Here is a 57,671-nt window from a genome sequence, read left to right as displayed (position 1 = left end):
AGAAAAGAGTCGGCGCTGAAATTCTCCTTTCTTTCTGGAAAACGCCTCGCATAATCTGAAGAAAACCAATGTAATACGCTCATCTGGATTGTTACCGGCAGATGCCCGGCGTATAGCTGATTCCATTATTCAACACAGCTCCATATAAAGGGAAAGATAATGGAATCGCTCTCATTTCAAACCACCGCAGGCTACCAGCAAATCCACGACGGCATTATTCACCTGGTCGATAGTGCCCGGACGGAAACGGTACGTAGTGTTAACGCGTTAATGACCGCGACGTATTGGGAAATTGGCCGACGAATTGTCGAATTTGAACAAGGTGGTGAGGCTCGGGCCGCGTATGGTACGCAGCTAATCAAGCGGCTATCAAAGGATTTAAGTCTAAGGTATAAGCGTGGGTTCTCTGCAAAAAACTTACGCCAAATGAGGCTTTTTTACCTTTTTTATCAACATATTGAAATTCGGCAGACACTGTCTGCCAAATCTTTGCCTCTGCCCTGGTCCACTTATGTCCGCTTGCTTTCCGTTAAAAACGCTGACGCCCGCAGCTTTTATGAAAAAGAGACGCTCCGCTGTGGCTGGTCTGTTCGCCAGCTAGAGCGGCAAATTGCGACCCAGTTTTATGAGCGGACATTACTGTCATATGACAAATCAGCCATGCTGCAACAACACGCTCCTGCCGAGACGCATATTCTTCCGCAGCAGGCGATACGCGATCCCTTTGTGCTCGAATTTCTGGAATTAAAAGATGAATACTCAGAATCTGATTTTGAGGAGGCGCTGATCAACCACCTGATGGATTTCATGCTGGAACTTGGGGATGATTTTGCCTTTGTCGGTCGACAACGAAGGTTACGCATTGATGACAACTGGTTTCGGGTCGATCTGTTGTTTTTCCACCGCCGTTTACGCTGCCTGCTAATCGTCGATCTAAAAGTGGGCAAATTTAGCTATAGCGATGCCGGACAAATGAATATGTATCTCAACTACGCCAAAGAGCACTGGACGCTACCGGATGAAAATCCGCCCATCGGTCTGGTTCTCTGTGCAGAGAAAGGAGCCGGAGAAGCACATTATGCTCTGTCAGGTTTGCCTAACACCGTTCTGGCAAGTGAATATAAGATGCAACTACCTGATGAAAAACGACTCGCGGATGAACTCGTTCGAACACAGGCGGTGCTGGAGGAAGGCTATAGACGCCGTTAATTTCAGCGGTTTCGAATTCTGCAGACGGTGTCTGCAGAATCTTTAAAACGAACTAAGTTTTAAGCCATTAAATCAGCCTTAACCTTCACCACAACCTTTTTAATCTCACCAGGTTCGCCAACAACGCATCCCGGTTTATGCGGTTCTCCTGGCATAAACACTGCGAACATTCCCGGTTTCAGGATGATGGCTTGCTCGTTCTCAATGGCGTTGCAAAGCTGGTAATCATCATCATGGTGGAACTCTTCACACTGGCGCGCAGTGCCTGCCATGCCAAACAGAATCCGTTCCTCACCGTTTAATAACAGCTGGATATCAATGTACTGTTGGTGCAATTCCGCTTTTTTCTCAACGGGCGATTGAGTGTTAAACGTCATGACATTCATAAAGATATTATCGCCCTGTAATTCGTAACGACCCGGTGTTTTTTCTTGCGGTCTGGCAGCTAATGCCAGCGTTAACGCGTCCTGTAATGCAGGATGTAATCCGGCAGACGGTAATGACTGTACTTCACCCATCATCATAATTTTTCTCCCTGGGCCAACAGCGCAGCCCCAAGTAAACCTGCATCATGGCGGTAGTGCGCCGCCAGTAAATCAACATGAAATGCCGCTGGCTCCTGCGCCAGATACGTTTCCACTAACGCCAGATACCCTTCTGCCAGACCAACGCTGCCACCGACCACTACGCACTGGCAATCAGTTGTGGCTTTAATATCAGCGATCAGCCTTGCAAGCGTACGTGCGGAGCGGTGAATCAGTTGCTGCGCCTGTTCGTCGCCCTGCCCGGCGCGCGTGAAAATGGTTTTCGCATCCGCGCCAGCCAATTCCCCCTGCGCTGCCGCTGCAATGCCGCGACCAGAAGCAATCGCTTCCACGCAACCTGTGCGTCCACAGCCGCAGACCGGGCCGTGTGGATCGGCAAGCGTATGCCCGATATGCCCCGCCAGACCACCAGGGCCGGTCAGCAACTTGCCGCCGCTCACTACACCGCCGCCGACGCCAGTGGAAACGGTGATAAACACCATCTCGGTTACATCGCCTTCCAGCGCCTGATACTCCGCCCATGCTGCGGCCTGCGCATCATTAATGGCAATGGTCGGCAAATCAGTAAGTTGCTCCAGCGTTTTGACTAACGGAAAGTGTAGCAATCCACCGAGATTATGCGGATTCAGCGCCAATAAGCTGCCGTCGCGAATAATTCCGGTTGAAGCGATAGCAACCCGCTGCGCATGAGCGTGTAACGGGGAGACTAATGCGGATAAGGCATCACGCAGCGCCTGCGGCGTCTGGCTGGCAGGCGTAGGAAGTTCTCGGCGATCGCGGATCTGCCCGTCAGCGCCAATCAGCGCGGCGGCAAGTTTAGTACCGCCGATATCAATCGCCATTGTGGTCATAGCACCGCCTTTTTCATCGCGTTGTTGTACCACTGACAAATATGTTCAAGACGTGTGATAGCAGAACCGACCGTCACCGCCCATGCACCGTGGCGCATTGCATCTGCCGCCTGGGATGGCGTGTTGTAACGCCCTTCGGCAATCACCCGACATCCGGCGTCACTCAATGTTTTCACCAGCGCCAGATCCGGCTCTTCTGGCGTTTCAGGCGTGGTATAGCCAGAAAGCGTAGTACCAATAATCTCGGCGCCCAGCTTTTGGCATGCCAGGCCGTCTTCCGGCGTTGAACAGTCGGTCATCGCCAGTAAACCGTGATGGTGAATACGTGCCAGCAGCGTTTCAACAGGCACCGGACGCGGTCGGTCGGTGCCGTCAATCGCGATAATGTCTGCGCCCGCCTGCGCCAGCGCATCAACATCTTCAATATAGGCCGTGATGCGTACCGGAGAATCCTCCAGATCGCGTTTCACAATCCCGATAATCGGCACACTCACCACCGCACGCGTGGCTTGCAGATTTGCCACACCTTCGATGCGAATGGCAACCGCACCCGCCTGCTCTGCCGCTAATGCCATGGCAGCGACGATTTCCGGTTTATCGAGTGGGCTGTCAGGCACCGGCTGGCAGGAGACAATCAGGCCACCGTTGGCAGCGATTTTTTGATCCAGTTGTGCAAGTAACGACATACTTCTTCCCTTAGCAAAAGGCCCGGCACATGGCCGGGCAACAGGATTAACTTTTGGTTTTGACTAAATCGTTTTTGGCACCGCCAAACGGCACGGCACCGCTGAATGGTTTGCCGTCGATAGCGTCATGAGTACGTAACGCTTCCGGGCGCAACCAACGCTGAACGCGAGAAGGCATATCCAGCCCAATCAGCAGGATCACCACGAACGTCAGACTGAACGAAAGCGATCCCAGTGCCGTCCCCAGATCCAGACGTTGAGCAATCAGCGCACCAATGATCGGCGCCAGTGCGCCGCCAAGTGCGCCAACGTTATAGGTAAAGCCCAGGCCCGCTGCACGCTGGTCGGTATCGAAATAACCGCCAATCAGTTTCGGTAAGATCCCGGAGATCCCCTGACCGAGCATTTGCTGGAAGAACAGTAACAGACCAAGTACCCAGACGTTTGCGCCGCCAATCGCAAATACCGGAATAATCAGCAATTGCGAAGCTAACAGGCTACAAACATAGGCTTTGCGCGTTCCCAGCCAGTCACCGAGGAAGCCGCCGACACAGCAACCCACCGCCGCCCCAAAACCGCTAAAGAACAGCACATTGGCGACAGTATGCGGGTCATAAGCAAGATCGGTTTTCAGATATGTTGGCAGCAGTGCCTGAATCGGCCACGAGTAGAGGAAAGCAAATAACACAACCACCATCAGCATTACGCCTGTTGGCCAGCGTTTGCCCGTACTCTGTACCATAAAGCTGATAAAGATTGCGGCGCATAACAGCCCGAGAACAGCGACGATTGCGGCATTTTGCAGGTTACCGGCGAAGCAGAACCACAGCGCAGTAGCCGCCGCCAGCGTCATCACGATATTGGCGATGCGATGTTCACCACGGTAGAGAATATCCACCATCGTGCGCACCGGTGCTTTGCCCCCGTGTTTCTCTTTCCAGTCTTCCGCTTCCGGGATGTTTTTCCGCAACCAGAGAGCAAAGATGATCGGTAAGATGCCGATAAAGAACAGTGCACGCCAGCCCCAGACCGGGACTACCAGACTATAGACCTGTGCGGCAACGACAGCCCCCACAGAGAAGCCGGAAATCAGAAAACCACTGGCTTTATTACGCAAGTGTTTTGGCCAGCTTTCAATGACATAGGTGGCGCTGGAACCGTACTCACCCGCCATTCCCATGCCTATCACCAGACGAGCGATAAACATAGTGATGTAGCCAGGCGCGAAGCCGCAGGCCAGCGTCCCGACCGAGAAGAGAACGATACTGGTGACCATTGCCAGACGACGCCCGTAGCGGTCGCCCATAGCGCCAAGCATCAGGCCGCCGAACCAACGAGAGATGAAGGCTGCGGAAATCAGACTTGCCGCCTGTACCGTTGTCAGCCCGAATTCACCTTGTACTTCAGTGAGTACCAGGGCAATTAAAACGAAATCAAAACCATCAAGCAGATATCCCAACCAGGCAGCGGAAAATGCGCGCCATTGTGCGCGGTTGAGATGGCGATACCACGGGATATTCTGGGTTGTAGTACTCATTGTGAGTCTCCCGCGGTGGGCGATGCCCACACGCTTTGGTTTGAAAATTGTAGGGTACAGATGCGCTTATTTCCCCTCACCCGGTAGGGGCGAGCGAGGGGAAAGAACTCACCCGCGCTCTTGCATCAACTGCTGGGCAAGCGCCTTCAGTTCTGGCAGATATTTTTCATCAACCGGACCAAACGGTTTACGGCACAGCGGAACAGACACCACATCCATATAGTGCAGGACGGTTTTCAGGCCACGGAATACGCCAGTTTTAATCAGCAAATCAATGACTTTGTTGCACTCAGTTTGCAGTTTCTGCGCGGTCTGGATATCACCTTCTTTCAGCGCCTTCACGATACCCTGATAGCGCCAGCCCATAATGTTGTAAGTGCTGCCGATACCGCCGTCTGCGCCCGCCAGCAGGCCGGAGGCGAAGATTTCGTCGTAACCGTTATAGAGCACCAAATCCGGATGTTCGCGACGGATCTGCTCCATCTGATAGAGATCGCCAGAGGTCTGTTTCAGTGCACCTACGCCAGGTAACGTAACCAGTGTATTGATCTGATCCAGAGTCAGTTTTACCCCGCTCAATGCCGGAATGTTGTACACCACCATCGGCAAACCATCCGCCGAGTCAATGATTGCCCGATAGTGATCGCAGTGTTCTTCAAAGCTGAAAGGATAGTAGAACGGCGTAACGGCGGAGACGGCATCGAAGCCATAACGTTTGGCTGAAGCCGCAAGCTGTTGGCTTTCAGCAGTACTGACGCAACCTACGTGAGCGATTAATTTAATCTTGCCTTTCGCCTCTTCGCCGACGATTTCCAGTACCTGTTCACGCTCGGAAATGCTCTGCACAAAGGCTTCGCCTGTCGACCCCCCCACGTACAAACCGTCGATGCCCTGCTGAATATTGAACTGAACCAGGCGGCGCAGACTCGCTTTGTCCAGTGCTTGTTGTTGGTCAAAAGGAGTCAGGAGTGCGGCCATCACGCCACGTAAATTCGTTGCCATAAATACCTCTGAAGTGATGCTTGTCTGTTGAAACGATATACCTTTATACCTGTTATACCAGATCAAATAAGCAACACATCATACAGAACGCTTATAATGCGATCTGCTTCACTAAAGTGGCATTATTTCTTTTTGTGGATGGTTTGGCCGAAGGCGTGCCAGGTGGCAGAAACGCTGTTGAGATGCGATTGCAACGCGCGATCGGCTTCGTCGGGATCGTGGCGGCGGATCGCGTCAACGATCGCAATATGTTGTTGATAGCTGACGTTATTATGCTCATGCAATGCCTGATCGGCGACCGTTGGGCGCGCGGCGATCAACCAGTCGAGCAAGGCAACGTGGATTGCCTTAAAGATCGGATTACCCGGGATCTCCGCCAGTACGCGGTGGAAATCAACGTCTGAACGAATGAACGCGGCATTGTTATCCAGCGACTGACTGTTGATTTCCAGGGCTTTTGCCAGCAAATCAATTTGTTCATCGGTGGCATGTTCAGCCGCATAGCGCACCAGGCTGGACTCAAAGAACAGACGTAACTGTTCGAAATGGGCTATCCCTCCTGGATGAGAAAGGAAATCTTTCGCCATACCAGACAGCTCGCCGATGATAGTGTCCGCAGAAGGACGCGAGACGCGAGCGCGCTCACCGTTATTTATTTGCACCAGACCTTTACGCTTTAACGCCGCCAGCGCTTCACGCACCGAAGGACGCCCGACGTTAAAGAACGCCATGAGTTCGCGCTCAGACGGCAACTGCTCCCCTTCGCCAAACTCGCGGCGGCGGATCATCTGCTCCAGCTCTTCTTCCACCATTTCGGAGAGTTTTTTACGCGCCAGCGGACGGCTACGCAAGTTGCGACCAATTGCAGGTGAAGAATCTTCGTTTTGCGAATCAAATGCGTTCATAAGGCCCATTCTTTAAGGTCAGTGTGATTAACATCATCAATGACATCCTATCACAGGAATGAAAGCAGGGTGAAACGAAGGGTTTTACTCTTCGTACACCATCATTATCGTAATTAATTTAATAATTAATTTTTGCGAAAAATAAATATAACGCAGATAAAAACATCCCCGCCAAATTATTTACAAGAATATTCATAGACATTATGAATATTATGAATGTGTTCTTGCGAAATAATCATAAATATATATTTTATAATGAAAAATCCTCTTTATTACGATTAAAAAATTCGACACCAACACCATAAATAGCCTTGTAAAAAATATAACATCATTGTTTTCAATCTGCCGTTACTGGGATTGACCATATTCTTTTGACACGGAGTTGAACAATGTTCGGCATAATTATTTCTGTCATCGTGTTAATAACGATGGGCTATTTGATCCTTAAAAATTACAAACCACAGGTGGTGCTGGCCACAGCGGGTATCTTCCTGATGATGTGTGGTGCCTGGTTAGGGTTTGGGGGTGTACTCGACCCCGCCAAAAGCAGCGGCTATTTGATTGTTGATATTTATAATGAAATCCTGCGCATGCTGTCCAACCGCATTGCCGGGTTGGGGCTGTCGATTATGGCGGTGGGCGGTTATGCCCGTTACATGGAGCGCATAGGAGCCAGTCGGGCGATGGTGAGCTTGTTAAGCCGCCCGTTAAAGCTCATTCGCTCACCGTATCTCATACTGTCGGCAACTTACGTCATCGGTCAAATCATGGCGCAGTTTATTACCAGCGCCTCCGGTCTGGGTATGTTGCTGATGGTCACGTTATTTCCGACGCTGGTGAGTCTGGGAGTAAGTCGCCTCTCTGCGGTGGCGGTTATCGCGACCACCATGTCTATTGAATGGGGAATTCTGGAAACGAACTCCATTTTTGCCGCCCAGGTAGCGGGAATGAAAATCGCCACTTACTTCTTCCACTATCAGCTACCGGTCGCCTCTTGTGTCATTCTCTCAGTGGCAATCTCCCACTTTTTCGTGCAACGCGCTTTTGACAAAAAAGATAAAAATATCAATCACGAACAGGCGGAGCAAAAGGATCTCGACAATGTCCCGCCGCTCTATTACGCCATTTTACCGGTGATGCCGTTAATCCTGATGCTCGGCTCGCTGTTCCTCGCCCACGTTGGGCTGATGCAGTCAGAACTGCATCTGGTGGTGGTGATGTTACTGAGTTTGACGGTGACGATGTTTGTTGAGTTCTTCCGCAAGCATAACTTGCGCGAAACAATGGACGATGTGCAGGCGTTTTTTGACGGCATGGGTACGCAGTTTGCCAACGTGGTAACGCTGGTGATCGCTGGTGAAATATTTGCGAAAGGCTTAACGACGATTGGCACCGTTGATGCGGTTATCAAAGGCGCAGAGCATTCTGGCCTTGGTGGCATTGGCGTGATGATTATTATGGCGCTGGTAATTGCCATTTGTGCCATTGTGATGGGCTCCGGCAATGCGCCATTTATGTCATTTGCCAGCCTTATTCCGAATATCGCTGCTGGACTGCACGTACCTGCGGTAGTGATGATTATGCCGATGCACTTTGCCACAACGCTGGCGCGTGCGGTTTCGCCGATTACTGCGGTAGTGGTAGTAACTTCAGGAATAGCAGGCGTTTCGCCCTTTGAAGTGGTGAAGCGGACTGCGATCCCAATGGCAGTCGGATTCGTGGTGAATATGATTGCCACAATTACGCTATTTTATTAAGCCCTTAAAACGACAAAACAGGCCACCTGGGCCTGTTTTTGTTTTACTTCACAACGCGTAATGCCGGGCGACCACCACGTGGCGGTTGCGGCGGTTCATCATCAGGATGATTATCATCATCGCGATCTGGCTTATCGCCATCAATGACCGACATAACGGTTTCATTATCTGCCGATACATCTTCATCATTCATGATGCTGGCATCTTCGTCGTAGGCAGCTTCAGGCTCGAACATCGTGCCTGCGCCATTTTCACGGGCGTAGATAGCCAGCACAGCAGCCAGCGGTACTGAAACTTGCCGCGGGATACCGCCAAAGCGCGCGTTAAAGCGCACTTCATCATTCGCCAGTTCCAGGTTGCCGACCGCACGCGGAGCAATGTTGAGTACGATTTGCCCGTCACGTGCATATTCCATAGGAACCTGCACGCCAGGGAGCGTCACATCCACCACCAGGTGCGGCGTGAGCTGGTTATCCAGCAACCACTCATAGAATGCACGCAGCAGATAGGGACGACGTGGTGTTAGCTGTGACAAATCCATACAGATTAACTCCGGCCCAGACGCATTTCACGTTCAGCCTCGGTTAAGGAAGCAAGGAAAGAGTCACGCTCAAAGACGCGGGTCATATAGCCTTTCAGCTCTTTCGCACCCGGGCCGCTGAACTCGATGCCCAGTTGCGGCAGACGCCACAGCAGCGGAGCAAGGTAGCAATCGACCAGGCTGAACTCATCGCTCAGGAAGTACGGCTTCTGACCGAAGACCGGCGCAATAGCCAGCAGTTCTTCGCGCAGTTGCTTACGAGCGGCATCCGCTTCAGAGGCTGAACCGTTGATGATGGTGTTCATCAGCGTGTACCAGTCTTTCTCGATGCGGTGCATGTACAGGCGGCTTTCACCGCGAGCTACCGGGTAAACAGGCATCAGTGGCGGATGCGGGAAACGCTCATCCAGGTATTCCATAATGATGCGAGATTCCCACAGGGTCAGCTCACGATCCACCAGGGTCGGAACGCTCTGATTCGGGTTGAGGTCAATCAGATCCTGAGGCGGATTGTCCTTTTCCACGTGTTCGATCTCGAAACTTACACCTTTTTCAGCCAGCACGATGCGGACCTGATGGCTATAGATGTCAGTAGGACCGGAAAACAGCGTCATTACCGAACGTTTGTTGGCAGCGACAGCCATGAAAACCTCCAGGTATAGTCAGAATTTTTACTGCTACCAGCCACCAGGTGGCCAGTCAGAAGTTGTGTTACCCAGTAAGGAACGACTCTCTTTGTTCGAAAAACAAACAAAAAACGAGCAATACCCGACATTTGGGCAGAAAATTGGATGATAGTTTACCAGATTTTGCGACCTTTGTGGTGAGTCGATGCCGGAAATGGGGAAAAAGAGATGTTCCTTAGTCTGAAATGCTTGACTTAATCCCCACCAGAAATGTTGTCTATCTCTTTTACGCCGTTGCTATCGGTGCGCCCCAGCCATCAAAACTACCGCCATGCTTTTCAGCCAAATCGGTAAGCTGACATGTAATTTCGGTCATATGCCATTGTTCAGGAGCATCAGTGTTCGTAAATGACGCCATATACCCTGGTTGTTGGTCGTTCATCCGAATGCTCACCAGCGTAATGCCATATGGCAATTCCGTCACGTCCTCCGCAAAAGCGCGTGCAGCAGCTTCTGTCGGCAATGTCGCGTAGTAATCAATGGTGCGTGGAAGAGTCAAATCGTCACCATGTTCCAGCAGCCCACGGCATACGCGGGCATCGTGTATCCAGTTCCAGTCATATTTCGACGGGTACAGGAACTGGCGATAGTAATTTCCGTTATCGTTTTTACTCATACTATAGCTGCAAGAGACTTCCGGGCCACCCGCGAGCAATTTATCCAGCGTTCTTTCCCAGTCCAGATCTTTTTCCGACTGGAAAACAAAATCGCGCCAGCCCTCTTGTGTTACCACCCCCACCAACCAAATCGGTAATGCCTTGCCCCTCTCCTCAAGCCAGTCCTCTATACGATTTAAACGTTGTGTTTCATCAGGCTGCGGTAAACCGTTTTCATAACAATGGGTATAACGCACACGAAAGAACCATGTGTGGTTAAGTCGATCAAATCTTTCATCCTGAACGGCGCCGATATCAACACGTATGCCCGTGACATGGTCATCCACTGTTGTAATAAAGAACTCCCATTTATTCGACAACGTTAAAGATTCTTTCTTGTTAAACAATGCATTAAATAATCCCATCGCGATATCCTTTTCTACAGTACGTGGAAAATACTATTAAAAAGAGAATAATGCTGAAGAGAGAGGGAAAAGAGGCTGGAATCGGACTTTAGCCATAAAAAAACCCGCCGAAGCGGGTTTTTTTCGCAAATTGTATTCTGCCGAAGCAGAAAGCAATTAACGTTTGGAGAACTGCGGACGACGACGTGCTTTACGCAGACCGACTTTCTTACGTTCAACCTGACGAGCATCACGAGTAACGAAGCCAGCTTTACGCAGTTCAGAACGCAGGGATTCGTCGTACTCCATCAGAGCGCGGGTGATACCGTGACGGATCGCACCAGCCTGACCAGAGATACCACCACCTTTAACAGTGATGTACAGATCCAGTTTCTCAACCATGTCGACCAGTTCCAGCGGCTGACGAACTACCATGCGGGCAGTTTCACGACCGAAGTACTGTTCCAGAGAACGTTGGTTGATAACGATTTTACCGTTGCCCGGTTTGATGAAAACGCGAGCTGCGGAACTTTTGCGGCGACCAGTGCCGTAGTATTGATTTTCAGCCATTGCCTATAATCCCGATTAGATGTCAAGAACTTGCGGTTGCTGTGCCGCGTGGTTGTGCTCGTTACCCGCGTAAACTTTCAGTTTACGGAACATAGCACGACCCAGCGGGCCTTTTGGCAACATGCCTTTAACCGCGATTTCAATCACACGCTCAGGACGGCGAGCAATCATCTCTTCAAAGGTCGCTTGTTTGATACCACCGATGTGACCGGTGTGGTGATAGTACACTTTGTCAGTACGCTTGTTGCCGGTTACAGCAACTTTGTCAGCGTTCAGAACGATGATGTAATCACCGGTATCTACGTGCGGAGTGTATTCCGCTTTGTGCTTACCGCGCAGGCGACGAGCCAGTTCAGTAGCCAGACGGCCCAGAGTTTTACCGGTCGCGTCAACAACATACCAGTCGCGTTTTACGGTTTCTGGTTTAGCTGTAAAAGTTTTCATTAAAAGCTTACCCAATAAATAGTTACACGTTGGTGAACACCCAAACGTCTTCAATTGTTGAGGTTCACACGACAAAGTCCGGCAAACCTACCCCTTCGAATAGCCTATGCCAGCACACAAAAAGTTTCGGGAAAAAAAACTTTCTTGTAACGTGGGGTCGCAGGATTATAGAGAAGTCGGGGTCAAAGATCGACCCCTTTTTGTGATTTATGGCAGGTTTTACCCCGCCAAATGCTCGCGCTTCAAATACTCTTCGCTCTGCATCTCTTGTAGACGTGACAGGCAACGCTGGAACTCAAACTTCAGTCGCTCGCCCTGATAAATTTCATACAAAGGCACTTCTGCGCTCACCACTAATTTGACATGGCGCTCGTAAAACTCATCCACCAGCGCAATAAAACGTCGCGCTTCGCTCTCCATCAACCGCGTCATGACTGGCACATCAAACAACATCACTGTGTGAAAGAGGCGTGAGAGCGCTATATAGTCATGCTGGCTGCGGGCATCGACACACAAGGTGGTAAAAGAGACGGCAAGCGTCTGATTCTCAACGCCCATTGTCGCCAGCGGGCGATGGTTGATTTCTAACGTCGGTGAATTTTCTCGTTTCGCCCCCGCCAGAACCAACCAAAGTTTATCCATTTGCGCACGGGTTTCATCATTGAGCGGCGACAGCCACAAATGCGCCTGGGCAAGCGTCCGTAGTCGATAATCGACGCCTGCATCGACATTCATTACATCGCAATACTGTTTAATGGCGTCGATAGCCGGTAGAAAACGCGCTCGTTGCAGGCCATTACGATAAAGCTCATCAGGCGGAATATTTGACGTTGCGACCAGCGTTATTCCGCGAGCGAACAGGGCTTTCATTAAACCGCCAAGCAACATGGCATCGGTAATATCCGAAACAAAAAATTCATCAAAACAGAGGACATCGGTTTCTGCTTTGAAGCGATCGGCAATAATTTCCAGCGGGTCAGTCTGCCCCTGTAATGCAGTCAGTTCTTCATGCACGCGCAGCATAAAACGGTGAAAGTGCAGGCGCTGTTTCCGCTCACCCGGCAAACTTTGATAGAAAAGGTCCATCAGCCAGGTTTTCCCGCGTCCTACACCGCCCCACATATATAAGCCACGCACCGGCGCACTGCTTGCCTCTTCGCGCTTACCCCACAGTTTACCGACTCGCGCCATTAACCCACTCGCCCTCGCAGTGGGCGGCGTGCTGTTGATTAATTCCTGGTAGATAATCTCCAGCCGACTGACGGCCTCTTTTTGTACGTCGTCAGGTTGATGGCTGCCCTCATTGAGCGCCTTCAGGTATTGCGATGTCGGGGTAACGCTTTGCATGATGTTCTTGTTATTCCTTGAATAATCGGTGTGCCGTTGTTCACGGTTGACGAAAAAAAGGCCGTTCTACACTACGCGATATGCAGTCGGGATTCCACTTCTGTGGAATTAACGGTTATAGTGGCATAATCAGCCGCAGGCATGGAGCCTGAAGCCAACACCCTACGGAAACAAAAGACAACGGGAGATGTTCATGACCTGGGAATATGCGCTAATTGGGTTAGTCGTCGGCATCATTATTGGTGCTGTGGCCATGCGTTTTGGTAATCGTAAACTACGCCAGCAACAGGCGTTGCAGTACGAACTGGAAAAAAATAAAGCTGAACTGGACGAGTATCGCGAAGAGTTGGTTAACCACTTTGCCCGCAGCGCGGAATTACTGGATACCATGGCGCATGACTATCGCCAGTTGTATCAACACATGGCGAAAAGCTCCAGCAGCCTGCTGCCGGAACTGTCCGCAGAAGCAAACCCGTTCCGTAATCGTCTGGCTGAGTCTGAAGCCAGCAACGATCAGGCACCGGTGCAGATGCCGCGTGACTATTCTGAAGGCGCATCTGGCCTGCTGCGCACTGGCGCAAAGCGCGACTAATTTATTTTGCGGGCGCAGCCATTGCGCCCTCCTCTTCTCTCCCTCCCCGACTATCATTTAATCTGGTGTCTCATTGTTAGCCGTCTGAAAATTCAATAACATCAAACTGTTTTGAATCTCTTTTTCTTATCATTCAGGTACGAGAGCAGGAATAATGAAAAAACAAACCCAGCTGTTGAGTGCATTAGCGTTAAGTGTCGGGTTAACTCTCTCGGCGCCGTTTCAGGCTGTCGCGTCGATTCCCGGCCAGGTTGCCGGTCAGGCGCCATTGCCCAGCCTGGCCCCGATGCTGGAAAAAGTGCTTCCCGCGGTGGTAAGCGTGCGAGTTGAAGGGACTGCCAGCCAGGAACAGAAAATCCCGGAAGAATTCAAAAAATTTTTTGGCGATGATTTACCGGATCAACCTGCGCAACCCTTTGAAGGTTTAGGCTCCGGTGTCATCATCAATGCCAATAAAGGTTATGTGCTGACCAACAATCACGTCATCAATCAGGCACAGAAAATCAGTATTCAGCTCAATGACGGACGCGAGTTTGATGCGAAGTTGATTGGCAGCGACGACCAGAGCGATATCGCCCTGCTACAAATTCAGAATCCGAGCAAATTAACGCAAATCGCCATTGCCGACTCCGACAAACTACGCGTCGGTGATTTTGCCGTCGCGGTCGGTAACCCGTTTGGCCTTGGGCAAACCGCGACTTCAGGCATTGTTTCCGCATTAGGTCGCAGCGGGTTAAATCTCGAAGGTCTGGAAAACTTTATCCAGACCGATGCTTCCATTAACCGGGGTAACTCCGGCGGTGCGCTGTTAAACCTTAACGGCGAGTTGATTGGTATTAACACCGCAATTCTTGCCCCTGGCGGCGGTAGCGTCGGGATTGGCTTTGCTATCCCCAGCAATATGGCGCGTACCCTGGCGCAGCAACTTATCGACTTTGGTGAAATTAAACGCGGTCTGTTAGGCATTAAAGGTACCGAAATGAGTGCCGATATCGCCAAAGCGTTTAATTTAGATGTGCAACGTGGCGCGTTTGTCAGTGAAGTACTGCCTGGTTCTGGCTCGGCGAAAGCGGGCGTAAAAGCAGGCGATATTATTACCAGCCTCAACGGCAAACCGCTCAATAGCTTCGCCGAGTTGCGTTCCCGCATCGCCACCACTGAACCTGGTACTAAAGTGAAGCTTGGCCTGTTACGTAACGGCAAGCCGCTGGAAGTGGAAGTGACGCTTGATACCAGCACATCGTCTTCAGCCAGTGCAGAGATGATTACACCGGCGCTGGAAGGCGCAACGTTGAGTGACAGTCAGCTAAAAGATGGCGGAAAAGGCATTAAGATCGACGAAGTTGTCAAAGACAGCCCCGCCGCTCAGGCAGGTTTACAGAAAGATGATGTAATTATTGGCGTGAACCGCAATCGGGTGAACTCGATTGCTGAGATGCGCAAAGTACTGGCAACCAAACCGGCAATTATTGCCCTGCAAATCATGCGCGGTAATGAGAGCATTTACCTGCTAATGCGTTAATGTCATAAACCGGGCATCAGGCTGACGTGTGATGTCCGGTTAACTCGTGATATGCTGCTGCCGTTCCCTTTTTTAATGACGCCTCCATCATGTTTGTGAAGCTCTTACGATCCGTTGCGATTGGATTAATTGTCGGCGCTATTTTGCTGGTTGCCATGCCTTCGCTGCGCAGCATTAACCCGCTTTCCACACCGCAATTCGACAGTGCCGACGAGACGCCTGCCAGTTATAATCTGGCGGTCCGCCGCGCCGCGCCAGCGGTGGTAAATGTCTATAACCGTGGTTTGAACACATCCTCACACAACCAGCTTGAGATCCGTACGCTAGGGTCAGGTGTGATCATGGATCAACGTGGTTATATCATTACCAATAAACATGTAATCAACGACGCCGATCAGATCATCGTCGCCTTACAGGATGGTCGTGTATTTGAAGCGCTGCTGGTTGGCTCTGATTCACTGACCGATCTGGCGGTGCTCAAAATTAATGCCACTGGCGGTTTACCCACCATTCCAATCAATTCTCGTCGCATACCGCACATTGGCGATGTAGTGCTGGCGATCGGTAACCCGTACAACCTCGGGCAAACCATTACCCAGGGGATTATCAGCGCCACGGGTCGCATCGGCCTGAACCCGACCGGGCGGCAAAACTTTCTGCAAACCGATGCATCCATTAACCACGGCAACTCCGGCGGTGCACTGGTGAACTCGCTGGGCGAACTGATGGGCATCAACACACTGTCGTTTGATAAGAGTAACGATGGCGAAACTCCAGAAGGCATCGGTTTTGCCATTCCCTTCCAGTTGGCAACCAAAATTATGGATAAGCTAATCCGCGATGGACGTGTTATTCGTGGCTATATCGGTATTGGCGGCCGCGAAATCGCACCATTACACGCGCAAGGTGGTGGTATCGATCAACTGCAAGGGATTGTGGTTAATGAAGTGTCACCTGATGGCCCGGCGGCTAATGCCGGTATCCAGGTCAACGATCTGATTATCTCGGTGGACAACAAACCTGCAATCTCCGCTCTGGAGACAATGGATCAAGTGGCAGAAATTCGACCAGGTTCGGTGATTCCGGTGGTGGTGATGCGTGACGATAAAAAACTGACATTGCAGGTCACTATTCAGGAATATCCAGCGACCAATTAAGTCGTGCGCTCAAAACAAAAAACCGGAGACGTTGCTCCGGTTTTTTATTATTCGTTAATCAATTACTTATTAACGAACTCTTCGCCCAGGGCGATATCTTTCTTCAGCGTATCCAGCATTCCTTCCAGCGCGTTCTGTTCAAATGCGCTCAGAGTACCGATGGATTTACGCTCTTCTACGCCATTTTTACCCAGCAGAAGCGGTTGAGAGAAGAAACGAGCATACTGGCCGTCACCTTCAACGTAGGCACATTCAACGACACCTTTTTCGCCTTGCAACGCACGAACCAGAGACAGGCCGAAGCGTGCAGCTGCCTGGCCCATGGACAGGGTTGCAGACCCGCCACCGGCTTTCGCTTCAACCACTTCCGTACCCGCGTTCTGGATACGTTTGGTCAGATCAGCAACTTCCTGCTCGGTAAAGCTTACGCCAGGAACTTGAGACAGCAGCGGCAGAATGGTAACGCCAGAGTGACCGCCAATAACCGGAACTTCAACTTCACCCGGCTGTTTGCCTTTCAGTTCAGCGACAAACGTATTAGAACGGATGATATCCAGCGTGGTGACGCCAAACAGTTTGTTCTTGTCATACACACCCGCTTTCTTCAGCACTTCCGCAGCGATTGCTACCGTGGTGTTTACCGGGTTTGTGATGATACCGATGCACGCTTTCGGGCAGGTTGTCGCAATTTGCTGTACCAGATTCTTCACGATACCGGCGTTGACGTTAAACAGGTCGGAACGATCCATCCCGGGTTTACGCGCTACACCTGCGGAGATTAGAACCACATCAGCGCCTTCCAGCGCAGGGGTCGCATCTTCACCAGAAAAACCTTTGATTTTCACAGCAGTAGGGATATGGCTCAGGTCGACGGCCACACCGGGAGTGACTGGAGCGATATCATACAGGGAGAGTTCTGAACCTGAAGGCAGTTGGGTTTTTAACAGTAATGCAAGCGCCTGGCCAATACCGCCAGCAGCGCCGAGGACTGCGACTTTCATCCTAAACTCCTTATTATATTGATAAACTAAGATATGTTGCTCCGCTGCCGCGACCTTAATCCACAAATTAACAGTTTACAATGACCACTTCTCAAGAATGTGTAGTCACGCAAATTTGGCGTTTATGCATTTAATTGACGTAATCAGGAACCTAACTTACGTAATTAACAGCCGCTTATGCATCAGAGCAACATTCCAACAGGTGGTGACAATATACCCTACCGTTCAGCCAAAACAACATCAATTTGATAACAATTAATTTACTTTTAAGCGGAATTTGCGCGCCGTGACGCAGGCATGTTTCTCAATCACGAAATTTGATAAAATCCCGCTCTTTCATAACATTATTTCAGCCTTCTCCAGGGCAGACTGTTTGCATAAAAATTCATCTGTATGCACAATAATGTTGTATCAACCACCATATCGGGTGACTTATGCGAAGCTCGTCTAAGCAAGAAGAATTAGTTAAAGCGTTTAAAGCGTTACTTAAAGAAGAGAAATTTAGCTCCCAGGGCGAAATCGTCGCCGCATTGCAGGAGCAAGGCTTTGACAATATTAATCAGTCTAAAGTCTCGCGGATGTTGACCAAATTTGGTGCTGTACGTACCCGCAATGCAAAGATGGAAATGGTTTACTGCCTGCCAGCTGAACTGGGCGTACCAACCACCTCCAGTCCGTTGAAGAATCTGGTGCTGGATATCGACTACAACGACGCTGTTGTTGTAATACATACCAGTCCTGGCGCGGCGCAGTTGATTGCGCGTCTGCTGGACTCTCTGGGCAAAGCAGAAGGTATTCTTGGCACCATCGCAGGTGATGACACCATCTTTACCACCCCTGCTAAAGGTTTCACCGTCAAAGACCTGTACGAAGCGATTTTAGAGCTGTTCGACCAGGAGCTTTAATCTCTGCCCCGTCGCTTCTGGCGGCGGGGAAAATATTGCATTCTCCATTCATCGCCCTGCTTTTCCCTGCCATTCATTTAACGAATAGTGCGTTTTATAGCGACAAAACATTCACACAACAAATACACAGAGCAAAAAACGCACATTTTGCAAAAACACATATCTTATTGAAATGAATGTTATTTCCACTAAACACCCGTATTTTTAATTCACTTTTGTTATAAAAATTAATCTTTTTAACAATTCTCACTCAATAGAAACAGTTAGCGTGGTATTAATTAGCTCAATAATTAGTGTATACTTAATTTTGTGATATGGGTCACGAAACAAAGGCCCAGCTAAAAGATTATGTCGAGGTAAAAATCATGAAAATCAAAACCACTGTTGCTGCATTAAGTGTGCTCTCTGTCCTCTCTTTCGGTGCTTTCGCTGCCGATTCCATTGATGCTGCACAAGCTCAAAATCGTGAAGCCATCGGCACCGTGTCCGTCAGCGGTGTAGCATCTTCTCCAATGGATATGCGTGAAATGCTGAACAAAAAAGCGGAAGAGAAAGGCGCGACTGCTTACCAGATTACCGAAGCGCGTAGCGGCGATACCTGGCACGCCACAGCTGAACTGTACAAATAAACCCTCATCGTCTTGTCCGACGACATTGCCCCCGGTTTGGGGGCTTTTTTTTGCGCTAGTGACGAACATTAAAACGCAAATGCCCTTCCAGCTCTTCCTCCGCCTCATCAAACAGCAATATTAACGCGCCAAAACGCCGACGCGTTTTTTCTCCCAGATGAACAAATTCGATCTCCAGCGGTAGCGGCAGAACATCGTTCATTAATACATCCCACAGTGAGTCGAGATCGCGCACCTTATCTTTCGCCAGACCAAAGGTTTGGCGAAAGTCGCGATAAAAGTCCTCCTGACTCTCAATCTCATCAAAATCAAAGCTATAGATATTCATCTGTTGCCACCGTCACGTTTCGCGGCGAGTTCTGCCGTTCATCGCTAAGTATAGACATGAAAAAACCGACGCTTTTGGCATCGGTTTCTGATTACTGACAAAGTGCACTTTGTTCACGCCGGATGCGGCGTGAACGCCTTATTCGGCCTACCAGGGGGTGCAAATTCAATATAGGCCTGATAAGCGTAGCGCATCAGACAATTTGGAGTATGTCAGCAATCTCAACCGACACCTTTTGGCGTCGGCTTTGACTTAATTATCGGTTAGCGCGTGCTGGTATTTATGCAGCATACCGGTAAGCCGATGCACCGGTTCCGTGACCTGCGGCGGCGCTTGCCAGATGCGTAGTTTTTCCTGGTAGATATCCAGTTCTTCCAGCAACTGACCGAAGTAACGACGGCGTTTGTCATCGCTGCGGGCAGAAATCACATGGTCCGCTGTGCGGCGCATTTGTCGGTGAAATGCCGATAAATCATCATTCACGGGTATCGGCGCATCACGCAATCGCTGGTGAGCGATAATCATCGTTAACGCCAGGCGAAACTTCGGCAAATCGCCGGGAAATTTATTCATCAGCAAAAACAACTGCTGATAAAGCGCTGGCAGATGGTTCTCTTTACGCCGGGCGACATTGGTGGTCATCGCGGAAACAGCGGCAGAAACAAACTGATTAAGCAGCACGCGTCCTGTCCTGTCGCGCGATTTATCCCGCACCAGTAGAATGACGATGAACGCCAGCACACAGCCCACGATTTGCCCCAGCGCGCTATCGAGAAACTGACTGAACTGAAAGGTCATCGGGTTATCCAACACGATAATATTAATCGTACTGGCCAGCGCGCCCATCGATCCCAACCGCCGTTTCTGCACTTCAATACCAAGGAAAAATCCCAGCACCGCCAGGCTAAGGCACAGCAGCAACATACTCTGTTGGGTATTGGGGATAATCACCAAAAAATAGAGCAGTCCTAACGGTAGCGCCGCTACCGTGCCGTAGATAAAGTCGATCGCCACCATGCGTGGATTAGGTAAACGCATTGCCAGCGACGTTACGACGGCAATCATCACCATTGCGCCACTGCCGGAGGTCCATCCGGTCCACAGCCAGAACAAAGTCCCCAGCATGCAGGACAGCGTGGTACGCCAGAAGTTGACCATTGCATGATGGCGCTCGGCGGATTCTACTTTTACTTCCGGCTCACCTTGCAGGATCTCTTCTTCAGTGGCGTTAATTTTGGTGTTACTGATAACGCCTCGCTTGAGCAACTGATAACGCGTTGCCGCCGCAACCCAGCTATAAATAGTGATGGGTGTTTCACGTTCCCCGGTCCAGGCAATCACTCGCCGCAGGCGTTTTAGCTGCTTATGGACGTCCTGCGCAGTTTCTACCGGCGTGTCAAAAAATTCGCGGAAGGTATCAGTGATCAACTCCGGGCGCGAGTTCTGAATGAGATAAGTTTCGCAGGACTGGGTTACCAGCGTCAGCGACAACGTGTTGATCGCTTTTAAACGCCGATTGGCACGCGCCCAGCGGGAAGATTCCATGTTCAGATTGCTACGCATCCCTTGCAGCGCCGTGGTGCGGCGAACCAGGTCGCCCCAGGCCTTATCAACAATCTCGCCATCACCATGTTTGATGCATAATTGCATTAGTTGATATTGCGCCACCAGCAAACTTTCCAGCTCTCGATCCACTTCTTGTTTGATCGATCGTGGAGAAAAGAGCAGATCCGCCACAATAGCACACACAATACCAATGACGATTTCACTACAACGTTCAACGGCAAACTGCGGCGTCAGCAGCGGTTCTGGCTGAATGGTGATCACAATGATCAGCGCTGTATAACCGGCAAGCCCCCACGCATAGGAGTTCTCTACTCGTACCAGCGAGGAGAGCCAGGTACAAAAACCGGCCCAGATACAGCACACCAGAATCATCAACAATGGTGCACGGATCATCGCAATAATGATCACCAGCCCGGCAATACAACCGATAAATGTACCGATGATGCGCAAAAAGCCGCGATAGCGGATGGCACCAGAGTACGGTTCGCCACCGGCGGCAAAGGCAGGACCGGCGGCAACAATCGCCGCAGTCAGAACAGCCCAGCGTGGTGTTTCAAGCTGAAAATGAAAGCCAACAAACAGCGCCAGCACAATGGCGGTCGCCAGTTTTACCGCGAAGCGAATATGTTGGTTAGCAATGGAGAAAATACCCATCGTGATTAACCAAACTCACGCAGGCGATGGGCCATTTTACGGAAGAACGAATCCTGACTTTCATCGCGATCTTGTTTACCCGTAACCACCACAGTAGCGGTAGTCCCCGCAGGCCAGATGTTATCTTGCTGGTTGTCGAGACGAATACGTACCGGGACACGTTGCGCCAGACGCACCCATTCAAGGTTGGAATCGATGGTCGCCATCCCTTTGTCGTCACGCGTACTGCTGGCGTTAGTGACCCCAGCGGCAACACTATCGACAGTCCCTTTCAGCACTTTATTGCTACCAAGCGGCGTAATTTCTGCGCGATACCCAGAACGTACCCCTTCCAGCTTGGTTTCTTCCATATAGGCCAGCACATAGAAGGAGTTCTGTTTCACCAGCGCTACAGCCGTTGAACCACGCGTAATAAATTCACCGGTATAGACGTTGAGGTTGGTCACCCAGCCATCTGCTGGCGCGCGGATCACGGTACGTTCAAGATCCAGTTTTGCCAGATCGCGGGTTGCCTGAGCTTTCGCTAACTGATGCAGGACCGTTTGCAGCACGTTATTGGCCTGGTCTATCTCTTCGCGAGACATCGCCTGTATGCCGAGACGGTTGCGACGTCCAGCTTCCTGGCGTTTTTCCTGCGCCAGTACCTGATAATAGGCAACATCAGCTTCTGCTTCTTCGAGGGCCTTTTGGTAGCGTGGTTGGTCGATGGTGAACAGTACCTGTCCTTTTTTCACCAGCTGGTTATCATGAACATTCACTTGGGTGATGAGTCCGGAGACATCCGGCGCAATCGCGACCACATCGGCGCTAAAGCGCGCGTCACGCGTCCACGGAGATTCGGTGTAATAGACCCAGGCATTAAAAATTGCGATGAAGGCCAGAATGACTAATACGACCGTGATGGCCGTACGGGAGAATTTTCTTATTAGCGTTTTCACTTCAACCTCAAACGAACAGTCGCGATATCAAATAAAACAAACAGCAATAGAGCGCGGTGTTGAACAGCGCCGGATGCCAGACGAAGTCGTAGATACCTGTTGGCACAAGGACCCGGCGCACCAGCCAGAAAATCGCCAGTGATAAAAGCAATTCGAAAAATATCGGTGGGAAGGACAGCCCAAACACCACGATAACGGGAAACAGACTCATGTTGACCTTGGTTGTATAGAGAGAGCAGGTGTTATTATTTTCAGCATCTGTCGCCGCAGAGAAGGGCATAGAAAGCCGGGCGAGAGCAACATTGCTGTAGATTGATATTTAATATATTAGCGTAACTGTTATGCTGTTATCTATATTATGTGATCTAAATCACTTTTAAGTCAGAGTGAATAATGGAACGACTAAAACGCATGTCGGTTTTCGCCAAAGTGGTTGAATTTGGTTCGTTTACCGCCGCCGCCAGACAGCTTCAAATGAGCGTTTCATCCATCAGTCAGACGGTGTCTAAACTGGAAGATGAGTTGCAGGTAAAGTTGTTAAACCGCAGCACACGCAGCATTGGCCTGACCGAAGCAGGTAGAATTTACTACCAGGGCTGCCGTCGGATGCTCCATGAAGTGCAGGATGTCCATGAGCAACTGTACGCCTTCAATAACACGCCTATCGGGACGCTGCGCATTGGCTGTTCTTCAACTATGGCTCAAAATGTTCTCGCTGGGCTGACGGCAAAAATGTTGAAAGAGTACCCTGGTTTAAGCGTCAATCTGGTTACCGGAATTCCTGCACCCGACCTGATTGCCGACGGCCTGGATGTCGTGATCCGCGTCGGCGCGTTGCAGGATTCCAGCCTATTTTCCCGCCGTCTGGGGGCGATGCCGATGGTGGTGTGCGCCGCTAAAAGTTATCTCACACAGTATGGCGTACCGGAAAAACCCGCCGATTTAAGTAGCCATTCATGGCTTGAATACAGCGTGCGTCCGGACAATGAATTTGAACTGATCGCGCCAGAAGGGATTTCGACTCGCCTCATCCCACAAGGACGGTTTGTCACTAATGATCCAATGACGCTGGTGCGCTGGTTAACGGCAGGCGCTGGGATCGCGTATGTACCGCTGATGTGGGTGATCAATGAGATCAATCGTGGGGAGCTGGAGATCCTGCTGCCGCGTTATCAGTCGGATCCACGCCCGGTTTATGCACTGTATACCGAAAAAGATAAGCTGCCACTGAAGGTGCAGGTCGTGATCAACTCACTGACGGATTATTTTGTCGAGGTCGGTAAGTTGTTTCAGGAGATGCACGGGCGCGGGAAAGAGAAGTAATTCATGTGCGTGCCGGATAAGGCGTTTACGCCGCATCCGGCAACCAATGCCTGATGCGACGCTTACTGGCCTGGATAGATTACGCGGTACCGCCAACGGTCAGGTTGTCGACTTTGAGCGTCGGCTGGCCCACGCCAACTGGCAAACTCTGCCCTTCTTTACCACAGACACCCACGCCGTTATCCAGTTTCAGGTCGTTGCCCACCATCGAAATTTGCTGCATGGTTTCGATACCGGAACCAATCAGCGTTGCGCCTTTCACCGGTTTCGTCACTTTACCGTTTTCAATCAGATACGCTTCTGAGGTGGAGAAGACAAATTTGCCGGAGGTGATATCCACCTGACCGCCGCCGAAGTTCGGCGCATAGATGCCATACTCGACGGATTCAATGATTTCCTGCGGCGTCGATTTACCCGGCAGCATGTAGGTGTTGGTCATACGCGGCATGGGCAGGTGTGCATAGGATTCACGACGACCATTACCGGTCGGCGCCATACCCATTAAGCGAGCGTTGAGTTTATCCTGCATGTAACCTTTCAGGATCCCATTTTCAATCAGCACGTTGTACTGACCCGGCGTACCTTCGTCATCAATCGCCACCGAACCACGGCGATCAACCATCGTGCCATCATCCACTACCGTACACAGTTCAGATGCTACCAGTTCGCCGACCTGGCCACTAAAGACCGAAGTGCCACGGCGGTTAAAGTCGCCTTCCAGACCGTGACCTACCGCTTCATGTAACAGCACGCCCGGCCAGCCTGCGCCAAGTACTACCGGCATGGTGCCCGCAGGCGCGGCAACGGCAGAAAGATTGACCAGCGCCATACGCACTGCTTCTTTCGCCCATGCATCCGCACGGACTTCACCGTCGAGATCGGCAAGGAAAAATTCATAACCAAAACGACCGCCGCCGCCGCTGGCACCGCGTTCGCGTTTACCGTCTTCTTCGACCAGAACGCTTACTGAGAGGCGCACCAGTGGACGGACATCTGCCGCCAGGGTGCCGTCGGTGGCCGCAACCAGAATTAATTCATAGACGCCACTGAGGCTGGCAGTCACTTCCTGTACGCGTTTGTCGGCTTCACGGGCAACTTTATCGACGCGACGTAAAATATCCAGTTTCTCCTCGCGGCTCATGCTTTGCAGCGGATCAAGCGAGGTATACAGCGGGCTATGCTCTACCGCGCCCAACGTCTGTACTTTGCCATCACCACTGTCACGGACAATGGTACGCGCCGCTTGTGCGCTCTGTTCCAGGGCCAGCAGGCTGATTTGGTCGGCGTAAGCAAAACCGGTTTTTTCACCGCTGACTGCACGCACGCCAACGCCCTGATCGATGTTGTAAGAACCATCTTTGATAATGCGGTCTTCTAAAACCCAGGATTCGTGATAGCTCGACTGAAAATAGAGATCGCCGTAATCGAGGCGACGTTCGGCCAGTTGACCGAGAATCGCGAACAAATCCTGATGTTTCAGGCCGTTCGCCGCTAGCAATTGTTCACTTACCAGGTTCAGACTCATCGTTTTTGTTACTCGTTAGTTACTTCGGTAGAGGATTTTTTACGGCTGCCGGATGCGGCGTGAACGCCTTATCCGACCTACGGTTATGTTCCGACTCGTTGGCCTTTGGCAACGATTATCTAATGAGATTGGGGCAATTACGCGCCATCGTCAAATCATTGCGCTTTTTCTTTACGCGGTTGGCGCAATACTTCGTTGATTTGCGGAGCGTCCAACGGACCAGAAATGTGGTAGCGCAAAATGGAGACTTTGCTCCACAGCGGCCCCAGCACTTTACTGGCAGCAAACACCGCCGCACCGACAATGGGGTTAACCGCAAAGGCCGCAGCCACACCCACCGTCGCGGAAATTTCTGGTGCGACAACCGCCTCCATATTCAGATCGCGGCGTACCAGATTTACCGACCCTTTCATGGCGATATCCGCTTCCAGTCCATCCACCAGCGTGTCATCAGTGTGCATAACACCGTCTTTAATCCACGCCGTGCTGCGAATGGAGTCAAAATAGAAACCTTCGCCAAAGGTATCCCTGAAATCAAAGCGCAGCTTTCGCATCAGAGCATCGACGCTCAATAAGCGCAGCAATTGCCCGGCATGTCCGGTGCTGATGTCGGTAATTTCACCTTTGCCCAGTTGAGTATGGATGATGCCATTCAACGTTGCCTCATCCGGCTGCCACGGCGTTTTCCGCCAGTGTAAATCGTAATCCACATTAAATGACGACTGGCGTATTGGCGTCGTGACACCAAAAAATTCAGCAGCGGCATCAATTTTCTGCCCGCGTAATTTTCCTTTCAGCGAGGTACGTTCATTCCCCGGATTGTTAACCCATTCACCCTCGGCAGTAAGCCGCGAGAAACCGGTATCAATCAGTCCATTAGCCAGCGTTAACGTATCGCCAGAAATGGTGATATCGCTGTCGATGCGACCGAATTTTTGCCCCCAGAACCAGCACTCTGCGCAACGTATTTGCGCATCCGGCCAACCACGGAAGCTAATGCGCTCCGTAGTTGGGAAAGGTGACGACGGCGTGGTGTCACCACTGGTTTTCGCCACGCTGGGGTTGTAATAGAGATATTTAATCGTCACCAGCCACGGCGCGTTATTGCGCATTGCCAGCGTAGCGTTGATTTCACGTCCTTGCGCCTCGACCTGAGTGCCATTTGCCATCGGTTGCGAAACAATACTCAGGTTATTCCATTGCTGATTTCCCAACGACAACGCTGGCGTACGCAACGTAATGTGCTGGGGAAAACTCACCGCACTACCGACTTTATCCGTCGCGCCTTTCTGGAAAAGCGCCAGCCACTCGGCACCATCCATCGATGGCATATTTAACTCAACACCGCTTTGTTCCGGTAACGGCGGAAGCGTTTTACTGTCTGCCGCCCAGATAGCGCGATCGAGCGTCAGCTTTTGACCGAGCAACCAGCGGCTGTTGAAATGGTTATCCGCGCCAGCCTGTCCGGTTAATTCAAAGCTATTGAGGTTGCCATCGACCTTAATGTTAACCGGCAGCGATTCGCCAGCGGGTTTGGCTAACGGCGAAGGTAAGTGACTACTCACATTCTTCAGATCACCGTTCAGTTCTACGTTATACGTTGCGCCAGCATGATAAGGCAGCTCAATGCCCACTTTACCATCCCAGGCCACGCTGCCGCTTAACGCTTCATTCACCGCTTCAGGCAGAACGTCAGTTTTCGCTGGCTGCCAGTTACCGTTGAGATTCACCGCGACCTGGTAGGCTTTCGCCCCTTCTTTGGTGGAAAAATCCACGTTCAGTGGCTGATTAAACCAACTTGCTGTCAGTGGTTCGCTTTGCAGATCGCCATTGATAAAGCTGAATTTACCGCTCAAATTTTTCAGTGTGCTATCAAGTGGTTTGATAAACAAACTGTTATTACGCAGCGTCACTTCGCCTTTCGCTGTAACCAGTTCGCCGTTCAATGGGATATCGAGATGTAAGCGAGCATTCACATCGCCGTCGAGCTGGAGTTCTTGCAGGGTTGCTCCCAGAGAGTCTTTCAGCGGCGTCTCATCAAAGTAAGGACCAACCGCTTTGCCCGAACCTTTAATGTCAGCATCAATCAGCAATTTTTCTTTCGAGTAGTCAGGGATCACTGCGGTGAGATTACTCGCGCGCACGCCGCCCAGATTGACGCCATCGGTTTTCATCCATAAACCGTCGTTTATGAAGTCCAGTTCAATATCGAGATTAGTTAACGCAGGCCAGTCCGGCTGGAAGGCAAACTTCGCGTTACGCAGCGGCACCAGCACCTCAAACTGACCTTCGTTGTGTTTATAGGGGAAGAGTTGCGGATTGCCGCCATAAACCAGCGTCGCGTTATCCGCTTCACCGCCCTGAATTGCGCCACTTAAGTAATCGACTAACTCTTTCCCCATCAGATTTTCTGGGAAATAGCGCCACGCTTGTGAACCATCATCGGTACTGATACCCGCCAGAATGCCCAGCCAGGGTTCATCATTAGTCGGTTGCAGGTAGCGGAAACCGCCGCGTGCATGGACGGCTTTGGCTTTAACATCAATGTTGCGGCCATCAAGCTGGAAACCTTTGTCGTTATTCAGCCAGCTTAGGGTCGCCTTACCGTCAGCAATTTCCAGCGGTGCGCGGAAAACTGTTTCGTAAGGCATTTTCGCCTGTTTCATGGACGCGGTCAGTAAACCATTTTCTACACTACCGGAAAGCGTCCCGGAGAAATGTTCCGCGCCCGGCAGTAATTTCCATTGCTTCCAGGCCAGATCGCTCCACGATGCCTGAAAGCGAGTCTTGTCTGCTGCCTGAAGCGGGATATCCAGCGCCAGGGTGTTGATCTTGCCGCTCGGTTGCGTAGACCGCCAGATGTCGCCCAGCGCAGGTGAAAGTTTTGCTGCCAGCGGACGAATACCTTCCAGCCCCGCCAGTTCCAGATTGCTGGCGCGAATCCGCAGTTCGTCACTGCGTTTATTATTCTTTCCTCCAACATCCTGTTCCGGTATCCAGGCCAGCGTCAATGCCCCACTCGGCCAGCGTTTGCCATCCATCGTGATGCGGGTATCAGGAATAGAAAACTGCCAGCCGGGATGTTCACGCGTAATGTGTGCGGTGAGATTATCTACCGCCAGTGAATGCGTTTGCTTCTCGCCCAACCAGCTGGCACCGCCCTGTTTCAGCCAGACGTCACCGCCGGTTACATCGCCTTTGTCGATCGTCATCCAGCCTTCGAGGGAGAACTGCGCCGTTTCCAGCGCAATGTTGTCCTGCATCCATTTACCCAGCCACGGCTTCAGGTCAATATCATCAGCCTGTAGCCAGACGCGACCGTTGCTTAACAGCCCTTCGTCATCACGCAAATCCATGCGAACTTGCATCACGCCGTGCTGCCCGGTGAGGCTGGAGAGACTTACCTGGCCTTCCGCACGGTGTCGACGCGGATTGTTAAGCCAGGTGAGTTGCGGGATCGCCAGTTCGGCGCGCTGACCGGATGGCGTGAGGAAACTGACTTCGCTGTCGCGGAGATCGAAGTGATCAAACTGACGAAGAAACAGGTCGCTGATGTGGCTGGCTTCCAGACCATCATTACCACCACCGCTGGTGATGGGCGTATTGGTGCGGAAACGCAGTTGCCAGAAAGTCAGATCGCGAAACTGCCAGCGCATATGCAGCAGGCTCTGCCAGACATCCAGCGCCAGAGTGACGCGTTTGACAGAAAACTCACCGCCATCTTTCAGCTCCGCGCGAATGTCGCGCGCTTCAAGCGTGGGGCCAAAATTCTGCCAGCTGGCGGAAAGCTGGCTGGCTTCTACCGGCATGCCGGTAGCAGATTCAATTTTATTGAGGATTTCTGGACGCCAGGCATCAAGATGCGGCAAAGCAATACGCAGGCCGCTGACCAGCAGCGCAGCGATCACAACGAGCGCGGCTCCAGTAAGCAGTAAAATCCCCGGCAATCGCCTCACCCGTCACTCCTTGTCTGCTAAAAATGTGACTCAAAAAACTTTGCCGGATGGCGGCCCAGCATTTGTTTACATCATGACGACGTCAAACTGCTCCTGGTTGTAGAGCGGTTCGATTTGTACTTTAACCTGCTTACCCACAAAAATTTCCACTTCCGCCAGCGAGTGCGACTCTTCACCTTTCAAGGCCTCGGCAACTGCCGGAGAAGCATAGACCAGGAAACGGTCGGAGTCGTAAGCATGGTGCACGCGAACAATCTCGCGCATGATTTCATAGCATACCGTTTCCACGGTTTTCACCGTTCCGCGACCGTGGCAAGTTGGGCATTCGTTACACAGTACGTGCTCAATGCTTTCGCGGGTGCGTTTACGCGTCATTTCCACCAGCCCCAGCGCCGAGAAGCCGTTAACGCTGGTTTTCACCCGGTCTTTGCTCAGCGCCTGTTCCAGCGAATGCAGTACGCGGCGACGGTGATCCTCATTATTCATGTCGATGAAATCAATGATGATAATTCCGCCCAGGTTACGCAACCGTAACTGGCGAGCAATGGCCTGCGTCGCTTCAATATTAGTATTGAAGATGGTGTCGTCCAGATTGCGATGACCGACAAACGCCCCGGTATTGATGTCCACGGTGGTCATCGCCTCGGTCTGGTCGATAATCAGATAACCGCCAGACTTCAACTCAACTTTGCGTTCCAGCGCCCGCTGAATCTCGTTTTCGACGTCAAAGAGATCGAAAATCGGCTGGCGCCCCGTGTAATGCTCCAGCTTGCTGGTCATTTCCGGAATGTACTCAGAAGTGAACTCAAGTAATGCTTCGTAAGTCAGCCGTGAATCAACGCGAATGCGGTCCAGCTCGGCATCGGCAAAATCACGCAGCACACGCTGCGCCAGCGCCAGTTCACCGTACAGTTGATAACGCGTCTGTGGGCGCTTTTTACGCTCCATGACTTTGGTCCAGACACGCTTCAGATAAGCGGCATCGGAGGCTAGTTCAGCTTCGCCTACACCTTCTGCCGCGGTACGGATGATAAATCCGCCCTGCTCGTCGCAATACTCGGCGACCACTTTTTTCAGGCGTTCACGTTCGGATTCACTTTCGATACGTTGGGAAACCCCAACATGAGACGCTCCTGGCATAAACACCAGATAGCGAGATGGCAGCGTGATATCCGTGGTCAGGCGCGCGCCTTTGGTACCAAGCGGATCTTTCACCACCTGTACCATCAGATCTTGCCCCTGACGGACCAGTTCCGAGATGTCACGCACCGTAAATTGTTTTTGTTCCTCACCTGCCACACATTCGGTGTGCGGCATGATGTCAGAAGCGTGTAGAAACGCAGCTTTATCCAGCCCAATATCTACAAAAGCCGCCTGCATACCCGGAAGTACGCGACTTACACGACCCTTGTAGATATTGCCTACTATTCCGCGTCGCGCCTCACGTTCAATATGAATTTCCTGCAGAATACCGCCATCAATATACGCCACTCGTGTTTCCGAAGGCGTTACGTTTACCAACAATTCAGCCGTCATGTTTATCCCTTTTCTCACGCAGTGCGTTAAAATTACTCAATAATTCACACGTTTCAACCAGCGGTAAGCCGACTACGGCGTGATAGCTGCCATTTATCTTCCTGACAAAACAACCACCAAGCCCCTGAATACCGTATGCACCTGCTTTATCTAACGGTTCACCGCTGGCGACATAGCCCGCGATATCTTCATCTGTTAACGTTCTGAAAGTCACATCGGTCACCACCAGGCAATCGAGAATGTACTGGCTGTCGGCCATCGCCACTGCCGTCATTACCTGATGGGTCTGCCCCGATAATTTGCGCAACATCTGCACCGCATGATCGGCATCGCGCGGTTTCTCCAGTACTTCGCCGTTCAGAATCACAATAGTATCCGCCCCCAACACCGGGAGATCCTGCGCCGTTTGCGCGACGCCCGCCTGAGCTTTCTCGCGCGCCAGACGCACAACGTATTGCTGAGCGCTCTCCTGCGGAAAGCGTTGCTCCTCAATGCCCGTAACGATACGTTCGAAGGAAACGCCAAGTTGCGCAAGTAACTCCTGCCGACGCGGAGAACCGGAAGCTAAATACAGAGAAGTCATAGAAACCTTTATTGCACTGCAAACTGCTGACGAATTTTGCGCATCAGCATGAAAATCCACGGCCAGAGCACACCATTGACTACACTACTCCAGAACACTTCCGGTCTGAAAGAGACGTTGATCACTAAAAACTCTGCCCAGAAAACAATAATATCCACAACCAACGAAAGCAACATGACAACCAGCGCCTGCTGCCACAATGCCAGATTACGGAAAAGCTGGAATTTCAGCGCGACCAGATAAGCAATGATACTCATCGATAACGCCCGTACACCGAGCGTGGAGCCACTGATCAGATCCAGTATGGCACCCATCACAAAACCTGTGCCCACATTTACGCGATGGGGCAAGGCGAGGCTCCAATACAATAAGATGAGCAAAACCCAGTTAGGCCGGAAAACGATAAGATTATCCGGCCAGGGCATAATTTGCAGTAATAACGCAATGAGGAAAGAGAGCCAGATAACCCAGCGCCCCTGGCTACGATAGCTCGCCACTATTGCCCTCCTGGCGTACGCGCAGGTGGTTGAGTACCACTCTGCGGCGGCGTAGCCCTTTGTGGAGAGCGGTCAGCGGCAGTACCTGTTGCAGGTTGCTGCGGGCTTGGCTGGGTAATTCCCGTTGCCGGTTCAGGCAGTTTTGGCCCCATTGCATCTGGCGAAGGCAACACCTGCGGCATCATTTGCATCAGGCGTTCATTAGCAACGCGATGCACCTCTTCCGGCGTCATCGGGTTGGCCCCGTTACGATCCGCCCCCCACAACAGAAGCAGATAACGTAAACGTTGCAGTCCCGCAGTCGGACGCGCCTGAATCACGGTATATGCGCGCTGGGTATCGAGTTTCACGGAAGAGACAACCGCCACCGGATAACCTTCCGGGAAACGACCGCCCAGACCTGAAGTCACCAATACATCACCAACACGAATATCAGTATTCGCCGGCAGGTGCTCAAGCTGTAAATCATCAGTACAGCCATTACCCGCCGCGATAACGCGGATATCATTACGCAGCACCTGAATCGGCAGCGCATGGGTCGCGTCGCAGATCAGCAGTACGCGGCTGGTCAGTTTTGCGACCGCCACCACCTGGCCGACCACACCTTTATCGCTAATGACTGGCTGGCCTTCGTAAACACCGTTGACACTGCCTTTGTCAATAACAACCTGATCGCTGTACGGATCGTTAACAGTAGAGATAACCTGGGTCACCATCTTCTGTTCGTCCTGACGCAGCGGAGAACCCAGAAGCTCACGCAAGCGCGCGTTCTCCTGTTTATATTGTCCCAGCATCAGCAGATCGCTGTTTTTCAACAGCAACTCCTGACGTAACGCCCGGTTTTCAAGTTCTAGTTGGTCACGCGAGGCCAGCGTCTGCGATACGCCATCCAGCAATTCACGAGGAGCATTGGAAATAAAGTAGAAAGGACTGACAGCGGTATCCATATAGGTACGGATTTGACTGAAAGTCCCCAGGCGGCTGTCGGCAATAATAATGCCGAGCGCCACCAGCACCGCCAGAATAAGGCGAATCTGTAGCGACGGGCCACGGCTAAAAATTGGCTTCATAAGTTATGCGTATTCTCGTATCAGACCAGGCAGGATAAACAAACGCTTCCCCTGCCTGCATCCGATTACTCTTCGCTGAACAGGTCGCCGCCGTGCATGTCGATCATTTCCAGCGCCTTGCCGCCACCGCGCGCCACACAGGTCAGCGGATCTTCAGCAACAACGACTGGAATGCCGGTTTCTTCCATTAATAAACGGTCAAGGTTACGCAGCAATGCGCCACCGCCAGTGAGCACCATTCCGCGCTCAGAGATGTCGGAAGCCAGTTCCGGCGGACACTGTTCCAGCGCAACCATCACTGCGCTAACGATGCCGGTCAGCGGCTCTTGTAGCGCTTCGAGGATTTCGTTGGAGTTCAGCGTAAAGCCGCGTGGAACACCTTCAGCCAGGTTACGACCACGAACTTCAATTTCACGCACTTCATCGCCCGGATAAGCCGAACCGATTTCGTGTTTAATACGCTCTGCTGTCGCTTCACCGATCAAGGAACCGTAGTTACGACGAACATAGTTGATAATGGCTTCGTCGAAGCGGTCACCGCCGATGCGTACAGAAGAGGAGTAAACCACGCCATTCAGCGAGATTACGGCAACTTCAGTAGTACCACCGCCGATATCAACCACCATGGAACCGGTCGCTTCAGAAACCGGCAGACCGGCGCCAATTGCCGCGGCCATCGGCTCTTCAATCAGGAACACTTCACGGGCGCCAGCGCCCTGCGCGGATTCACGAATTGCGCGGCGTTCAACCTGGGTTGCGCCAACCGGCACACAGACCAGAACGCGCGGGCTTGGGCGCATAAAGCTGTTGCTGTGCACTTGCTTAATGAAGTGCTGGAGCATTTTTTCAGTCACGAAGAAGTCAGCGATTACGCCATCTTTCATTGGGCGAATAGCAGCAATATTGCCCGGCGTACGGCCCAGCATCTGCTTCGCGTCATGACCTACTGCAGCCACGCTTTTTGGTGAACCGGCACGATCCTGACGAATGGCCACCACGGAAGGCTCATTCAATACGATGCCTTGTCCTTTTACATAAATGAGGGTATTCGCAGTACCCAAGTCAATGGACAAGTCATTGGAAAACATGCCACGAAATTTTTTCAACATACTAAGGGATAATCCTGAAAGCTGGGGCGGAAAAGAAAATCCGCTTACTTTACCAACCACACGCAGCAGCGACAAGGCGCAAAAATCATCTGCTACGGTGAAAATTAGTGCAGTTCGTTTCCTTTGTTACAAATCTCTGCCTGAGTCCAGATTAGGCTAAATGCGTCAACAGCATTCCTCGCCTGTTTGCAACTGCGTAAGGTCATTCATCTGCATATGTGCTGCAACAATCTGGCGAGCAGATAAGCACACTCCCACGAAACGCAGCGCGCGTTATTCTACGTGAAAACGGATCAAACGGCAGGTTAAACCGAGTATCTTTGTGAATATTTTTTCACGTTAGTATCAAGTGGCTGTGAGGACGCGAAAAAATCCCCCTGGCCACCCAAAACCCCGCGCTGAATCAGGGTCTGCCACTCGCTTCGCGAACGTACGCCAGTCGCGTAAACCTGGGTATTGGTCCCGGAACAGGCTTCTACCATGCTCTGAACCAACAATTGGTTTTCCGTTCGCTTCTCAATATTTCTTACCAGCCCCGGATGAAGCTTGAGTAATTCGACATTCAGTTCTTTGATCCAACTGGTACTTACCAGCGTCAATCCAGCCTGGTTAACGGCAACTCGAACCCCTAAAGCATTCACCAAACGAATGACAGGTTGCAAGCGACCGATATGTTGACCAACATCAGCCTCTGCAAGTTCAATAATTATGCGTTTTCGTTGTGATTTTTCACACTGCATCAACGTATCGCGCAGCCAACGCTGGAAACGCGGGCGGATCAACGACTCAACGGTCACCTGAATCGCCAGATTTTCTTGCGGCCAATAGCGTAACAGCGGGATGAGACGACTGATTTGCAGGCGGTCATACTCTTCCGATAAACCAAACTGCAACACCATCGGCATATATTCCGCCGAGCTTACCTCTTCATTACCATCAAAGATGCGACACATAATTTCGCGATGATGAACCTGCCCTTCCCGGGTGACCGCAGGTTTTTGATAAAGCCTGGGACCGCCACGACTTAACATTTGTTCGATTAGCGTACGCCAACGAACGTTGCCGCGCCCTTTTTCTGGTAATGAGTCATCGTAAATCGCCCAGCTATTACCCCCCTGTAATCCCGCATTACGCGTGGCGGATTCGGCATGGTCCATCACTTGTTCTGTTTCCTGGCCGCTACGCCAGGCACAGATGCCGATATGAATCATATCTTCACGATCGAGCATTTTATTGCTCGGTAAGGTATCAACCGCTTTGATCAACTGCCCGGCAATGCTCTCCGCCTCTTTTAAAGTCCGATGCGGCAACAGCGCGGCAAAATCGCTACGGTGATAGCGCGCCAGCAGTGCACCTGGATAGCGCATCATAAATGTCGACAGCAGATTCGTCAGAGTGAAGAACTGTTCTTCGGCCTGGCTGTGTCCCCACGTGTCGCTCAACATATTGAAATCAGGTAGACGGATCATCATCACGATCCCGTGAGTCCCTACCTTCTCTTGATCTTCCAGCAATGTAGCCAACTGGTTGTCGAAAAAGAGACGGTTATTGAGGCCGGTTTTGATGTCCTGCGCGGCGTAAGAGCGAATCAGCGTATCAAGACGGCTGTGCTGTTCACGCGCATTCTGAATTTCTGAAAGCAGCATATCCAGCGCACTGCTGGTTCCTGGCGGCCATTCATAGATGGAGCCAAGCACATTCGGCCCACGCTCCCCGTTTAAGATACGCGCCGAGCGAGTTTCCAGTAGTTCTTGCCCGGCAAGTTGCCGCTGCAACCAGCGTACTGCAAGGAAGAGCATAATAATAATAAAACCAATTGCCCCAGTGAGCGGCGCGGTGGTCATCAGCGAGTGAAAATAGTTTCCCATCGGGTCCTGATAAACCAGATGTAGCGACATTCCTGGATGTTTAACTAACGGAACGGTCAGTTCGCGAAACAGATCGCTGGTGCCAACAGGGCGGTAACTCCCCTGGCGGGAAAGGGTATAAACCTGTTTGTTATTGTGTAACAGGTCCACGCGAACGATATCTGCTGACATCATCAGTTCACTGATTTGTGGCCTCAGCGAGCTGAAATCAGACGACACCAGATGCGTATCGATCGCCGTCGCCACCGCCTGAACGCGATGGCTAAACTTATACTGAATCGCGTTATAGAAACTTAACGAGCAGCCCATCAAAGTCACAAAGATCGTTAACCCGGTGAGCAGCGTGACAAAGGCCGAAAATTTCGTCGTTAATCTCATCCTTGTGTTAACTCCGATAGTGAGGAAGCGGGCATACTAGCAAATCAGATTTATCTCGCAATTTATTGCGCTTCATCGACTTTGCTTTTCAATTAGCGAGTATAGTCTTCAGAAATTATTTTCCAATCCATCATGCACATGAGGACTTCTTATGCAGGCGTTACTTTTAGAACAGCAGGACGGCAAAACCCTCGCATCTGTACAGACTCTGGACGCAAGTCGCCTGCCGGAAGGCGATGTGACGGTCGATGTCCACTGGTCGAGCCTGAATTATAAAGATGCGCTGGCAATAACCGGTAAAGGAAAAATAATCCGCAATTTTCCGATGATTCCTGGCATCGACTTCGCCGGAACCGTACGCGACAGTGAAGATCCTCGTTTTCATGCTGGTCAAGAAGTGTTACTCACGGGCTGGGGTGTTGGTGAAAATCATTGGGGCGGGCTGGCAGAACAAGCGCGCGTAAAAGGCGACTGGTTGGTTGCCATGCCGCAAGGTCTGGACGCGCGTAAAGCGATGATTATTGGTACTGCTGGGTTTACCGCCATGCTGTGCGTGCTGGCCCTGGAAGATGCCGGTATTCGTCCACAAGATGGCGAAATTGTGGTAACGGGCGCCAGCGGCGGCGTTGGTAGCACTGCCGTGGCGCTGTTGCATAAGTTAGGTTATCAGGTGGTTGCTGTTTCCGGTCGCGAAAGTACCCATGGATATCTGAAAAGTTTAGGTGCCAGCCGAATTCTGCCGCGTGATGAATTTGCTGAATCCCGTCCACTGGAAAAACAGCTTTGGGCCGGGGCGATTGACACTGTGGGCGACAAAGTGCTGGCTAAAGTGCTGGCGCAAATGAACTACGGCGGCTGCGTGGCGGCCTGTGGTCTGGCGGGTGGTTTTACTCTGCCAACCACCGTCATGCCATTTATTCTGCGTAACGTTCGCCTGCAGGGCGTGGATTCGGTGATGACGCCACCAGCACGCCGCGCACAAGCCTGGCAGCGTCTGGTTGCCGATTTACCGGAATCATTCTATACCCAGGCGGCAAAAGAGATTTCACTGGCTGATGCACCAAAATTTGCCGAGGCCATTATTAACAATCAGATCCAGGGCCGTACGCTGGTAAAAATTAACTAAGCGTTAGCATAAAATAATTTACATATCGTTAACGAATTTTAGCAGCACTTTGACATTCTCCCTGCCATAGTAATCATGAGCATACCGGGAGTCTGTTATGAAAAAAATTCGTCAACTTACAGAAGCCGATGTCACTGCCGAATCGGCTTTTTTTATGCAACGGCGCCAGATCCTGAAAGCATTAGGCATCAGCGCCGCCGCCCTCTCTTTACCAAATGCCGCCCACGCGGATTTACTTGGCTGGTTCAAAGAGAACGATCGCCCGCCCGCGCCTGCCGGAAAACCCCTGGAGTTCAGCAAGCCTGCTGCCTGGCAAAATAACCTGCCACTGACACCGGAAGATAAAGTTTCCGGCTACAACAATTTCTATGAATTTGGGTTGGATAAAGCAGATCCCGCCGCGAATGCTGGCAGCCTGAAAACCGATCCGTGGACGTTGAAAATCAGTGGTGAAGTCAGTAAACCGTTAACCCTCGACCACGATGCGCTAACCCGTCGATTCCCGTTAGAAGAGCGGATTTACCGGATGCGCTGCGTGGAAGCGTGGTCGATGGTGGTGCCGTGGATTGGTTTTCCGCTGCATAAACTGCTGGCGCTGGCAGAGCCGACCAGCAACGCGAAGTACGTCGCTTTCGAAACAATTTATGCACCGGAACAAATGCCCGGCCAGCAGGACAGGTTTATCGGCGGCGGTCTGAAATATCCCTATGTAGAAGGATTACGTCTCGACGAAGCAATGCATCCGCTCACACTGATGACCGTCGGCGTCTACGGCAAGGCGCTACCGCCGCAAAATGGCGCGCCGATACGCCTGATTGTGCCATGGAAATATGGCTTTAAAGGCATCAAGTCGATAGTGAGCATTAAGCTGACCCGAGAACGCCCACCAACCACCTGGAATCTTTCGGCCCCCAACGAATACGGCTTTTACGCCAACGTTAATCCGCATGTTGATCACCCTCGCTGGTCGCAGGCCACTGAGCGATTTATCGGTTCAGGTGGCATCCTGGATGTGCAACGCCAGCCGACACTGCTATTTAACGGCTACGCCGATGAAGTCGCGTCACTTTATCGCGGACTGGATCTACGGGAGAACTTCTAAGTGCGTTTGACTGCAAAACAGGTTACCTGGCTGAAATTTTGCCTGCATCTTGCCGGATTTTTGCCGTTTGTCTGGCTGGTTTGGGCAATCAATCATGGCGGGCTAAGTGCCGACCCGGTGAAAGATATTCAGCATTTTACCGGTCGGACTGCGCTGAAATTTTTATTGGCGACGTTGTTAATTACCCCGCTGGCGCGCTACGCTAAGCAGCCATTATTGATACGCACCCGCCGCCTGTTAGGTTTATGGTGTTTCGCCTGGGCGACGCTGCACTTAACCAGTTATGCATTGCTGGAACTTGGCGTGAACAACCTGGCGTTATTCGGTCAGGAATTAGTCACCCGACCTTATTTAACCCTGGGTATTATCAGTTGGTTGATTTTGCTTGCTTTAGCATTCACGTCTACACAAGCGATGCAGCGAAAACTAGGCAAACACTGGCAACAGTTGCATAACTTCGTCTATCTTGTCGCGATCCTGGCCCCCATACATTATCTGTGGTCAGTGAAGGTTATCTCACCGCAGCCGCTCATCTACGCCGGGCTGGCATTATTGCTTTTAGCCTTACGTTATAAGAAGTTCCGTCAATGGTGGCGTTAATTTCGTGAACTGTGCGGCTTATTGCAAATTACGCGACGTTGAAAGTTATTTACATGTTAGCTGTTGATTATCTTCCCTGATAAGACCAGTATTTAGCTGCCATTTGCTACGAAATCGTTATAATGTGCGACCTCGTTCTCCCTGAGGCAGCTTTTAAGCTGCTGAAAAGGTGACAATGGCGCAACGAAGGTATATTTTGTTTTTTGCCGGAGGATAGCAGCAAATCGCTGCACAATGTCCGTCAAGTCTCACATTGACACTCTGGGGCAAAATAGACCGGCGTCCCGGCCTGCTGGAATTTACCGCTATGCATACAGCTGTCGGGGCATACGCTTTACAGACGGCGGTGAAACGCCTGTCACAATCACACTAAACAAAGAGTACGGAACCCACTCATGGATATTCGTAAGATTAAAAAACTGATCGAGCTGGTTGAAGAATCAGGCATCTCTGAACTGGAAATTTCTGAAGGCGAAGAGTCAGTACGCATCAGCCGTGCAGCACCTGCCGCAAGTTTCCCGATGATGCAACAAGCTTACGCTGCACCAATGATGCAGCAGCCAGCTCAATCTAACGCAGCCGCTCCGGCGACCGTTCCTTCCATGGAAGCGCCAGCAGCAGCGGAAATCAGTGGTCACATCGTACGTTCCCCAATGGTTGGTACTTTCTACCGCACCCCAAGCCCGGACGCGAAAGCGTTCATCGAAGTGGGTCAGAAAGTGAACGTGGGCGAAACCCTGTGCATCGTTGAAGCCATGAAAATGATGAACCAGATCGAAGCAGACAAATCCGGTACTGTGAAAGCAATTCTGGTCGAAAGTGGACAACCGGTAGAATTTGACGAGCCGCTGGTCGTCATCGAGTAACGAGGCGAACATGCTGGATAAAATTGTTATTGCCAACCGCGGCGAGATTGCATTGCGTATTCTTCGTGCCTGTAAAGAACTGGGCATCAAGACTGTCGCTGTGCACTCCAGCGCGGATCGCGATCTAAAACACGTATTACTGGCAGATGAAACGGTCTGTATCGGTCCTGCTCCGTCAGTAAAAAGCTATCTGAACATCCCGGCAATCATCAGCGCCGCTGAAATCACCGGCGCAGTAGCAATCCATCCGGGTTACGGCTTCCTTTCCGAGAACGCCAACTTTGCCGAGCAGGTTGAACGCTCCGGCTTTATCTTCATCGGCCCGAAAGCAGAAACCATTCGCCTGATGGGCGACAAAGTATCCGCAATCGCCGCGATGAAAAAAGCAGGCGTTCCTTGCGTACCAGGTTCTGACGGCCCGCTGGGCGACGATATGGATAAAAACCGCGCCATTGCTAAACGCATTGGTTATCCGGTAATTATCAAAGCCTCCGGCGGCGGCGGCGGTCGTGGTATGCGCGTAGTGCGCGGCGATGCTGAACTGGCGCAATCTATCTCCATGACTCGTGCGGAAGCGAAAGCTGCTTTCAGCAACGATATGGTTTACATGGAGAAATACCTGGAAAATCCTCGCCACGTCGAGATTCAGGTGCTGGCTGACGGTCAGGGCAACGCTATCTATCTGGCGGAACGTGACTGCTCCATGCAGCGCCGCCACCAGAAAGTGGTCGAAGAAGCGCCAGCACCGGGCATTACCCCGGAACTGCGTCGCTACATCGGCGAACGTTGCGCTAAAGCGTGTGTTGATATCGGCTATCGCGGTGCAGGTACATTCGAGTTCCTGTTCGAAAACGGCGAGTTCTATTTCATCGAAATGAACACCCGTATTCAGGTAGAACACCCGGTTACTGAAATGATCACTGGCGTTGACCTGATCAAAGAACAGCTGCGTATCGCTGCCGGTCAGCCGCTGTCTATCAAGCAAGAAGAAGTTCACGTTCGCGGCCATGCGGTAGAGTGCCGTATCAACGCCGAAGATCCGAACACCTTCCTGCCAAGCCCGGGCAAAATTACCCGTTTCCACGCGCCAGGCGGTTTTGGCGTGCGTTGGGAGTCTCATATCTACGCGGGCTACACCGTGCCGCCGTACTATGACTCAATGATCGGTAAGCTGATTTGCTACGGTGAAAACCGTGACGTGGCGATTGCTCGCATGAAGAATGCGCTGCAGGAGCTGATCATCGACGGTATCAAAACCAACGTTGATCTGCAGATCCGCATCATGAACGACGAGAACTTCCAGCATGGTGGCACTAACATCCACTATCTGGAGAAAAAACTCGGTCTTCAGGAAAAATAAGACTGCAAAAGCGTCAAAAGGCCGGATTTTCCGGCCTTTTTTATTACTGGGGATCGACAACCCCCATAAGGTACAATCCCCGCTTTCTTCACCCATCAGGGACAAAAAATGGACACTCGTTTTGTTCAGGCCCATAAAGAGGCGCGCTGGGCGCTGGGGCTGACCCTTTTGTATCTGGCGGTATGGTTAGTAGCCGCTTACTTACCTGGCGTTGCCCCCGGTTTTACCGGCTTTCCGCGCTGGTTTGAGATGGCCTGCATCCTGACGCCGCTGCTGTTTATTGGACTGTGCTGGGCGATGGTGAAATTTATCTATCGCGATATCCCGTTGGAGGATGACGATGCAGCTTGAAGTGATTCTACCGCTGGTCGCCTATCTGGTGGTGGTGTTCGGTATCTCTGTTTATGCGATGCGTAAACGGAGCACCGGCACCTTCCTCAATGAGTATTTCCTCGGCAGCCGTTCCATGGGCGGTATTGTGCTGGCGATGACGCTCACCGCGACCTATATCAGTGCCAGTTCGTTTATCGGCGGGCCAGGCGCTGCTTATAAATACGGCCTGGGTTGGGTATTGCTGGCGATGATTCAGCTGCCTGCAGTCTGGCTTTCGCTCGGTATACTCGGCAAGAAGTTCGCGATTCTTGCGCGCCGCTACAATGCGGTGACGCTGAACGATATGCTGTTTGCCCGCTACCAGAGTCGTCTTCTGGTGTGGCTGGCGAGTTTGAGTTTGCTGGTTGCGTTCGTTGGTGCGATGACCGTGCAGTTTATCGGCGGTGCGCGTCTGCTGGAAACCGCGGCGGGTATTCCTTATGAAACCGGGCTGCTGATTTTCGGTATCAGTATTGCGTTATATACCGCCTTTGGCGGCTTTCGCGCCAGTGTGCTGAACGACACTATGCAAGGTCTGGTGATGCTGGTTGGCACCATTGTGCTGCTGGTCGGCGTGGTACATGCCGCTGGCGGCTTAAGCAACGCGGTAGAGACGCTGCAAACCATCGATCCACAGCTGGTTACACCACAAGGTGCTGACGATATTCTGTCACCTGCCTTTATGACATCGTTCTGGGTACTGGTGTGCTTTGGCGTTATTGGCCTGCCGCATACTGCGGTGCGCTGTATCTCTTATAAAGACAGCAAAGCAGTGCATCGGGGGATCATCATCGGGACGATTGTAGTCGCAATCCTGATGTTCGGTATGCACCTGGCCGGAGCGTTAGGTCGGGCGGTGATCCCCGATCTCACCGTACCGGATCTGGTGATCCCGACGTTAATGGTAAAAGTGCTGCCACCGTTTGCTGCCGGGATCTTCCTGGCTGCACCGATGGCCGCGATCATGTCGACGATCAACGCCCAGTTGCTGCAAAGTTCCGCTACGATCATTAAAGATCTCTATCTGAATATCCGTCCGGATCAAATGCAAAACGAGACGCGTCTGAAGCGGATGTCGGCGGTGATTACGTTGATTCTCGGCGCGTTGCTGCTGCTTGCCGCCTGGAAGCCGCCAGAAATGATCATCTGGCTGAATTTGCTGGCCTTCGGTGGGCTGGAAGCCGTTTTCCTGTGGCCGCTGGTGCTGGGTCTTTACTGGGAACGCGCCAACGCCAAAGGTGCGCTAAGTGCGATGATCGTTGGCGGCGTGCTGTATGCCGTGCTCGCGACCCTGAATATTCAGTACCTGGGCTTCCACCCTATCGTGCCCTCGTTACTGCTAAGTTTGCTGGCTTTCCTGGTCGGAAACCGTTTCGGTACTTCCGTCTCGCAAGCTACCGTTTTGACTACTGATAAATAAAGAGTTTTGCCATGCCTTGGATCCAACTGAAACTGAACACCACCGGCGCGAACGCTGAAGATCTTAGCGATGCGCTGATGGAAGCGGGTGCCGTGTCCATTACTTTTCAGGATACCCACGATACGCCGGTGTTTGAGCCGCTGCCGGGCGAAACGCGCCTGTGGGGCGACACCGATGTGATTGGTCTGTTCGATGCTGAAACCGACATGAATGAAGTCGTGGCGATTCTGGAGGATCATCCGCTGCTCGGCGCAGGCTTCGCGCACAAAATCGAACAACTGGAAGATAAAGACTGGGAGCGCGAATGGATGGATAATTTCCACCCAATGCGCTTTGGCGAACGTCTGTGGATCTGCCCAAGCTGGCGTGATGTGCCAGACGAAAACGCCGTCAACGTGATGTTAGACCCGGGCCTGGCGTTTGGTACGGGGACTCATCCAACCACCTCTCTGTGCCTGCAATGGCTCGACAGCCTCGATTTAACCGGTAAAACGGTCATCGATTTTGGCTGTGGATCCGGCATTCTGGCAATCGCGGCGCTGAAACTGGGCGCAGCAAAAGCCATTGGTATTGATATCGATCCGCAGGCCATTCAGGCCAGCCGCGACAACGCCGAACGTAATGGCGTTTCTGACCGTCTGGAACTCTACTTACCCAAAGATCAGCCTGAAGCGATGAAAGCCGACGTGGTGGTCGCTAACATCCTCGCTGGCCCGTTACGTGAACTGGCACCGTTAATCAGCGTCCTGCCGGTTTCAGGCGGCTTGCTGGGCCTTTCCGGTATTCTGGCAAGCCAGGCGGAGAGCGTTTGTGAAGCTTATGCCGACAGCTTCGTTCTGGACCCGGTCGTGGAAAAAGAAGAGTGGTGTCGCATTACTGGTCGTAAGAATTAACCGCCAGAATGCGGCATAGTGATGTAGAGAGAAGTGCGAGCAACGTCACAAAAGGCACGTAATTTTGCTGATTATTTAGGCAAATTTGCGTGCCAAAATTTTCATTCATAAAGAAAAATTGAGAACTTACTCAAATTTCTTTGAGTGCGAATTTTAATCACTTATTTCTAATGTGATGATTTTTATGATTAATTATTCCGCCGAGTTCATTTTAAATGCAATTCTTTGATCCATCTCAGAGGATTGGTCAAAGTTTGGCCTTTCATCTCGTGCAAAAAATGCGTAATATACGCCGCCTTGCAGTCACAGTATGGTCATTTCTTAACTCATGCGCATCGGACAATATCAGCTCAGAAATCGCCTGATCGCAGCGCCCATGGCTGGCATTACAGACAGACCTTTTCGGACGTTGTGCTACGAGATGGGAGCCGGATTGACAGTATCCGAGATGATGTCTTCTAACCCTCAGGTTTGGGAAAGCGACAAATCTCGTTTACGGATGGTGCACATTGATGAACCCGGTATTCGCACCGTGCAAATTGCCGGTAGCGATCCGAAAGAAATGGCAGATGCAGCACGTATTAACGTGGAAAGCGGTGCCCAGATTATTGATATCAATATGGGTTGCCCGGCTAAAAAAGTGAATCGCAAGCTTGCAGGTTCAGCCCTCTTGCAGTACCCGGATGTCGTTAAATCGATCCTTACCGAGGTCGTTAATGCAGTGGACGTTCCTGTTACCCTGAAGATTCGCACAGGCTGGGCGCCGGAACACCGTAACTGCGAAGAGATTGCCCAACTGGCTGAAGACTGTGGCATTCAGGCTCTGACCATTCATGGCCGTACACGCGCCTGTTTGTTCAATGGAGAAGCTGAATACGACAGTATTCGGGCAGTTAAGCAGAAAGTTTCCATTCCGGTTATCGCGAATGGCGACATTACTGACCCGCTTAAAGCCAGAGCTGTGCTCGACTATACAGGGGCGGATGCTCTGATGATAGGCCGCGCAGCTCAGGGAAGACCCTGGATCTTTCGGGAAATCCAGCATTATCTGGACACTGGGGAGTTGCTGCCCCCGCTGCCTTTGGCAGAGGTTAAGCGCTTGCTTTGCGCGCACGTTCGGGAACTGCATGACTTTTATGGTCCGGCAAAAGGGTACCGAATTGCACGTAAACACGTTTCCTGGTATCTCCAGGAACACGCTCCAAATGACCAGTTTCGGCGCACATTCAACGCCATTGAGGATGCCAGCGAACAGCTGGAGGCGTTGGAGGCATACTTCGAAAATTTTGCGTAAACAGAAATAAAGAGCTGACAGAACTATGTTCGAACAACGCGTAAATTCTGACGTACTGACCGTTTCTACCGTTAACTCTCAGGATCAGGTAACCCAAAAACCCCTGCGTGACTCGGTTAAACAGGCACTGAAGAACTATTTTGCTCAACTGAACGGTCAGGATGTTAATGACCTCTATGAGCTGGTACTGGCTGAAGTAGAACAGCCCCTGTTGGACATGGTGATGCAATACACCCGTGGTAACCAGACCCGTGCTGCGCTGATGATGGGCATCAACCGTGGTACGCTGCGTAAAAAATTGAAAAAGTACGGCATGAACTAATTCAGGTTAGCTAATTGCTTGATTAAAAGGCGCTACTCGGCATGGGGAAGCGCCTTTTTTATAGGTGTCGCAAAGGGAGTGACCATGAGAACAGGATGTGAACCCACCAGGTTTGGCGACAATACAAAGACCATTATCCACGGTGATGCATTAGCTGAACTTAAAAAGATACCCGCAGAAAGTGTCGATCTAATCTTTGCTGACCCACCTTATAACATCGGTAAAAATTTCGATGGCCTGATCGAAGCGTGGAAAGAAGATCTGTTTATTAACTGGCTATTTGAAGTGATTACAGAGTGCCACCGCGTTCTGAAAAAACAGGGCAGCATGTACATCATGAACAGCACGGAAAACATGCCCTTTATTGACCTCCAGTGCCGCCAGCTTTTTACCATCAAAAGTCGCATCGTCTGGTCGTATGACAGCTCCGGCGTTCAGGCAAAAAAATATTACGGCTCCATGTATGAACCCATCCTGATGATGGTGAAAGACGCAAAGAACTACACATTTAACAGCGATGCTATTCTGGTAGAAGCCAAAACCGGAGCACAGCGTGCATTAATCGACTATCGCAAAAATCCCCCACAACCTTACAATCATCAAAAAGTGCCAGGTAACGTCTGGGATTTTCCACGCGTACGTTATTTGATGGATGAATATGAAAACCATCCGACGCAAAAGCCTGAAGCTTTACTGAAGCGCATTATTCTCGCCTCTTCTAACCCTGGCGATGTCGTTCTCGATCCGTTTGCTGGTAGCTTCACCACCGGTGCCGTCGCCATCGCGACCGGGCGAAAATTCATTGGTATTGAGATTAACAGCGAGTACATCAAGATGGGGCTACGCCGACTGGAAGTCGCGTCACATTACTCCATGGAAGAGCTGGCGAAAGTGAAAAAAAGAAAGACCGGCAACCTGTCAAAACGAAGCCGGATCAGCGAAGTTGACCCCGCTCTCATTGCAAAGTAAAGGAAGTGTAAGCCTGGTTTTCAGATTATTCATTTCGTGTATATTTCCTGCCAGACTTGGTTAAACATGCACAGGCTCAGGTAATGATTCGCAAGTATTGGTGGCTCGTCGTTTTCGCTGTCTCCGTTTTTCTGTTTGATACCTTACTGATGCAGTGGATTGAACTACTGGCAACAGAAACAGACAAATGTCGCAATATGAACTCGGTTAATCCGCTAAAACTGGTTAACTGTGACGAACTGGATTTTCACAATAGAATGTAACTTTATACGATACCTAATTCATTTGTTTTATGAATTAATTTCGTTATGTTTTCATCTGGCATAAACATTCTTAATACATTATCGACTAATGCGGGTGCTTGTTTATAAAGATCGTAACCCGCTATATTCATTAACCAGTTTTGAACAATACCGCTGAAGGCGCCATCAATAATAATCATTACGACGTCTAAGTCGAGGCTTTTAGCTATATCCCCCTGTTGCTGACATGCTTGTAATACTTCACGCAAAATCTGTGGATTAAAGCCCATCTTTTCCCGTATTACTGCCTCGGCCAGCATTTCATCACTAAATTCACACTTGTGATATAAGATTTGCAGTAACGCCTGCTGGCGGGGAATTTCGGCAATATATTGCAAGCCAACAATCAGTTTTTCACGCAATTGCAGGAAAGGATCATGTTCTAACCCTTCCGTTAAACGTTCCTGGATTAACTCACGCAATGAAGGCTGTTGCAGCCACATCTCGTTAAACAGTTGAGCCTTGTTTTCGAAGTGCCAGTAGATTGCGCCACGCGTGACGTTGGCGGCGTCGGCGATGTCATTGAGCGTCGTCTTGCTTACGCCATACTGCGCAAACTGGGCGATGGCGGTTTCAATCAGTTCTTGCCTGGTCTTCAGGGCTTCAGCTTTGGTTCTTTTTGCCATGATTAATCATTCAGGGAATAAATATATTCGACATAAGGGGAAACAACGAGAAGTAATGTATCACCTAATTTTTATTTATACGAGAAACCAATTCCCGTCTGCTATCAATCGTCAAATAATCAAAGTCTATTGTTTGACGATAATATATTTACTTAATAAATGTATATTTCACTTTGCGTTAAAATGCTTCCATTCTTTTCAACTCACATCAAATGAGAACATTAGAATATTAATCTATTTTTGTGTTTACGTGCCTTGAATAGCGACTATTCATAACTATTCCTTACATCGCCGGACGATAATTTGTAGGATAGCGAACTGTATTTTTATTTCTGCGAGTTAACGCGTTGCCTTTTTCTGGCTAATAACGCGCTTTTGGTTTTTTGAGGAATAGTAATGACGAAACATGCCAGGTTTTTCCTCCTGCCCTCCTTTATCATGATCTCCGCAGCGTTAATTGCGGGTTGTAACGATAAGGGAGAAGAGAAAGCTCACGTCGGTGAACCGCAGGTTACCGTTCATGTTGTGAATACTGCCCCGTTAGAAGTTAAAACTGAATTACCAGGCCGTACTAATGCTTTCCGTATTGCCGAGGTTCGCCCACAGGTTAGCGGGATAGTGCTGAATCGTAATTTCACTGAAGGCAGCGATGTGCAAGCTGGCCAGTCCCTGTACCAGATCGATCCAGCCACTTATCAGGCAAGTTATGACAGCGCGAAAGGCGACCTGGCGAAAAGCGAAGCTGCCGCATCCATCGCGCATTTGACGGTAAAACGTTATGTTCCGCTTGTGGGTACGAAATACATCAGCCAGCAGGAGTACGATCAGGCGATTGCTGATGCTCGTCAGGCCGATGCTACCGTCATAGCCGCAAAAGCCACGGTCGAAAGCGCCCGCATCAATCTCGCTTATACCAAAGTGACTGCGCCAATTAGCGGGCGTATCGGCAAATCTTCGGTGACCGAAGGTGCTCTCGTCACTAACGGGCAAACGACCGAACTGGCGACTGTCCAGCAACTCGATCCTATCTATGTCGATGTGACCCAATCCAGCAACGACTTCATGAGACTCAAGCAGTCCGTAGAGCAAGGTAGTTTGCATAAGGAAAACGCCACCAGCAACGTAGAGCTGGTCATGGAAAACGGTCAAACCTATCCCCTGAAAGGCACGCTGCAATTCTCTGATGTAACCGTTGATGAAAGCACCGGCTCCATTACCCTGCGCGCGGTTTTCCCTAACCCGCAACACACGCTTCTGCCAGGTATGTTTGTGCGCGCACGGATTGATGAAGGTGTACAACCTGACGCCATTCTTATCCCGCAACAGGGAGTTAGCCGCACGCCGCGTGGTGACGCTACCGTCATGATTGTTAATGATAAAAGCCAGGTTGAGGCGCGTCCTGTTGTCGCCAGCCAGGCCATTGGCGATAAATGGCTGATTAGCGAAGGACTAAAAGCGGGTGATCAGGTCATTGTCAGCGGCCTGCAAAAAGCACGCCCGGGAGAGCAGGTTAAAGCCACTACCGATACCCCCGCAGATACTGCGTCGAAGTAAGGCAATCTGATATGGCAAACTTTTTTATTCGACGACCAATATTTGCATGGGTGCTGGCCATTATTCTGATGATGGCGGGCGTACTGGCGATCCTACAATTGCCCGTCGCCCAGTATCCAACCATTGCCCCGCCCGCTGTTTCTGTGTCGGCAAACTATCCGGGCGCTGATGCGCAAACCGTGCAGGATACGGTGACACAGGTTATCGAACAGAATATGAACGGCATCGATAATCTGATGTATATGTCCTCCACCAGCGATTCAGCCGGTAGCGTGACAATTACTCTCACCTTCCAGTCCGGGACCGATCCAGACATCGCGCAAGTGCAGGTACAAAACAAACTTCAACTCGCCACACCGCTACTGCCGCAGGAAGTCCAGCAACAGGGGATAAGTGTCGAGAAATCAAGTAGCAGCTTTTTGATGGTGGCTGGTTTTGTTTCTGATAACCCAAGTACCACGCAAGACGATATTTCCGACTACATCGCCTCTAACGTCAAAGATACCATTAGCCGTCTGAACGGCGTTGGCGACGTACAACTGTTCGGTGCTCAGTACGCTATGCGTATCTGGCTCGATGCCGATCTGCTGAACAAATATAAACTCACATCGGTTGATGTTATTAACCAGTTGAAAGTACAGAACGACCAGATTGCGGCCGGTCAGTTAGGCGGCACGCCGGCATTACCAGGACAGCAGCTAAACGCGTCGATTATTGCCCAGACACGGTTAAAAGATCCGGAAGAGTTCGGCAAAGTCACCCTGCGCGTGAACAGCGACGGTTCGGTAGTGCGGCTGAAAGATGTCGCACGGATTGAACTCGGTGGTGAAAACTATAACGTTATCGCCCGTATCAACGGCAAACCCGCGGCTGGCCTCGGTATTAAACTGGCAACGGGAGCTAACGCACTTGATACCGCAAAAGCCATCAAGGCCAAACTGGCAGAATTGCAGCCGTTCTTCCCACAGGGAATGAAGGTTCTTTACCCTTATGACACCACGCCTTTCGTCCAGCTTTCTATCCAGGAAGTGGTGAAAACGCTGTTCGAAGCCATTATCCTGGTATTCCTGGTGATGTATCTGTTCTTGCAGAACATGCGGGCGACATTGATACCCACCATTGCTGTACCTGTCGTGTTGTTAGGGACGTTTGCCATACTCGCCGCTTTTGGTTACTCCATCAATACGCTAACGATGTTCGGGATGGTACTTGCCATCGGGCTTCTTGTTGATGATGCGATAGTCGTTGTAGAGAACGTCGAGCGCGTAATGATGGAGGATAAACTCCCCCCCAGAGAAGCGACGGAAAAATCGATGTCGCAAATCCAGGGTGCGCTGGTAGGTATCGCGATGGTACTGTCGGCGGTGTTTATTCCGATGGCATTCTTCGGTGGCTCAACAGGGGCAATTTATCGACAGTTCTCTATCACTATTGTTTCAGCAATGGCGCTTTCAGTACTGGTTGCGCTGATTCTCACCCCCGCGTTATGTGCAACATTGCTGAAACCAGTCTCTGCCGAGCATCACGAAAATAAGGGTGGTTTCTTCGGCTGGTTTAACACCACTTTCGATCATAGCGTTAATCACTACACCAATAGCGTTGGCAAAATCCTCGGTTCCACAGGGCGATATTTACTGATCTATGCGCTGATTGTCGCCGGAATGGTAGTGCTGTTTTTACGCCTCCCTTCTTCTTTCTTGCCGGAAGAAGATCAGGGTGTCTTCCTGACCATGATCCAACTGCCCGCTGGCGCGACGCAAGAGCGGACACAAAAAGTACTGGATGAAGTGACGGATTACTATCTGAAGAACGAGAAGGCGAACGTTGAAAGTGTCTTTACAGTCAATGGATTTAGCTTCAGCGGTCAGGCGCAAAACGCCGGGATGGCCTTTGTCAGCCTTAAACCGTGGGAAGAGCGCAGTGGCGAAGAAAATAGCGCGGAAGCGGTAATCCAACGTGCCAAAATGGAACTGAGTAAAATCCGCGACGGTTTTGTCATTCCATTCAATATGCCAGCCATTGTTGAACTGGGTACGGCAACAGGTTTCGACTTTGAGTTAATCGATCAGGCGGGTCTTGGTCACGATGCCTTAACCCATGCCCGCAACCAATTGCTTGGCATGGCGGCGCAACATCCTGAAAGCTTAGTCAGTGTGCGCCCCAATGGCCTGGAAGATACTGCGCAGTTCAAACTTGAAGTTGACCAGGAAAAAGCACAGGCATTAGGCGTTTCGCTTTCTGACATTAATCAGACCATTTCTACGGCGTTAGGCGGGACGTATGTCAACGACTTCATCGACCGTGGCCGCGTGAAAAAAGTATATGTTCAGGCGGATGCCAAATTCCGTATGCTGCCAGAAGATGTCGATAAACTTTATGTCCGCAGTGCCAACGGCGAAATGGTGCCATTCTCCACCTTTACCACTTCACATTGGGTATATGGTTCTCCGCGTCTGGAACGCTACAACGGTCTACCCTCCATGGAGATTCAGGGGGAAGCTGCGCCAGGCACCAGTTCCGGCGATGCGATGTCTCTAATGGAAAGCCTCGCCTCACAACTACCTAACGGAATCGGTTATGACTGGACGGGGATGTCGTATCAGGAACGCTTGTCAGGCAACCAGGCCCCTGCTCTGGTAGCCATTTCATTCGTGGTCGTTTTCCTGTGCCTTGCAGCGCTCTATGAAAGCTGGTCAATTCCTGTCTCGGTTATGTTGGTCGTGCCGTTAGGGATTGTCGGCGTGCTGCTGGCGGCGACACTCTTTAATCAAAAAAATGACGTTTATTTTATGGTGGGCTTGTTAACGACAATTGGCTTATCAGCTAAAAACGCTATTTTGATTGTTGAGTTCGCCAAAGACCTGATGGAGAAAGAGGGGAAAGGTGTTATTGAAGCAACGCTGATGGCCGTACGTATGCGTCTTCGTCCGATTCTGATGACATCACTCGCCTTTATTCTCGGCGTATTGCCGCTGGCTATCAGTAATGGTGCGGGAAGCGGCGCGCAGAACGCGGTAGGGATTGGAGTCATGGGCGGCATGATTTCCGCAACATTACTGGCAATCTTCTTCGTCCCTGTGTTCTTTGTGGTGATCCGCCGTTGCTTTAAAGGGTAAATTTAAAACACAAAGGCGTCTTCGGACGCCTTTTTAATTTGCAGTTAAAACTATAAAAATTAATGAGTTAATGATTCACTAACTTTTGAATTGAGTGCATTCATTCTTTCTCCCTTCATTATTTTTACAATTAACATAATTTGTCATTATTCATCTCGCAAGAATTATAACTCCCGGTGATAAAATGGAATTCAGTACGTTAATAAGAAAGTTAGCTTATTAAGCGGTAGCGTTATTACTGAGGTAACACCATGAAAAGATTAATTCCTGTCGCATTGCTCACCGCATTGCTGGCGGGCTGCGCTCACGATTCACCCTGCGTTCCGGTTTATGACGATCAGGGCCGTCTGGTTCACACCAATACCTGTATGAAAGGTACGACTCAGGATAACTGGGAAACTGCCGGGGCTATTGCTGGCGGGGCAGCGGCTGTTGCTGGCCTGACGATGGGGATCATCGCTCTGTCGAAATAACTGAACAGAGCGCGGAGTTCCGCGCTCTGTTTAACGGTACAGAATCTCACCGTAAGATAAAATACAACTATATTCGGCTAGCTTATTCCCTTTTAATTTAGCATTTTATTTCGAACCGTCGAAATAACACATCCATTAGTTTTTCCCCTCATTTAAAACACATGCTCACGCTAACAATCATTATCCTGCTTAGTAAAATGCGAATAAATATTTTGCGCTAAAATGTGGCGTATGTTTCATTTTCGCACCATTGCGGGGCGATGTTTTTATTATTTCCTGTCTACACTCAGCTTATTGCGACACGGAATCGTGCGCAAAAACTGGCACTACTTTTGCTTATAAAAGGATGGCCACAGACAGGTAAAAGACGTTTCCCAAACGTCCTATAACGATAATTTTCGCCTCACAGGAAGCATTATGAAAAAGATGATGATAGCCACACTGGCTGCCGCCAGCGTGCTGCTTGCCGTTGCAAATCAGGCGCATGCTGGCGCGACACTTGATGCCGTAAAGAATAAAGGGTTTGTTCAATGTGGGATCAGTGACGGATTACCTGGGTTCTCTTATGCCGATGCAGACGGTAAGTTTTCAGGTATTGATGTAGATGTTTGTCGTGGTGTTGCCGCTGCTGTATTTGGCGACGACACGAAAGTGAAATATACCCCACTCACAGCAAAAGAACGCTTCACCGCTTTACAGTCAGGAGAAGTGGATTTGCTCTCCCGTAATACGACCTGGACTTCATCCCGCGACGCAGGAATGGGAATGGTATTTACTGGCGTCACTTATTACGACGGCATTGGCTTCCTGACGCACGATAAAGCGGGATTAAAAAGCGCGAAAGAACTGGATGGCGCAACCGTCTGTATTCAGGCGGGTACTGATACCGAACTTAACGTCGCCGATTACTTCAAGGCAAACAATATGAAGTACACGCCAGTGACTTTCGATCGCTCTGACGAATCAGCAAAGGCTCTGGAATCTGGCCGCTGCGATACGCTGGCCTCGGATCAGTCGCAACTGTATGCCCTGCGGATCAAATTAAGTAATCCTGCCGAATGGATTGTCCTGCCAGAAGTTATCTCTAAAGAACCGCTTGGTCCGGTAGTCCGTCGCGGCGATGATGAATGGTTCTCTATTGTGCGCTGGACGCTTTTCGCCATGCTGAATGCTGAAGAGATGGGCGTTAACTCGCAAAACGTTGATGAAAAAGCGGCTAATCCAGCTACGCCTGATATGGCGCATCTGCTGGGTAAAGAGGGCGATTACGGCAAGGATCTGAAGCTGGATAATAAATGGGCTTACAACATTATCAAACAGGTGGGTAACTACTCGGAAATTTTTGAGCGTAATGTAGGTTCAGAAAGCCCGCTGAAAATTAAACGTGGGCAAAATAATCTCTGGAATAACGGCGGTATTCAGTACGCGCCGCCCGTGCGTTAAGTCGGTGTGAGGTAACGGGCGTCGCTACGGCGGCGCTCTCTTCAGCGTTATGGTTTCCGAGGTTTATATGCCCCATCGCCGCTCAACCGTTAAAGGCTCACTCTCCTTTAGCAACCCTACGGTTCGCGCCTGGTTATTCCAGATCCTCGCCGTTGTTGCCGTCGTCGGCATTGTTGGTTGGTTATTTCACAACACCGTGACGAATCTAAACAATCGCGGCATTACATCAGGATTTGCCTTTCTGGATCGCGGAGCAGGCTTCGGGATCGTCCAGCATTTGATCGATTACCAGCAGGGCGATACCTACGGACGCGTTTTTATTGTCGGCTTACTCAATACGCTACTGGTTTCAGCATTGTGTATCGTATTAGCATCTGTCCTGGGCTTCTTTATCGGTCTGGCGCGACTTTCGGATAACTGGCTGCTACGAAAGCTTTCCACAATTTATATTGAGATCTTCCGTAATATTCCTCCGCTACTGCAAATCTTCTTCTGGTACTTTGCCGTGTTGCGCAATTTGCCCGGACCGCGACAGGCAGTGAGTGCGTTTGATCTCGCCTTTTTGAGCAATCGTGGGCTCTATATTCCGTCGCCGCAGCTGGGAGATGGATTTATTGCGTTTATCCTGACTGTTGTTATTGCTATAGCCATTTCTGTTGGACTATTCCGTTTTAATAAAACGCACCAGATAAAGACCGGACAACTGCGACGAACCTGGCCTTGCGCCGTTGTGTTGCTCACTGGTTTACCTTTACTGGCGCAATGGCTTTTTGGTGCGGCACTGCACTGGGATGTTCCGGCGCTACAAGGGTTTAACTTCCGCGGCGGGATGGTGCTTATCCCTGAGCTGGCAGCCTTAACATTGGCGCTTTCAGTTTATACATCTGCATTTATCGCCGAGATTATTCGCGCCGGGATCCAGGCAGTGCCTTATGGTCAACATGAAGCTGCCCGCTCGCTGGGATTGCCCAACCCAGTTACGCTACGCCAGGTCATTATTCCCCAGGCGCTGCGAGTGATTATTCCGCCGTTAACCAGCCAGTATCTCAACATCGTCAAAAACTCCTCTCTTGCCGCCGCTATCGGCTATCCCGATATGGTTTCGCTGTTTGCTGGCACCGTGCTGAACCAGACGGGGCAAGCCATCGAGACGATTGCCATGACGATGTCGGTCTATCTGATTATCAGCCTGACTATCTCGCTGCTGATGAATATCTATAACCGCCGTATCGCGATCGTTGAACGCTAAGGAGTCATGATGACAAAAGTATTGCTGTCTCATCCCCCGCGCCCGGCGAGCCATAACTCAAGCCGCGCTATGGTGTGGGTGCGCAAAAACCTGTTCTCCAGCTGGAGCAATAGCCTGCTGACTATTGGCTGCTTATGGTTGATGTGGGAACTGATTCCACCGCTGCTGAACTGGGCTTTTTTACAGGCAAACTGGGTTGGTTCAACGCGTACCGACTGCACAAAAGCCGGTGCCTGTTGGGTCTTCATCCACGAACGATTCGGCCAGTTTATGTATGGGCTTTACCCGCACGACCAGCGCTGGCGAATTAACCTGGCATTACTGATTGGGCTTGTGTCTATCGCTCCAATGTTCTGGAAAATACTCCCGCATCGCGGTCGCTATATTGCGGTATGGGCGGTTATCTACCCACTGATTGTCTGGTGGCTGATGTATGGCGGTTTTTTTGGTCTTGAGCGGGTTGAAACCCGGCAATGGGGCGGGCTGACACTGACGTTGATTATCGCATCTGTTGGGATTGCTGGGGCGCTGCCGTGGGGGATATTACTGGCATTAGGCCGCCGCTCCCATATGCCGATTGTGCGTATCTTATCGGTCATTTTTATCGAGTTCTGGCGTGGCGTACCGCTGATTACCGTACTGTTTATGTCTTCGGTCATGCTGCCGCTCTTTATGGCGGAAGGCACCAGTATCGACAAACTGATTCGTGCGTTGGTCGGCGTGATCCTGTTTCAGTCAGCATACGTTGCGGAAGTCGTGCGAGGCGGATTGCAGGCATTGCCCAAAGGGCAATACGAAGCGGCAGAGTCGCTGGCGTTGGGTTACTGGAAAACTCAAGGGCTGGTTATTCTGCCCCAGGCACTGAAACTGGTGATTCCAGGGCTGGTAAATACCATCATCGCGCTATTCAAAGACACAAGTCTGGTGATCATCATCGGGTTGTTCGATCTTTTCAGTAGCGTTCAGCAGGCAACCGTTGACCCCGCCTGGCTGGGTATGTCGACGGAAGGGTATGTTTTCGCCGCACTGATCTACTGGATCTTCTGCTTCAGCATGTCACGTTATAGCCAACATCTGGAAAAACGTTTTAACACCGGGCGTACACCGCATTGAGGACACTATGAGCCAAATTTTACTGCAACCTGCTAACGCGATGATTACGCTGGAAAACGTCAATAAATGGTATGGGCAATTCCATGTCTTAAAAGATATAAATCTGACTGTGCAAACCGGTGAACGCATTGTTTTGTGTGGTCCTTCCGGTTCCGGGAAATCGACAACCATTCGCTGTATTAATCATCTGGAAGAACACCAACAGGGACGGATCGTGGTGGATGGCATCGAGCTTAACGAAGATATTCGCAATATTGAGCGCGTCAGGCAGGAAGTGGGAATGGTCTTTCAGCATTTCAATCTATTCCCACATTTGACCGTTTTACAGAACTGTACCCTGGCGCCGATTTGGGTGCGTAAGATGCCGAAGAAAGAAGCTGAAGCTCTGGCGATGCATTACCTTGAGCGGGTGAGAATTGCCGAACATGCACAGAAGTTTCCCGGGCAGATTTCTGGTGGTCAGCAGCAACGCGTTGCCATAGCACGTTCACTTTGTATGAAACCAAAGATCATGCTGTTTGATGAACCTACGTCGGCGCTCGATCCGGAGATGGTAAAAGAAGTGCTGGATACGATGATTGGGCTGGCGCAGTCAGGCATGACGATGCTGTGCGTAACACATGAAATGGGATTTGCGCGAACTGTCGCTGATCGAGTGATTTTTATGGATCGCGGAGAAATCGTGGAGCAAGCTGCACCGGATGAATTTTTTGCGCATCCTAAATCGGAGCGTACGAGGGCATTTTTATCGCAGGTTATCCATTAAGTTGTACATGGATTCGAAACGCAAAAAGGCCATCCTTTCGGATGGCCTTTCGCTTGATTTGATGTCTGGCAGTTTATGGCGGGCTTCCTGCCCGCCCCCCTCCGGGCCGTTGCTTCGCAACGTTCAAATCCGCTCCCGGCGGATTTGTCCTGGTCAGGAGAGCGTTCACCGACAAGCAACAGATAAAACAAAAGGCCCAGTCTTTCGACTGGGCCTTTCGTTTTATTTGATGCCTGGCAGTTCCCTACTCTCGCATGGGGAGACCCCACACTACCATCGGCGCTACGGCGTTTCACTTCTGAGTTCGGCATGGGGTCAGGTGGGACCACCGCGCTACTGCCGCCAGACAAATTCTTTTCTAATCTGCCGAACTTTAACCTAAAAAGTGGTGCTGATACCCAGAGTCGAACTGGGGACCTCACCCTTACCAAGGGTGCGCTCTACCAACTGAGCCATATCAGCACGCTAAATTTGATGCCTGGCAGTTC

General features: G+C 50.9%; 53 protein-coding genes, 1 tRNA gene and 1 rRNA gene. 27 read left to right on the top strand and 28 right to left on the bottom strand.

Annotation, left to right across the window (positions count from 1 at the left end; all coding sequences use genetic code 11):
* Positions 1–159 precede the first annotated feature (159 nt).
* Entirely contained in the window at positions 160–1,209 is a 1,050-nt protein-coding gene (locus FEK66_RS18770; protein WP_130204552.1) for a PDDEXK nuclease domain-containing protein, read from the top strand.
* A gap of 59 nt (positions 1,210–1,268) precedes the next feature.
* Here the strand turns inward: FEK66_RS18770 and nanQ are convergent, their stop codons facing one another.
* The 6 genes from nanQ to nanR all read right to left on the bottom strand — a co-directional run bounded on the left by nanQ (position 1,269) and on the right by nanR (position 6,744).
* A complete protein-coding gene (gene nanQ, locus FEK66_RS18765; protein WP_135495202.1) occupies positions 1,269–1,733 on the bottom strand; it encodes an N-acetylneuraminate anomerase in 465 nt (154 codons plus the stop codon).
* Positions 1,730–2,605 (bottom strand): N-acetylmannosamine kinase, encoded by an 876-nt coding sequence (gene nanK / locus FEK66_RS18760; RefSeq protein ID WP_135495203.1) that lies wholly within the window; start codon positions 2,603–2,605, stop codon positions 1,730–1,732. The genes nanQ and nanK overlap by 4 nt, the downstream gene beginning before the upstream one ends.
* Positions 2,602–3,291: an N-acetylmannosamine-6-phosphate 2-epimerase gene (locus FEK66_RS18755; protein WP_130204546.1), complete on the bottom strand. Its 690-nt coding sequence runs from the start codon at positions 3,289–3,291 to the stop codon at positions 2,602–2,604. Before FEK66_RS18755 ends, nanK begins: the two co-directional genes overlap by 4 nt.
* A gap of 46 nt (positions 3,292–3,337) precedes the next feature.
* Positions 3,338–4,828 (bottom strand): sialic acid transporter NanT, encoded by a 1,491-nt coding sequence (gene nanT / locus FEK66_RS18750; RefSeq protein WP_130204544.1) that lies wholly within the window; start codon positions 4,826–4,828, stop codon positions 3,338–3,340.
* Positions 4,829–4,936: 108 nt separating this feature from the next.
* Positions 4,937–5,830, bottom strand: coding sequence for an N-acetylneuraminate lyase (gene nanA, locus FEK66_RS18745; RefSeq protein WP_135495204.1), 894 nt, complete (start codon positions 5,828–5,830; stop codon positions 4,937–4,939).
* A 122-nt stretch (positions 5,831–5,952) separates the two neighbouring features.
* Positions 5,953–6,744, bottom strand: a complete 792-nt coding sequence (gene nanR, locus FEK66_RS18740; RefSeq protein ID WP_131160901.1) for a transcriptional regulator NanR — start codon at positions 6,742–6,744, stop codon at positions 5,953–5,955.
* A gap of 380 nt (positions 6,745–7,124) precedes the next feature.
* Between nanR and dcuC the strand changes: the two genes are divergently transcribed.
* A complete protein-coding gene (dcuC, locus tag FEK66_RS18735; RefSeq protein ID WP_135495205.1) occupies positions 7,125–8,492 on the top strand; it encodes an anaerobic C4-dicarboxylate transporter DcuC in 1,368 nt (455 codons plus the stop codon).
* A gap of 43 nt (positions 8,493–8,535) precedes the next feature.
* Here dcuC and sspB read toward each other — a convergent pair whose 3' ends face one another.
* From sspB to zapE, 6 genes are all read right to left on the bottom strand, one after another.
* A complete protein-coding gene (gene sspB, locus FEK66_RS18730) occupies positions 8,536–9,033 on the bottom strand; it encodes a ClpXP protease specificity-enhancing factor (RefSeq protein ID WP_064529500.1) in 498 nt (165 codons plus the stop codon).
* A gap of 5 nt (positions 9,034–9,038) precedes the next feature.
* Positions 9,039–9,677: a stringent starvation protein SspA gene (gene sspA / locus FEK66_RS18725; protein ID WP_000257293.1), complete on the bottom strand. Its 639-nt coding sequence runs from the start codon at positions 9,675–9,677 to the stop codon at positions 9,039–9,041.
* Between the two features lie 268 nt (positions 9,678–9,945).
* Positions 9,946–10,740 carry a DUF695 domain-containing protein gene (locus FEK66_RS18720; RefSeq protein WP_135495206.1) on the bottom strand — a complete coding sequence of 265 codons (795 nt, stop codon included), beginning with the start codon at positions 10,738–10,740 and terminating at the stop codon, positions 9,946–9,948.
* 156 nt (positions 10,741–10,896) lie between these two features.
* The gene (rpsI, locus tag FEK66_RS18715) at positions 10,897–11,289 is read right to left on the bottom strand and encodes a 30S ribosomal protein S9 (protein WP_000829818.1); all 393 of its coding nucleotides are present in this window, start codon (positions 11,287–11,289) and stop codon (positions 10,897–10,899) included.
* Between the two features lie 15 nt (positions 11,290–11,304).
* Positions 11,305–11,733, bottom strand: a complete 429-nt coding sequence (rplM, locus tag FEK66_RS18710) for a 50S ribosomal protein L13 (protein ID WP_000847559.1) — start codon at positions 11,731–11,733, stop codon at positions 11,305–11,307.
* Between the two features lie 219 nt (positions 11,734–11,952).
* Positions 11,953–13,080 (bottom strand): cell division protein ZapE, encoded by a 1,128-nt coding sequence (gene zapE / locus FEK66_RS18705; protein WP_135495207.1) that lies wholly within the window; start codon positions 13,078–13,080, stop codon positions 11,953–11,955.
* A gap of 193 nt (positions 13,081–13,273) precedes the next feature.
* On the opposite strand from zapE, the gene zapG reads away from it, so the two are divergent.
* The 3 genes from zapG to degS all read left to right on the top strand — a co-directional run bounded on the left by zapG (position 13,274) and on the right by degS (position 16,351).
* A complete protein-coding gene (zapG, locus tag FEK66_RS18700; RefSeq protein WP_010345273.1) occupies positions 13,274–13,672 on the top strand; it encodes a Z-ring associated protein ZapG in 399 nt (132 codons plus the stop codon).
* A 154-nt stretch (positions 13,673–13,826) separates the two neighbouring features.
* A complete protein-coding gene (gene degQ, locus FEK66_RS18695; RefSeq protein WP_130204532.1) occupies positions 13,827–15,194 on the top strand; it encodes a serine endoprotease DegQ in 1,368 nt (455 codons plus the stop codon).
* Positions 15,195–15,283: 89 nt separating this feature from the next.
* Positions 15,284–16,351, top strand: a complete 1,068-nt coding sequence (gene degS / locus FEK66_RS18690) for an outer membrane-stress sensor serine endopeptidase DegS (RefSeq protein WP_064529496.1) — start codon at positions 15,284–15,286, stop codon at positions 16,349–16,351.
* A 62-nt stretch (positions 16,352–16,413) separates the two neighbouring features.
* Here degS and mdh read toward each other — a convergent pair whose 3' ends face one another.
* Positions 16,414–17,352, bottom strand: coding sequence for a malate dehydrogenase (mdh, locus tag FEK66_RS18685; protein ID WP_064529495.1), 939 nt, complete (start codon positions 17,350–17,352; stop codon positions 16,414–16,416).
* 434 nt (positions 17,353–17,786) lie between these two features.
* Here mdh and argR point away from each other — a divergent pair, with 434 nt between their 5' ends.
* A complete protein-coding gene (gene argR, locus FEK66_RS18680; protein ID WP_064529494.1) occupies positions 17,787–18,257 on the top strand; it encodes a transcriptional regulator ArgR in 471 nt (156 codons plus the stop codon).
* A 365-nt stretch (positions 18,258–18,622) separates the two neighbouring features.
* Positions 18,623–18,886, top strand: coding sequence for a peroxide/acid stress response protein YhcN (gene yhcN / locus FEK66_RS18675; protein ID WP_000695690.1), 264 nt, complete (start codon positions 18,623–18,625; stop codon positions 18,884–18,886).
* 55 nt (positions 18,887–18,941) lie between these two features.
* On the opposite strand, the gene FEK66_RS18670 is transcribed toward yhcN, so the two are convergent.
* The 4 genes from FEK66_RS18670 to aaeX all read right to left on the bottom strand — a co-directional run bounded on the left by FEK66_RS18670 (position 18,942) and on the right by aaeX (position 22,583).
* The gene (locus tag FEK66_RS18670; RefSeq protein WP_001028998.1) at positions 18,942–19,214 is read right to left on the bottom strand and encodes a barstar family protein; all 273 of its coding nucleotides are present in this window, start codon (positions 19,212–19,214) and stop codon (positions 18,942–18,944) included.
* A gap of 252 nt (positions 19,215–19,466) precedes the next feature.
* The gene (aaeB, locus tag FEK66_RS18665; RefSeq protein WP_130259118.1) at positions 19,467–21,434 is read right to left on the bottom strand and encodes a p-hydroxybenzoic acid efflux pump subunit AaeB; all 1,968 of its coding nucleotides are present in this window, start codon (positions 21,432–21,434) and stop codon (positions 19,467–19,469) included.
* A 5-nt stretch (positions 21,435–21,439) separates the two neighbouring features.
* A complete protein-coding gene (gene aaeA, locus FEK66_RS18660) occupies positions 21,440–22,372 on the bottom strand; it encodes a p-hydroxybenzoic acid efflux pump subunit AaeA (RefSeq protein ID WP_130223742.1) in 933 nt (310 codons plus the stop codon).
* Positions 22,373–22,379: 7 nt separating this feature from the next.
* Complete coding sequence (gene aaeX, locus FEK66_RS18655) at positions 22,380–22,583, bottom strand: p-hydroxybenzoic acid efflux pump operon protein AaeX (protein WP_000051841.1); 204 nt, start codon at positions 22,581–22,583, stop codon at positions 22,380–22,382.
* Positions 22,584–22,765: 182 nt separating this feature from the next.
* Here aaeX and aaeR point away from each other — a divergent pair, with 182 nt between their 5' ends.
* Positions 22,766–23,695: an HTH-type transcriptional activator AaeR gene (gene aaeR / locus FEK66_RS18650; protein WP_130204526.1), complete on the top strand. Its 930-nt coding sequence runs from the start codon at positions 22,766–22,768 to the stop codon at positions 23,693–23,695.
* A 79-nt stretch (positions 23,696–23,774) separates the two neighbouring features.
* Here the strand turns inward: aaeR and tldD are convergent, their stop codons facing one another.
* The 8 genes from tldD to csrD all read right to left on the bottom strand — a co-directional run bounded on the left by tldD (position 23,775) and on the right by csrD (position 36,217).
* A complete protein-coding gene (tldD, locus tag FEK66_RS18645) occupies positions 23,775–25,220 on the bottom strand; it encodes a metalloprotease TldD (RefSeq protein WP_130204524.1) in 1,446 nt (481 codons plus the stop codon).
* Between the two features lie 155 nt (positions 25,221–25,375).
* Complete coding sequence (yhdP, locus tag FEK66_RS18640; RefSeq protein ID WP_135495208.1) at positions 25,376–29,176, bottom strand: AsmA2 domain-containing protein YhdP; 3,801 nt, start codon at positions 29,174–29,176, stop codon at positions 25,376–25,378.
* 66 nt (positions 29,177–29,242) lie between these two features.
* Positions 29,243–30,712, bottom strand: coding sequence for a ribonuclease G (gene rng / locus FEK66_RS18635; RefSeq protein ID WP_000123197.1), 1,470 nt, complete (start codon positions 30,710–30,712; stop codon positions 29,243–29,245).
* Positions 30,702–31,295 carry a nucleoside triphosphate pyrophosphatase YhdE gene (yhdE, locus tag FEK66_RS18630; RefSeq protein WP_130260185.1) on the bottom strand — a complete coding sequence of 198 codons (594 nt, stop codon included), beginning with the start codon at positions 31,293–31,295 and terminating at the stop codon, positions 30,702–30,704. The genes rng and yhdE overlap by 11 nt, the downstream gene beginning before the upstream one ends.
* A gap of 8 nt (positions 31,296–31,303) precedes the next feature.
* The gene (mreD, locus tag FEK66_RS18625) at positions 31,304–31,792 is read right to left on the bottom strand and encodes a rod shape-determining protein MreD (protein WP_130204518.1); all 489 of its coding nucleotides are present in this window, start codon (positions 31,790–31,792) and stop codon (positions 31,304–31,306) included.
* The gene (mreC, locus tag FEK66_RS18620) at positions 31,792–32,862 is read right to left on the bottom strand and encodes a rod shape-determining protein MreC (protein WP_130204516.1); all 1,071 of its coding nucleotides are present in this window, start codon (positions 32,860–32,862) and stop codon (positions 31,792–31,794) included. Before mreC ends, mreD begins: the two co-directional genes overlap by 1 nt.
* Before the next feature lie 65 nt (positions 32,863–32,927).
* Positions 32,928–33,971 (bottom strand): rod shape-determining protein MreB, encoded by a 1,044-nt coding sequence (gene mreB / locus FEK66_RS18615; RefSeq protein WP_000913396.1) that lies wholly within the window; start codon positions 33,969–33,971, stop codon positions 32,928–32,930.
* A 305-nt stretch (positions 33,972–34,276) separates the two neighbouring features.
* Positions 34,277–36,217 (bottom strand): RNase E specificity factor CsrD, encoded by a 1,941-nt coding sequence (gene csrD, locus FEK66_RS18610; RefSeq protein WP_130260186.1) that lies wholly within the window; start codon positions 36,215–36,217, stop codon positions 34,277–34,279.
* A 151-nt stretch (positions 36,218–36,368) separates the two neighbouring features.
* Between csrD and FEK66_RS18605 the strand changes: the two genes are divergently transcribed.
* The 12 genes from FEK66_RS18605 to FEK66_RS18550 all read left to right on the top strand — a co-directional run bounded on the left by FEK66_RS18605 (position 36,369) and on the right by FEK66_RS18550 (position 46,804).
* Positions 36,369–37,343, top strand: coding sequence for an MDR family oxidoreductase (locus tag FEK66_RS18605; protein ID WP_135490410.1), 975 nt, complete (start codon positions 36,369–36,371; stop codon positions 37,341–37,343).
* A gap of 97 nt (positions 37,344–37,440) precedes the next feature.
* Complete coding sequence (msrP, locus tag FEK66_RS18600) at positions 37,441–38,445, top strand: protein-methionine-sulfoxide reductase catalytic subunit MsrP (RefSeq protein WP_135495209.1); 1,005 nt, start codon at positions 37,441–37,443, stop codon at positions 38,443–38,445.
* On the top strand, positions 38,446–39,045 hold the full coding sequence (gene msrQ / locus FEK66_RS18595; RefSeq protein WP_135495210.1) for a protein-methionine-sulfoxide reductase heme-binding subunit MsrQ: 600 nt from the start codon (positions 38,446–38,448) through the stop codon (positions 39,043–39,045).
* 395 nt (positions 39,046–39,440) lie between these two features.
* Positions 39,441–39,911 (top strand): acetyl-CoA carboxylase biotin carboxyl carrier protein, encoded by a 471-nt coding sequence (gene accB, locus FEK66_RS18590; RefSeq protein ID WP_135495211.1) that lies wholly within the window; start codon positions 39,441–39,443, stop codon positions 39,909–39,911.
* A 10-nt stretch (positions 39,912–39,921) separates the two neighbouring features.
* A complete protein-coding gene (gene accC, locus FEK66_RS18585) occupies positions 39,922–41,271 on the top strand; it encodes an acetyl-CoA carboxylase biotin carboxylase subunit (RefSeq protein WP_000884639.1) in 1,350 nt (449 codons plus the stop codon).
* 108 nt (positions 41,272–41,379) lie between these two features.
* Positions 41,380–41,622 carry a YhdT family protein gene (locus FEK66_RS18580; protein WP_000381170.1) on the top strand — a complete coding sequence of 81 codons (243 nt, stop codon included), beginning with the start codon at positions 41,380–41,382 and terminating at the stop codon, positions 41,620–41,622.
* The gene (panF, locus tag FEK66_RS18575; protein WP_130204506.1) at positions 41,612–43,063 is read left to right on the top strand and encodes a sodium/pantothenate symporter; all 1,452 of its coding nucleotides are present in this window, start codon (positions 41,612–41,614) and stop codon (positions 43,061–43,063) included. The genes FEK66_RS18580 and panF overlap by 11 nt, the downstream gene beginning before the upstream one ends.
* Before the next feature lie 11 nt (positions 43,064–43,074).
* Complete coding sequence (gene prmA, locus FEK66_RS18570) at positions 43,075–43,956, top strand: 50S ribosomal protein L11 methyltransferase (RefSeq protein ID WP_130260191.1); 882 nt, start codon at positions 43,075–43,077, stop codon at positions 43,954–43,956.
* A gap of 328 nt (positions 43,957–44,284) precedes the next feature.
* Positions 44,285–45,250, top strand: a complete 966-nt coding sequence (gene dusB, locus FEK66_RS18565) for a tRNA dihydrouridine synthase DusB (RefSeq protein WP_001219652.1) — start codon at positions 44,285–44,287, stop codon at positions 45,248–45,250.
* A 25-nt stretch (positions 45,251–45,275) separates the two neighbouring features.
* On the top strand, positions 45,276–45,572 hold the full coding sequence (gene fis / locus FEK66_RS18560; protein WP_000462905.1) for a DNA-binding transcriptional regulator Fis: 297 nt from the start codon (positions 45,276–45,278) through the stop codon (positions 45,570–45,572).
* Between the two features lie 84 nt (positions 45,573–45,656).
* Entirely contained in the window at positions 45,657–46,541 is an 885-nt protein-coding gene (gene yhdJ / locus FEK66_RS18555) for an adenine-specific DNA-methyltransferase (protein WP_135495212.1), read from the top strand.
* Between the two features lie 83 nt (positions 46,542–46,624).
* A complete protein-coding gene (locus FEK66_RS18550) occupies positions 46,625–46,804 on the top strand; it encodes a DUF2556 family protein (protein ID WP_010345321.1) in 180 nt (59 codons plus the stop codon).
* 2 nt (positions 46,805–46,806) lie between these two features.
* On the opposite strand, the gene envR is transcribed toward FEK66_RS18550, so the two are convergent.
* On the bottom strand, positions 46,807–47,469 hold the full coding sequence (gene envR, locus FEK66_RS18545; RefSeq protein WP_130204500.1) for an acrEF/envCD operon transcriptional regulator: 663 nt from the start codon (positions 47,467–47,469) through the stop codon (positions 46,807–46,809).
* Between the two features lie 396 nt (positions 47,470–47,865).
* Here envR and acrE point away from each other — a divergent pair, with 396 nt between their 5' ends.
* The 7 genes from acrE (at position 47,866) to FEK66_RS18510 (ending at position 57,183) form a co-directional block, all read left to right on the top strand.
* A complete protein-coding gene (acrE, locus tag FEK66_RS18540) occupies positions 47,866–49,023 on the top strand; it encodes a multidrug efflux RND transporter periplasmic adaptor subunit AcrE (protein ID WP_135495213.1) in 1,158 nt (385 codons plus the stop codon).
* An 11-nt stretch (positions 49,024–49,034) separates the two neighbouring features.
* Positions 49,035–52,139 (top strand): multidrug efflux RND transporter permease subunit AcrF, encoded by a 3,105-nt coding sequence (gene acrF / locus FEK66_RS18535; RefSeq protein ID WP_130204496.1) that lies wholly within the window; start codon positions 49,035–49,037, stop codon positions 52,137–52,139.
* A gap of 251 nt (positions 52,140–52,390) precedes the next feature.
* The gene (locus FEK66_RS18530; protein WP_000825639.1) at positions 52,391–52,612 is read left to right on the top strand and encodes a membrane protein; all 222 of its coding nucleotides are present in this window, start codon (positions 52,391–52,393) and stop codon (positions 52,610–52,612) included.
* A 417-nt stretch (positions 52,613–53,029) separates the two neighbouring features.
* A complete protein-coding gene (locus tag FEK66_RS18525) occupies positions 53,030–54,055 on the top strand; it encodes an amino acid ABC transporter substrate-binding protein (protein ID WP_130204494.1) in 1,026 nt (341 codons plus the stop codon).
* A 67-nt stretch (positions 54,056–54,122) separates the two neighbouring features.
* Complete coding sequence (locus tag FEK66_RS18520; protein ID WP_138211522.1) at positions 54,123–55,304, top strand: amino acid ABC transporter permease; 1,182 nt, start codon at positions 54,123–54,125, stop codon at positions 55,302–55,304.
* Positions 55,305–55,313: 9 nt separating this feature from the next.
* A complete protein-coding gene (locus FEK66_RS18515; RefSeq protein ID WP_135495217.1) occupies positions 55,314–56,417 on the top strand; it encodes an amino acid ABC transporter permease in 1,104 nt (367 codons plus the stop codon).
* A 7-nt stretch (positions 56,418–56,424) separates the two neighbouring features.
* Positions 56,425–57,183: an amino acid ABC transporter ATP-binding protein gene (locus FEK66_RS18510; RefSeq protein ID WP_130219134.1), complete on the top strand. Its 759-nt coding sequence runs from the start codon at positions 56,425–56,427 to the stop codon at positions 57,181–57,183.
* Positions 57,184–57,414: 231 nt separating this feature from the next.
* Here the strand turns inward: FEK66_RS18510 and rrf are convergent.
* Both rrf and FEK66_RS18500 read right to left on the bottom strand, forming a co-directional pair.
* Positions 57,415–57,530 (bottom strand): 5S ribosomal RNA (gene rrf / locus FEK66_RS18505).
* A 39-nt stretch (positions 57,531–57,569) separates the two neighbouring features.
* Positions 57,570–57,645: transfer RNA gene (locus FEK66_RS18500), tRNA-Thr, on the bottom strand.
* Positions 57,646–57,671 lie beyond the last annotated feature (26 nt).

The organism is Escherichia sp. E1130 (assembly GCF_005781065.1).
Taxonomy (GTDB): Bacteria; Pseudomonadota; Gammaproteobacteria; order Enterobacterales; family Enterobacteriaceae; genus Escherichia.
This window is presented reverse-complemented; position numbering and strand designations above follow the sequence as displayed.

Excerpts from the sequence above, each read along its gene's own strand:
- FEK66_RS18770 (WP_130204552.1), top strand. The coding sequence starts at position 160 with ATGGAATCGCTCTCATTTCAAACCACCGCAGGCTACCAGCAAATCCAC.
- nanQ (WP_135495202.1), bottom strand. The coding sequence starts at position 1,733 with ATGATGATGGGTGAAGTACAGTCATTACCGTCTGCCGGATTACATCCT.
- nanK (WP_135495203.1), bottom strand. The coding sequence starts at position 2,605 with ATGACCACAATGGCGATTGATATCGGCGGTACTAAACTTGCCGCCGCG.
- FEK66_RS18755 (WP_130204546.1), bottom strand. The coding sequence starts at position 3,291 with ATGTCGTTACTTGCACAACTGGATCAAAAAATCGCTGCCAACGGTGGC.
- nanT (WP_130204544.1), bottom strand. The coding sequence starts at position 4,828 with ATGAGTACTACAACCCAGAATATCCCGTGGTATCGCCATCTCAACCGC.
- nanA (WP_135495204.1), bottom strand. The coding sequence starts at position 5,830 with ATGGCAACGAATTTACGTGGCGTGATGGCCGCACTCCTGACTCCTTTT.
- nanR (WP_131160901.1), bottom strand. The coding sequence starts at position 6,744 with ATGGGCCTTATGAACGCATTTGATTCGCAAAACGAAGATTCTTCACCT.
- dcuC (WP_135495205.1), top strand. The coding sequence starts at position 7,125 with ATGTTCGGCATAATTATTTCTGTCATCGTGTTAATAACGATGGGCTAT.
- sspB (WP_064529500.1), bottom strand. The coding sequence starts at position 9,033 with ATGGATTTGTCACAGCTAACACCACGTCGTCCCTATCTGCTGCGTGCA.
- sspA (WP_000257293.1), bottom strand. The coding sequence starts at position 9,677 with ATGGCTGTCGCTGCCAACAAACGTTCGGTAATGACGCTGTTTTCCGGT.
- FEK66_RS18720 (WP_135495206.1), bottom strand. The coding sequence starts at position 10,740 with ATGGGATTATTTAATGCATTGTTTAACAAGAAAGAATCTTTAACGTTG.
- rpsI (WP_000829818.1), bottom strand. The coding sequence starts at position 11,289 with ATGGCTGAAAATCAATACTACGGCACTGGTCGCCGCAAAAGTTCCGCA.
- rplM (WP_000847559.1), bottom strand. The coding sequence starts at position 11,733 with ATGAAAACTTTTACAGCTAAACCAGAAACCGTAAAACGCGACTGGTAT.
- zapE (WP_135495207.1), bottom strand. The coding sequence starts at position 13,080 with ATGCAAAGCGTTACCCCGACATCGCAATACCTGAAGGCGCTCAATGAG.
- zapG (WP_010345273.1), top strand. The coding sequence starts at position 13,274 with ATGACCTGGGAATATGCGCTAATTGGGTTAGTCGTCGGCATCATTATT.
- degQ (WP_130204532.1), top strand. The coding sequence starts at position 13,827 with ATGAAAAAACAAACCCAGCTGTTGAGTGCATTAGCGTTAAGTGTCGGG.
- degS (WP_064529496.1), top strand. The coding sequence starts at position 15,284 with ATGTTTGTGAAGCTCTTACGATCCGTTGCGATTGGATTAATTGTCGGC.
- mdh (WP_064529495.1), bottom strand. The coding sequence starts at position 17,352 with ATGAAAGTCGCAGTCCTCGGCGCTGCTGGCGGTATTGGCCAGGCGCTT.
- argR (WP_064529494.1), top strand. The coding sequence starts at position 17,787 with ATGCGAAGCTCGTCTAAGCAAGAAGAATTAGTTAAAGCGTTTAAAGCG.
- yhcN (WP_000695690.1), top strand. The coding sequence starts at position 18,623 with ATGAAAATCAAAACCACTGTTGCTGCATTAAGTGTGCTCTCTGTCCTC.
- FEK66_RS18670 (WP_001028998.1), bottom strand. The coding sequence starts at position 19,214 with ATGAATATCTATAGCTTTGATTTTGATGAGATTGAGAGTCAGGAGGAC.
- aaeB (WP_130259118.1), bottom strand. The coding sequence starts at position 21,434 with ATGGGTATTTTCTCCATTGCTAACCAACATATTCGCTTCGCGGTAAAA.
- aaeX (WP_000051841.1), bottom strand. The coding sequence starts at position 22,583 with ATGAGTCTGTTTCCCGTTATCGTGGTGTTTGGGCTGTCCTTCCCACCG.
- aaeR (WP_130204526.1), top strand. The coding sequence starts at position 22,766 with ATGGAACGACTAAAACGCATGTCGGTTTTCGCCAAAGTGGTTGAATTT.
- tldD (WP_130204524.1), bottom strand. The coding sequence starts at position 25,220 with ATGAGTCTGAACCTGGTAAGTGAACAATTGCTAGCGGCGAACGGCCTG.
- rng (WP_000123197.1), bottom strand. The coding sequence starts at position 30,712 with ATGACGGCTGAATTGTTGGTAAACGTAACGCCTTCGGAAACACGAGTG.
- yhdE (WP_130260185.1), bottom strand. The coding sequence starts at position 31,295 with ATGACTTCTCTGTATTTAGCTTCCGGTTCTCCGCGTCGGCAGGAGTTA.
- mreC (WP_130204516.1), bottom strand. The coding sequence starts at position 32,862 with ATGAAGCCAATTTTTAGCCGTGGCCCGTCGCTACAGATTCGCCTTATT.
- mreB (WP_000913396.1), bottom strand. The coding sequence starts at position 33,971 with ATGTTGAAAAAATTTCGTGGCATGTTTTCCAATGACTTGTCCATTGAC.
- csrD (WP_130260186.1), bottom strand. The coding sequence starts at position 36,217 with ATGAGATTAACGACGAAATTTTCGGCCTTTGTCACGCTGCTCACCGGG.
- FEK66_RS18605 (WP_135490410.1), top strand. The coding sequence starts at position 36,369 with ATGCAGGCGTTACTTTTAGAACAGCAGGACGGCAAAACCCTCGCATCT.
- msrP (WP_135495209.1), top strand. The coding sequence starts at position 37,441 with ATGAAAAAAATTCGTCAACTTACAGAAGCCGATGTCACTGCCGAATCG.
- accB (WP_135495211.1), top strand. The coding sequence starts at position 39,441 with ATGGATATTCGTAAGATTAAAAAACTGATCGAGCTGGTTGAAGAATCA.
- accC (WP_000884639.1), top strand. The coding sequence starts at position 39,922 with ATGCTGGATAAAATTGTTATTGCCAACCGCGGCGAGATTGCATTGCGT.
- FEK66_RS18580 (WP_000381170.1), top strand. The coding sequence starts at position 41,380 with ATGGACACTCGTTTTGTTCAGGCCCATAAAGAGGCGCGCTGGGCGCTG.
- panF (WP_130204506.1), top strand. The coding sequence starts at position 41,612 with ATGCAGCTTGAAGTGATTCTACCGCTGGTCGCCTATCTGGTGGTGGTG.
- prmA (WP_130260191.1), top strand. The coding sequence starts at position 43,075 with ATGCCTTGGATCCAACTGAAACTGAACACCACCGGCGCGAACGCTGAA.
- dusB (WP_001219652.1), top strand. The coding sequence starts at position 44,285 with ATGCGCATCGGACAATATCAGCTCAGAAATCGCCTGATCGCAGCGCCC.
- fis (WP_000462905.1), top strand. The coding sequence starts at position 45,276 with ATGTTCGAACAACGCGTAAATTCTGACGTACTGACCGTTTCTACCGTT.
- yhdJ (WP_135495212.1), top strand. The coding sequence starts at position 45,657 with ATGAGAACAGGATGTGAACCCACCAGGTTTGGCGACAATACAAAGACC.
- FEK66_RS18550 (WP_010345321.1), top strand. The coding sequence starts at position 46,625 with ATGATTCGCAAGTATTGGTGGCTCGTCGTTTTCGCTGTCTCCGTTTTT.
- envR (WP_130204500.1), bottom strand. The coding sequence starts at position 47,469 with ATGGCAAAAAGAACCAAAGCTGAAGCCCTGAAGACCAGGCAAGAACTG.
- acrE (WP_135495213.1), top strand. The coding sequence starts at position 47,866 with ATGACGAAACATGCCAGGTTTTTCCTCCTGCCCTCCTTTATCATGATC.
- acrF (WP_130204496.1), top strand. The coding sequence starts at position 49,035 with ATGGCAAACTTTTTTATTCGACGACCAATATTTGCATGGGTGCTGGCC.
- FEK66_RS18530 (WP_000825639.1), top strand. The coding sequence starts at position 52,391 with ATGAAAAGATTAATTCCTGTCGCATTGCTCACCGCATTGCTGGCGGGC.
- FEK66_RS18525 (WP_130204494.1), top strand. The coding sequence starts at position 53,030 with ATGAAAAAGATGATGATAGCCACACTGGCTGCCGCCAGCGTGCTGCTT.
- FEK66_RS18520 (WP_138211522.1), top strand. The coding sequence starts at position 54,123 with ATGCCCCATCGCCGCTCAACCGTTAAAGGCTCACTCTCCTTTAGCAAC.
- FEK66_RS18515 (WP_135495217.1), top strand. The coding sequence starts at position 55,314 with ATGACAAAAGTATTGCTGTCTCATCCCCCGCGCCCGGCGAGCCATAAC.
- FEK66_RS18510 (WP_130219134.1), top strand. The coding sequence starts at position 56,425 with ATGAGCCAAATTTTACTGCAACCTGCTAACGCGATGATTACGCTGGAA.